Source organism: Neobacillus sp., from assembly GCF_031988165.1.
Classification (GTDB): Bacteria; Bacillota; Bacilli; order Bacillales; family Cytobacillaceae; genus Neobacillus; species Neobacillus rhizosphaerae.
On record NZ_DALZYO010000001.1, the window covers coordinates 171392 to 229062 of the forward strand.

Here is a 57671-nt window from a genome sequence, read left to right on the forward strand (position 1 = left end):
TGAACTTGATGATGCTGGTAAATTGGCCAAGAGAATCCAAACGATATATGAATTTTCATTTGAAAAAATAATTCCGATGCGCCACTGCTTAAAAATGGCCGATGATTTATTATTCATCAAAGCGAACGAATCTTGCTCGATTTAATGAAAAAAAGCGGACATACCAATTATGGTTGTCCACTTCAAAAAGGGGGGAATCCTAGAAAGCTTTATGTTATAAGGTTAGCCAATTTTTTACTATTCTATTCAAGACTTAGAAAAAAATAAAAAAAGCGGTACACTCTACCGCTTTGCAAGCTTCATTATTATGGGACATTAATCGTTAGGTGAGGAGTTTGTATGAACCTGGTTGTGCTGTAATAACTCTGATGCAGGGATATCAAGAACAGTGGACAATTTTAAGATGGTCTGACTGCTTGGAATTTGTTCCCCAGCTTCATATTTCTCGATCGTTTGTGTTCCCACTCTAACCTTTTGTGCCAACTCCTGCTGGGTCATATTACGCATTTCACGGACAGTTTTAATAGTGTGGCCGATTGAATTCATACTGGTCACCTCTCTTAGAAAGGATAGTTACTCACTATTAGTATATCATTAGATAGTTTGATCTTATTATTCCTGTTGTGAACAATTTGTTAAGAAGTTCTGATGAATTTCTGATCCATATCGGGAGAACTTGGTTTTCTTAGACAATCAGAATTTTATATCAGAGAACTTTGAGAAATGTCTAGCTCCTTCGCCACTAATCGGGGGCTTCCGCTTTTCTTGTGACAAGCTTTTTTGCTTAATCCTAAATATTGTGATATAATCTTTTAATGCGTATATAAGGGATAAATAATTCATTTACTTAGGAGTGTTTTCATGACAGAAAAGATAGAAATAGGCAGTGTTTTAACAGGTAAGGTAACGGGAATTCAAGCTTACGGAGCGTTCGTAGCACTAGATGAATCTACACAAGGGCTAGTGCATATTTCAGAAATCACGCACGGTTATGTTAAAGATATTAATGAACATCTTAAGGTCGGAGATGAAGTTAACGTTAAGGTGTTATCTGTGGATGAAAGTGCCGGGAAAATTGGCCTTTCGATTCGTGCTACAGAAGAAGCTCCTGTCCAACAAGCGCCTAAAGCTAAGAAGCCGCGCAAGCGCCAAGCAGCTGCAATTATTCCTGAAGCTGAAGGTCAGCAAGGTTTTAACACATTAAAAGATAAGCTCCAAGAATGGATTGACCAATCACAGCGTGAGGAAATTAAAAAATAATGCCATTAGAAGTCTGGGACCTGCTATTGAAGTAGTAGGGACTAGGCTTTTTTTATTTTTAAAAAAAAGTTTTATGGAAGTGTTCATTCTTTATTCAGGCTCGGCTACAATAGAATTGTCTATACATATCTTAGGAATGAAATGGAGGAATGATTTATGCCAACAAACATTAATACAAATGAATTAATTGAAAAAACGGAGAAATATGGTGCCAATAATTATCATCCACTGCCAATTGTCATCTCACGTGCTGAGGGTGTTTGGGTGGAAGACCCTGAAGGCAACAAATACATGGACATGCTGAGTGCCTACTCCGCTGTTAACCAAGGTCATCGCCATCCAAAAATCATTCAGGCACTTAAGGATCAAGCAGATAAGGTTACATTAACCTCACGTGCGTTCCATAATGACCAGCTTGGAATATGGTACGAAAAAGTCTGTCAATTAGCGAATAAAGAAATGGTTCTGCCAATGAACACAGGTGCGGAAGCTGTTGAGACAGCAGTTAAGGCAGCACGGCGTTGGAGCTATGATGTAAAAGGTGTCGCTGAAGACCAAGCAGAGATTATTGCTTGTATCGGAAATTTTCACGGTAGAACCATGACAGCGGTTTCATTATCGTCTGACGCTGAATATAAACGTGGATTTGGGCCAATGCTTCCAGGAATTAAGCTTATTCCTTATGGTGATTTAGAGGCCTTACAAGCAGCCATTACTCCAAACACGGCAGCATTTTTAATTGAACCGATTCAGGGAGAAGCAGGAATTGTCATTCCACCTGAAGGTTTTATCAAGGCAGCCTTTGATGCTTGTAAGAAAAATAATGTCCTGTTTATTGCTGATGAAATTCAAGCAGGTTTGGCGCGTACAGGAAAAATGTTTGCTTGTGAGTGGGAAGGTATTGAACCAGACATGTATATCCTTGGAAAAGCACTTGGAGGCGGTGTGTTCCCAATTTCTTGTGTCGTAGCCAATCGGGATGTTTTAGGCGTATTTAATCCAGGTTCCCACGGTTCAACATTTGGAGGAAATCCGATGGCGTGTGCTGTTTCGATTGCTTCTCTTGATGTACTTGTTGATGAAAAACTTGCCGACAAATCGTTAGAGCTCGGGGAGTATTTTATCAGTAAATTAACAGAGATTAAAAATCCGCTCATTAAAGAAGTACGTGGCCGCGGTTTGTTTATTGGTGTGGAGCTGACGGAAGATGCCCGTAAATATTGTGAGCAATTAAAAGACTATGGACTTTTATGTAAAGAAACACATGACACGGTGATCCGGTTTGCGCCGCCGCTTGTTATCACAAAGGAAGAACTTGATTGGGCAATTGAGCGGATAAACAAAGTATTGGGTTAAAATGAAGTTTTAATCAGTGGGGATCTACTGCCAGTAAATGTAGGGTAAATGTAAAAAACTAGGGGTGCCAAAATGGGGACTACTGATGGAGATGGAAAAGAGAGTTTAAACCTTCTTACATCAACACAGATTGTTATTCACGATGCATTAACAAAACTTGGCTACAACCAAGATATGTACCATTTATTAGAAGAACCTTTAAGAACGATCAACGTCAGGATCCCTGTTCGTATGGACGATGGTTCTACTAAGGTTTTTACAGGTTTCCGTGCCCAGCATAATGATGCGGTTGGACCGACAATGGGTGGTGTCCGCTTTCATCCCCAAATCAATGAAGAAGAAGTAAAGGCTTTATCGATGTGGATGAGCCTGAAATGTGGGATCGCGGATCTACCTTATGGGGGAGGCAAGGGCGGTATTATCTGTAACCCGAGGACGATGTCATCGGGTGAACTTGAACGTTTAAGCCGCGGCTATGTTCGAGCAATCAGCCAAATTGTCGGACCAACAAAGGATATCCCGGCACCAGATATGTATACCAATGCCCAGATTATGGCTTGGATGTTGGACGAATATAGCCGTCTTCGCCAAAATGTCTCGCCCGACTTTATTACAGGTAAGCCACTTGTGCTTGGAGGTTCTGAAGGGCGCGAAACCGCTGGTGCAAAAGGTGTAACCATTTGTATTGAAGAAGCGGCAAAAAAACGAGGAATGCCAATAAAAGGGGCTCGTGTGATTATCCAAGGATTTGGAAATGCCGGCGGTAACATCGCCAAGTTTTTGCATGATTCCGGTGCGAAAATTATTGGGATTTCTGATGTTTATGGGGCCATTTATAATCCGGATGGGTTAAATATTAATTATCTGCTGGAACGTCGTGACAGCTTTGGCACGATCACTACTTTATTCGAAGGTGCGATAACAAACGAAGAACTGCTCGTGAAGGATTGTGATATATTAGTGCCAGCTGCAGTATCCAATCAAATTACAGTTGAAAACGCCGGTAACATTAGAGCTAGTATTGTAGTAGAAGCAGCGAATGGACCTACATCGCTAGAGGCAACAAGGATACTCACAGAGCGCGATATATTGCTAGTGCCAGATGTATTAGCCGGGGCAGGCGGTGTCACTGTTTCTTATTTTGAGTGGGTACAAAATATTCAAGGCTATTATTGGAATGAAGAGGAAATAGCGGAAAAATTACAGATCAAGCTTGTCAAATCCTTCAATGATATTTATGAATTGGCCCAAACCCGAAACGTTAACATGCGCTTAGCCGCTTACATGGTAGGTGTAAGAAAAATAGCAGAGGCATCCTTGTTTAGGGGATGGGTATAAGAAGTCCTTGCATCATCAAATGATGCCGGGATTTCTTTTTTTAATCAAGTTTTTTGCAAATTTACAGATTATCCATAATAATGGAGAATGAAAAGGAAGGTGTTTATTTTGCAAAATTTCACTTTTTGGAATCCGACAAAATTAATTTTTGGAAAAGGTCAGCTTGAACAATTGAAAATAGAAGTACCTCTTTACGGGAAAAAAGTTTTACTTGTTTATGGCGGTGGAAGTATTAAACGAAGCGGCCTTTATGAAAAGGTCACTGGATTATTACATGAAATCGGTGTGGAAGTATTCGAACTTTCCGGAGTGGAACCGAATCCTCGTATTTCAACTGCCCGAAAAGGTGTGGAAATTTGTAAAAAAGAGGGCATTGAATTCCTTCTAGCTGTTGGCGGAGGAAGTGTCATCGACTGCACGAAGCTAATTGCAGCCGGTGCTAAATATGACGGTGATGCCTGGGATTTGGTTATTAAAAAGGCATTTCCTCGTGAAGCATTGCCATTTGGTACCGTATTGACGCTTGCCGCAACTGGTTCAGAAATGAACGCTGGCTCGGTGATTACCAATTGGGAAACAAATGAAAAATACGGTTGGGGAAGTGGCGTAACATACCCGAAATTTTCAATTTTAGATCCAGTTAATACTTATACGGTTCCTCGAGATCAAACGATTTATGGAATTGTTGATATGATGTCACATGTTCTGGAACATTATTTTCACCTAGAGGAAAATACCGATTTTCAGGATCGGATGTGTGAATCGTTACTTATAACTGTAATGGAAACAGCGCCAAAATTGCTGGCAGACCTTGAAAACTATGAACAGAGGGCTACGATTCTTTACAGCGGAACTATGGCATTAAATGGTATTCTAAATATGGGTTATCACGGCGATTGGGCGACCCACAACCTTGAGCATGCGGTATCTGCTGTCTATGACATTCCTCATGGCGGCGGACTGGCTATCCTTTTCCCACACTGGATGGAGCATAACCTAAGCGTGAAACCAGAACGCTTCCAGCAGCTTGCAGTCAGGGTGTTTGGGGTTGACCCTGAAGGGAAAAGTGCGGAAGAAGCGGGACTTGAAGGAATTAGAAAATTACGAGAGTTCTGGAACAGCATTGACGCACCAGCTCGGCTAGCTGATTATAATATTGATGACAGCAAGCTTGAGCTAATGGCTGAAAGAGCGATGGCGAACGGTGAGTTTGGCACTTTTACCAAATTAAATCGTGAAGATGTTTTAGAGATTTATCGGGCATCATTATAATGGAGAGACTCGGGCATTAGCTGCCCGAGTTTTGTATTTATTTTTCTAATGAATTTAGTAAAAAATGTATATTTAAACATAACACCTTTAAAAAATAGGAAAAATTACGTGAAAAATAGACAAAACTAAAAAAGTAAAAAAAATGCTGAAAATGGGTACGCTTACAAGAGGGGCCATCCTTGATAATCCCTTCATCATTCGATAAAGTGGGTAGTGAAAAATAAATTTATGGAGGATCATTCATGACACACGTTCGTTTTGATTACTCGAAAGCTTTGAGCTTCTTTGGAGAACATGAACTTACATATTTACGGGATGCTGTAAAGGTTGCCCACCATTCATTACATGAGAAAACAGGTGCAGGCAACGACTTTTTAGGCTGGATTGAGCTACCAACCAACTATGATAAGGAAGAATTCTCACGCATTCAAAAATCTGCTGAAAAAATCAAAGCTGATTCCGATGTTCTACTTGTTATCGGGATTGGTGGTTCCTACCTAGGGGCAAGAGCCGCCATTGAAATGCTGCAGCATAGCTTCTATAATGCACTTTCTAAAGAAAAACGGAAGACACCGCAAATCATTTTTGTTGGAAACAATATTAGTTCATCTTATATGAGCGATTGTATCGAACTCCTTGATGGAAAGGATTTCTCCATCAACGTCATCTCTAAATCAGGTACCACAACAGAACCAGCGATTGCCTTCCGTATTTTCCGCAAGCTGCTTGAGGAAAAATACGGTCATGAAGAGGCGCGTAAAAGAATTTATGCTACAACAGACAAAGCAAAAGGAGCCTTAAAAACATTATCCAACGAAGAAGGCTACGAAACTTTTGTCATCCCAGATGATGTTGGCGGTAGATATTCAGTTTTAACGGCAGTCGGTTTACTGCCAATCGCCGCTAGCGGGGCAAACATTGAAAAAATGATGGAAGGTGCGTCCCAAGCGCAAGAAGACTTCGGCCATTCAGAGCTTGAAGATAACTTAGCCTACCAATATGCAGCCGTAAGAAATGCACTTTACAATAAAGGGAAAACAATCGAAATGCTGATTAACTATGAGCCTGGGTTGCAATATTTTTCTGAATGGTGGAAGCAGTTGTTTGGTGAAAGTGAAGGGAAGGACCAAAAAGGAATTTATCCATCTTCCGCCAACTTTTCGACTGACCTCCACTCACTTGGACAATATGTTCAAGAAGGACGTCGCGATTTGTTTGAAACCATTATTAAGGTGGAAAAACCTCGCCACGAGCTAAAGATTGAAGCTGTGGAAAATGATTTAGATGGTCTTAATTATCTAGCTGGACAAACCATTGATTTCGTTAACAATAAAGCATTTGAAGGGACCATGCTTGCCCATACAGACGGTGGTGTACCAAATCTAATTGTTACCATTCCAGCAATGGATGAATATACATTTGGCTATCTTGCCTACTTCTTTGAAAAAGCCTGTGCGATGAGCGGATACCTACTTGGCGTCAACCCATTCGATCAGCCAGGGGTGGAAGCCTATAAAGTTAATATGTTCGCTTTATTAGGCAAGCCTGGATTTGAAGAGAAGAAAGCGGAGCTTGAAAAACGCTTGAAATAACTTAAAAACGAGTGCTGATTATCATGGTCAGCACTCGTTTTATTAATTTTCTAATTACTACCGGGTAGGCCAATTCCTTTCCAAGATTAAATTACAGAAGGGTATTGGTCTCATTTAAATAGTAATAACTGATCGTTTTCCTCAATTTGAAATGAATGGGCAGGATTAAGAATGGTTTCCTCCCCTCTTTTGATCCCAATTAGGAGGAAGTCCTTGTTTAACAATTCCTGGCACATTTCTCTGAAACCTTTTCCAATGTCTGCTTCTTTGACTCCAATATCCATCAATCTACTTTCCTGCAATTGATGGACAACGTTTGATAAAAGACCATCTCCATTGGAATGCAAACTGTTTACCATAAAAACGCTCGTCAATTTATTGGATTGAATCACTTCGTCTGCGCCTGCTCTTAAGGCGTTAATTACCTGATCAGCCGTTAAAATTTCTACAATACATTTTACTTGAGTGCATAAGCCTTTAATCGTGAGCAAGGTTAAAATACTATTCATATCGGCCTGGAGCTCATCATTACCCCGATCGGCTGTAATAAGTACCTTCTCTGCACGTTGGATATCACTTTTGATAATCGTTTCATCAACATGTCCTTTTCCTTTAATAAAATGAACAAATCTCGATTTAACCGGGTTTGCTTCGAGTGTTTCGTCAATCAAGACAATCATCTCTGGAAATTTAACACTGGTCAGCTTACCGATTAATTCTCTTGACCTCTCGTTCCAGCCGATTATGATGATATGACCGGTCCCCTTAAAGGGGATTCTTCCTTCGGAAAAGGCATCTTGTTTGGTAACCGCAGCTGCCGCTAAAGTGCCAAAATAGGAAGAGACAAGGCCGACACCAAGTAATATTAGAAATAACGCAGTCAGTCTACCCAAGAAAGAATGGGGAACATAATCACCATAGCCCACTGTAGAGGCGGTAATAATCGCCCACCAAATGCCATCGAAAATCGATGGGAAGGTGTCGGGCTCTAAAAAGTGAATGGTAATACCAAATGTTAGAAATACTAGAATTGCGAGTAATAGAATGCGAACTAGGAGCGGCAATCGTAAAAAGCTTATATAAACTCTATCTGGCACGACCGTCACCTCATTTCTCGTCCTAAATATTATGGACGAAAGATCTATCTGATAATCATGAATTAGTATTTTTTTACTAGGAAAATATTCATAAAATATACTTATTTTTTTCCTAGCAACTACTTGCTTTTCACTGTAAAAACTAATAAATTATGGTTAATAACATAGTAATAGTTACAATACGGAAAGAGGGATGAAGAATGGAAACTCGGATGAATTCACTGTTGTTGAATATTGAAAAAACGAGGTTGGAAATGATTCATTTAGCTTTTCTTTACGGATATTCTAATCCAAATGTTATACAATGCAGCCAAAAACTCGATTCCCTTTTAAATGTTTATAATAATAAAAACGTAAAGCATTAATCATTTTTTATAATGGATTTGCCCTGCTAACTGGCCTGTTGATTTCCGCTCCGGGTACTCGCGCGGAAAGCGAAGCGACTGGAGCGCAAATCAACAGACATGTTACATTAATAAAATTATAATGAATTAACGCGGTGATATATTAAATTGATATAAAAAAATAAAGGCTGTCGAAGGTTTTTCGACAGCCTGAAACCTTCCAAATTAATATTGGAAGGTTTTTTTTACAAGATAAGAAAGCATAAAATTTTTGACTTTGAGAATTATCCAGCTCCAGCGCCCTAGCGACTAGAGTGCTTCCCTCACCTCCCTACGATAAGTCAACATCGGTTCGCTAACGCTCACCGTGTTTCCTTTATCTCAGTCGGTTCAGTCCAGCCCTTACGTCGCTGACCAGGGCGCTTGCGCTTTTCTTATTAGTCATCATTCGCGTCATCAACCCGATAGCTCAGCATAATATAAGCATATTTTGATTTTTTATTTAGCTGCTCCTCACTCAGGTTTGGCAGGCTTGAATCCTCGAAGGTTTCCTGTTGATCAGGTTGTTCGCGAATCGACCTAAACATTCTCCCTTGTGATGTTTCCCATTCTTTTCCTGTCAAAGTGGGCAGACTAATCATTAAATTCACTTGCTTATCAAAGCCTGGTTGCCCCTTTATTAGCTCTGACTCAAGCAACTTCAAGCCTGGTTGAAGTAAATTCATGATTTCTTCCATCATGGTTCCATGATGCTCCTTTAATAAGGCTTCAGTAAACTCAAACCTTTGCCCCGCTATTTCCGATCTTTTATAATATTTTTCAATTAAATTTCCGTGCTGACGAGTTTCTACTAGCTCTAGCATCCCTGCTTCTTCCAGCTTTTTGACATGATAATAGAGCCTCGATTGTTTCTCATTCAATTCCTCGGCAATTTGGCTGACGGTAACAGGTTCTTTGGCAATGTCTAAAATATTTCTTTTTCTAACATCTAACATCATTTTGGCTATTTCTATATCATCGATTTTTTTCATAAAACTTTCCCCCAAGATTAATTAACGGTAGCCGGCTGTTGTGTTTCAGAAATAGATTCAGCTTGATTGTTATTCGATAGGCTTTTATACCCCTTTAGTAAGGGCATAAATACGGCCACGATAACAAGCAGGGCTCCCGAGATGGCTGTTCCATATAAAACTCCGATTTCTTTCGATAACCATCCTCCAAACAAAATTCCGATGATGGAGGAGGTGCTGGCTGTAATTCCAAGTAATGATGAGCCTCTGCCTCTAAAGGCTGCAGGTGTGACTTTTAAAAATATGCTATTCAATGGAACATTTAAAAATGCGTTCAGTACTCCTACCATTATACTCCAAATGTAGACAGGAAGGACGCCGTAAAGTATTTGGAATCCATCCAACGGGATAATTAATACCATCAAAATTCCGATGGCGGCAGTACCAAGTAAAAGAATGGTACTTGGTTTAAATTTCTTAAGGGCAACGGGAGCGGCAATGCCGGCACCGACAATGACACCAACTGCTGTAGCAGCTTCCATAAAGCCAAAATGAAAGGCAGAAACATGAAATTTATTGGTAAGAACGGCTATAAGATTTGTATTTAATATTCCACAGACAAGGGTAATGGGAATTATCAGGATAAGTAAGAAGCGTAGGGCTGGTATTCCGACAACTTCTTTAACACCTGATCTAATTGACAAGAAGTAGGATTCAGACGAAGAAGCATGTGCAAATTTATTTTTACCAAGATTGCGTAACGAGAGGATGAACAGTGCAGAAAGGGCAAAGGTTACCGCATCAATGGCGAAAATAATGTTGTAATTGTTTGTCATCATTAATAATGCTCCAATAGAAGGTCCGATGATATCCATTGCCGCCCTAGTCGATTGTGACAGAGATATAGCCTGCTGGATATTTTCTTCCCCTATAATGTCAGGTATCGACGAGGAGCGTGCCGGATCAAACAGGGCAGATCCAAGTCCTTGGAAAGCAATTAAGATAATGAGGGCTGTTGCTGAGTGATGGAAGGGGATCATTAAGAAGACAATCACCATCCGATAGAAGTCTGCCCCTACCATTAACCATTTCCGGTTATACTTATCGGCTAATGGACCTAGGAAAATCCCAAAGAAAGCAGTGGGAAGAAGCTGGGCGAATATGACTAAACCAATGGCAAGTGGATCCTTTGTCAATGTCGCAACCAGATAGACAATCGCAATTCTCGTGAATCCGTCGCCTAATTGAGAAACGATTTGTCCTAGCCAAAACCGGAGGTAGTTCCGGTTATGAAGAATTTTAAACATGATCATCACTCTCTTTCACTAAAATTTATTTATTCGTTAAAATTTATTTTAATGATTAAATTTATTTTAACAGGGAGTTTAGCGAATGTAAATACTGGAATCGCCTATTTAGTTAAAAATTAGATTTCTTCCTAAATAATGTTAATTTTTTTGCTGATTTTGTGAGAAAAGGAATAATTTCCAACAAGTAAGCAAAATTTATAACGGACGTGCCCTTTTGAAAAAAAGATTTTGAGGTGTAGAAGAGTGGTTATACAGATGAAAAAAGAGAAGCGATACATCCTTTTCGCTTTCATTGTTTTAGCGGTCTATCTTTCTCCGCTATTTATTCTACAGGAGAATGCTCATATCCGGGTTCATGATAATTTGGATTCAAACTTGGCGTGGTATAAGGTATTAGCGAGAAGCGGGGAAATGTTTGGTGGTGTAGAGGGGATCATACCGCAAATCATCAATGGACAGCTGCCCAGAAATGCCTTTGGGACTGAATATAGCATTATTGTATGGTTGTATGCTCTCTTTCCGACGATGACAGCCTATGCCCTAAGCCAGGCAATGACAAGAATTGTCGCATTTTTCGGGATGTATTTATTGTTAAAAAAACATGTTCTTCCTGGTGAGAACTGGCTGTTCATGCAAATTGGGAGTGCACTTGCTTTTGCCTTAACGCCATTTTGGCCGTCGGGGATGCTGAGTACATTAGGGATTCCGCTCGCACTCTGGGCTTTTCTCAACATTCGAAATCGAGAGGCATCCTGGAAGGATTATTTGGTGCTCACCTTGCTGCCTTTTTATGCAAGTATTGTTTTAGGCTTTTTCTTCTTTTTAACAGCTATGGGGATTCTTTGGCTGATGGATGGTCTCAGGGGAAGAGGTTGGAATCTCCGTTTTTTAGTTTCGATTGCTTATATGTCAATTATTTTTATGATAGTGGAATATCGATTAGTTTTTTCATTTCTATTTAAGGGAGAGCCAAATAGCCGGGATGAGTATTTTCACGCGGAACTTCCTTTTTGGAACTCTGTTCGGCTTTCTATCAAAAATTATCTATTAGGACATACCCATGTAATGACCGTACATACCTTATTTATTTTGCCAGCCACCTTCATCGCCATTTATTTTGTCTTTTGGAAAAGGCTGTGGAAGCAAGAAAAGTTGTTTGTGTTTTTATTTGGATTAAATATCGTATTGTCACTATGGTATGCCTTTTGGTTTTATGAGGGCTGGCTCCCGTTAACGGAAAGATTTCATTTTATGGATACCTTTAATTTTGCTCGCTATCACTTTTTAAGGCCGCTTGTTATTTATGCGAGCTTTGCCCTAGCCTTAAAAATTATTTTTCTCCAGGGAAAAAGTTTGGCTAGAACAGCGAAATGGCTTATGGTGTTGCAAATTCTCCTTTTGGGGTTGTTTAATGACGAAATTATTTATCGGCAAAAACCAACGGTCAAAGAATTTTTCGCTGAGCCATTATTTCAAGAAATAAAAGAACATATCGGATTAAAGCAGGAGGAGTATCGGGTCGCTAGTATTGGAATCCATCCGGCTGTCTCACAGTATAACGGCTTTTACACACTAGATACCTACAATAATTTCTATCCATTAAGCTATAAACATCAATTTAGGAAAATAATTGAAAAGGAATTAGCGAAAAATAAAACCATTCGCAAATATTTCGATCAATGGGGAGGGCGCTGTTACATTTTTACAGCACAAGTTGGAAAAAGATATATGATCAAAAAGGATTCCAAACGCCATTTGAAAAATTTAGAGTTGAATACGGATATGTTTAAGGAAATGGGTGGTCGTTATATTTTTTCGGCTATTCCAATCGATAATGCAGCGGAAAATAAACTAGCGCTCGAAAAGATATTCGAATCAAAAACTTCTGCCTGGAAAATTTACTTATATAAGACTATGTAGACATCGGGGGTTTTTAACAGATGATGGAACCAGTCCTTACCATTGTTGTGCCATGTTATAACGAGGAAGCGGCGCTGCCGGAAACGATTGTTCAGCTTCAACAGCTGTTGGAGGAGCTGATCCAAGATAGGCTTGTTTCGAAGCTAAGCAAGCTTTTGTTTGTTGATGACGGTAGTAAGGATGGCACGTGGGAGTTGATTTATAAGGAAGGGCTGCATAATGGGTATGTCCGCGGGTTAAAATTGGCACGCAATGTCGGCCATCAGAACGCCTTACTTGCTGGTTTGCACGCAGCCGGGGAGCGATCCGATTGTGTCGTTTCCATCGATGCGGATTTGCAGGATGATATTCAGGTCATTCGTGAATTTATTTTGAAGTTCCGTGCAGGCTGTGAGATCGTTTATGGTGTGAGGCAGGGTCGTGCGACCGATACATTCTTTAAACGAAGTACCGCACAGGGCTTTTATAAAATCATGAAAATACTAGGTGTCAATCTTGTGTATAATCATGCCGATTTTCGACTAATGAGTAAAAGGGCTTTACAGGAACTAGATCGCTTTAAAGAAGTTAATTTATTTTTGCGGGGAATCGTTCCACTTCTTGGCTTCCAATCCGATGTGGTTTATTATGATCGATTGGAAAGACAGGCTGGTGAAACGAAATATCCAATAAAAAAGATGCTTGCCTTTGCCTTTGACGGGATTACTTCATTTTCTGTTTCACCGATCCGGTTTGTTTTATTCATTGGCTTTGTTTCCTTTTTCATGAGTCTGATCTTTGGGGGCTACTTTTTAACACTTAAATTTTTGGGAAACACTGAGACCGGTTGGACGTCGCTTATCACTTCTATTTGGCTCATCGGTGGACTACAGTTAATTGCCATTGGCTTAATCGGGGAATATGTAGGGAAAATTTATAAAGAAGCAAAGCAGCGTCCTAAGTACATTGTCGACATTGATGCCTTTAACCTCTCAGTGCCAAGGCACCATTTATTTCAGCAAGCGGCAGATGATGAGTCCTTTAGCCTTGAGAATAGAAGTATTTCTGAAAGAAATAAATAGTTAACTTTTAAAAACTATTGTCGTACCAATCCTCTGGCTTGAATAAAAATGAGAAGACAGGCTTTTTTCTAAGCTAGGGGGAAAATCGAATGAATATATTTTTAAGCTATATTTTGTTAGGACTATCGCTAGCTGCTCCCATTGGGCCAATTAATGCTGCACAAATGGATAGGGGAATTAGACATGGTTTTATGCATTCGTGGATTGTAGGAGTGGGCGCCGTTGTTGCCCATGGGATATGTATGTTTGTTGTTTACATTGGAGTTGTCCAGTTTCTTGAAACAGCCTTTATGCAGACATTTCTTTGGATGTTTGGATGTTTTGTTCTTCTTTATACGGGAATAGAAACGATAATGAAAGCAGGGATAACTTATTTGGAGTATTCGAGAGGAGAGGAACCGCTAATTAAATCGTTTTTTTCTGGGTTCTTTCTATCTATTTCCAATCCACTTACGTTATTGTTTTGGCTTGGTATTTACGGTTCTGTTCTCGCTAGGACTGTTGCTGCTAATGATACTAGTCAATTAATTCTTTACAATAGCGCCATTTTCATTGGCCTATTCATTTGGGATATAACTTTGGCTGGCGTGGCCAGCAACTTTCGTAAATTTTTAACTTCTAGATTACTGGTTATCATTTCCTTCCTCTCTGGTCTTTCATTAAGTGGATTTGGGATTTATTTTGGAATTCAAGCCATTAAGAATTTGTATAAATAAGAAAAAAATGGGAAATCAAATACATGTCCATCTTGAAATAAAGGAAAAGTCAGTTCGATTTTTTATGGAATAAAATTTTTAGTACATAATCAAAGACTAAACAATTGAAAATATAAAGGAACTATCTAAACTGCACCTATTAATGCAAATATAGAATTTGGGAGAAACTAACCCAATATGGTACTAGTGCTTGGAAATGAAAGGGGTTTATCACATGCTATCTACACAGCAGTTAGCTGAGCTACGTTTACAATTATTGCAGGAAAAAGGTGAAGTGGAAGAACATTTGCAACAAAATGATCACTTTGGATTAGAGCGAGGACATGCACATGAATCAGTAGGTGAGTTATCCAGCTATGACAACCACCCTGCAGATGAAGGGACCGAGCTTTATGAACGTGAAAAGGATATTGCCTTAAACGAGCATTATGAACTATTGCTAGGAAATATTAATAAAGCCTTAGAAGCCATGGAAAATGGCATTTACGGTATATGTGAGGTTTGCGGCAAGGAGATTCCGTTAGAACGGTTAGAAGCCTTGCCAAATACGACTTATTGTATCGAACATAGCCCGGATCAAGTGACGTCTCACAAGCGTCCTGTTGAAGAAGGCGTGTTAATGCCGCCATGGGGGAAATTTGCTATGGACGAACAAGATGAAAATGTCGGCTTTGATGCCGAGGATTCCTGGCAGGAAGTGTCCAAATGGGGCACATCGGAAACCCCGTCCGATCTAGCCTTCTCACAGGATGACTACAATGATATTTATATCGATGCGGATGAAAATATCGGTTATGTTGAGGATTATGAAAATTTTGTTGGTAATGATATGTACGGCAATAACGTCAAGGTTTATCCAAATCCGCAGCATGAACATTATGAGGATACGCTCGATGAGGAAGGAATTATGACAACTTTTGGTGATTTGCCGGCATATGAACACGATCCATATACTGATCCGGATGATAAATAGGAAGGAAAAATGAAAACAGCTTTCGGATTGAGAGCTGTTTTCTCTGATTTTCATTTATATAGGAATAAATCGACTAACCTTGTTGGTTCATATCGTCTGGGGCATCGTCGATTGTGCCTTCCTTGTAGACATCACTAACTTGCTCATGGGTAGTTGCTAATCCTGCTGAAAGGTCATCTGTTTCTTGATAGTAACTTGGATGAAAGAAACTTCCGGCAACTTCTTTTTTGGGATTGGCTTTTTTATTGTCCATAATAAATTCCTCCTTCATTGTAGATACAATGGTATTTTCTTCTGTTTTCAAAAAATTACTCAAAGGACCGTGAAAAATGAACAAAAAGAATGAATTTCCATCGCGAGAAGAATTAGATCAGGCCTTCCATTTTCTCCATGACCAAATAAACCTAATTTCTGTTGTAGAAGAAGTAGAAATGATTAAAAAAGACAAAGACGGGCATGAAGAATAAGGACAAAAGGATTCTCAATGACTTAAGTTTTTCGTCAGCCCAACTTATCTTGAACCGCGCAAGACTTTTTCTCTAGACCCATCAAGGTCATTTTTGCTATGATTTCTAGAGGAATTTTAGAGGTGGTTTACTATGGAAATGAGAGAAACTCTAGCCAAAAAAGTGGCTTGGATTAGCGTAATTAGCAATATTATTCTTACATTAGGAAAAATAATCATTGGCAGGTATGGAAATAGTGACGCTGTGTTTGCAGATGGAATCCATTCAGCGGCAGATGTTTTTGCTTCTGTGATTGTTTTGTTGGTTATTAAAATTGCAAATAAACCTGCGGATAAGGAGCATCCATATGGGCATGGCAAGGCTGAGGTAATTGTTTCTGAAATCATTGGAATTCTCCTTTTACTTGTTTCCATCTATGTGGTTTACGAAGGGATTAGTGGTTTCTTTCATGAAGTAGAATCACCCAATTTTTTGGCCATGTGGGTAGCGCTCTTTTCATTTATTACTAAGATTATTCTATATCGAACATCATTAACGGTTGCAAAACAGAATCAGAGTAAAGCGATTGAAGCAATTGCATTTGATCATAAAGCAGATATTGTCGCCTCAATTGCAGCTGCAATTGGAGTTCTCATTTCAATTGTTGGTGAACGGTTTGATATCCATTTCCTGCTATACGGGGATAAGGCTGCAAGTATTTTTGTTGCCTACTTAATTTTTAAAATTGCGAAAGAAATGTTGACAGAAGCCTTTGACATTTTACTTGAACGAAATATTAACACTGAGACACTTCAGGAATATATTACTATTATCGGTGAATTTCCCGATGTCAAACGGATTGATCGTCTCAGGGCAAGAGAACATGGACATTATATTTTAGTCGATTTACGAATTTCCATTGACCATTATAAAACAATCAAGCAAGGCCATGATCTTGCCAAATCCATCAAAAGGAAACTAATGGAGAAAAATGATAACATCAGAGAGGTATTAATTCATTTAAATCCCTATTTTCCGGAAAACAAGTAATCTTAAAAAAAACTCCTTTGTACTTTCAAGCATTAGGGGTTATGATAGGATAGGAAATGAAAAAAAATTTAAGGGAGTTGATATTTTTGAGTTATTCCGTAGACCCGGACCCAAGTAGGCGAGGGGAAGTCAATGTACTCTTTGAATGGATTGAAATGAATAGCAAGAATATCAACTCTAGAAAAGGTTGTTGGCTTCCTCAAACAAAGTGAGTGAGGAGGTTTTTGTATGTTGGAAATTTTTAAAAGCACAGAAGCTAAGGTTTTAGAAAAAGTTGATGTTATTTCCAAAGGCTGCTGGGTTAATATGTATGCCCCTACAGCAGAGGAAATTCACAGAGTATCAAATGATGCTCAAATCGATGTCGATATTATCAAAGATGCCCTGGATGATGAAGAACGTCCAAGGATTGAACGAGATGATGGCCGGATCTATATCATCGTCGATTTTCCTTATATCGTCCATGATGAAACAGGTTTTGCCAGTTATGAGACTATTCCAATTGGCATTGTTCTTACTGATGATTGTATCATTACCGTTTCCTTAAAAGATTCACCGATATTAGAGGAATTCAGGAAAAACAGAGTGAAAGAATTTTTTACGTTTAAAAAAACGCGATTTGCCCTGCAAATTCTGTTTGTCATTTCTTCTTATTATCTTCGGTACTTAAAACAAATTAACAAGAAAACAAATGAAATTGAACGGGTTGTTCACCAATCCTTAAAAAATAAAGAACTATATGCGTTTTTAGCTTTAGAGAAGAGTTTGGTTTATTTTACAACTTCCTTAAAGTCGAATAAAGTCGTACTCGATAAAATATTACGGTTTAATTATTTAAAAATGTATGAAGAAGACAAGGACTTATTAGAGGATGTTATTATTGAAAAAACACAGGCGATTGAAATGGCAGAGACGTACCGCTCCATTTTGACTGGGATGATGAATGCCTTTGCCTCGATTATTTCGAATAACTTAAACATTGTCATGAAGTTTTTAACTTCGATTACGATCATTTTGTCATTCCCAACGATGGTAGCGAGCTTTTATGGAATGAACGTTGATATTCCCTTCCAGCATGCCACCCATTCTTATGCAATTCCGCTTGTAATATCTGCTTTTTTAACAAGCTTAACAGCGTTTATTTTTTGGAAAAAGAAGTATTTTTAAATTGCCAGCCTTTCAACGGGCTGGCTTTTCTGTTTTAAAAAAATCCATCCTAAGACGAAGCATGAATCAAAATGACTTCAACGATTTTAAATAAATTCTTTTATGAAATATAGAAAAGTGAACCATCCTTATTATAATAAAGGTAAAAATTTCCCAACATTTTAATGTTGAGCATTTGCTATCTGGTCTAAACTTTTCGCATAGGTTAGTAATTGAATTTTTTAAGTAGTCTGAAAGAAACTGTAAGAAATGTATTTATTATAGTAAAATGGAAAAAAACGAAAGGTAGCTGAAAATATGGAATTCGGAGCTCTAATTAAATTCTATCGAACTCAAAGAGGAATTACACAAGCGGAGCTTGCCAGAGGGATTTGCTCGGTCCCTCATTTAAGTAAAATAGAGAACAATTCAAAAGAAGCTAATGAGGAAACGGTTTCCCTTTTACTCGAAAGGCTAGAAATAAGCTTGGAAGAGATGGAAGAGAAAGAAGGGACAATCCAACTTTTATTAAAACAACTTGCTGAAAAGATAAATTATTACTTGAAAGATAAAGTAGACGAAACATTTCAAAAGCTGCAAGAAATGGAACATATTATTCCATTTTCAAAATTTATTTATTTATACGAATTAATCAAGTATAGGTATCTATTATTTAAAGGGTTTTACACAGAAGCAGAATCTCAAAAAGATTTATTATTTAAGCAAAGGAAAAATTTTTCCCAACATGAAGAGTATTTATTTTTGTATTCAAATGCTGTACTTTTAACTATGAAGGGGCAGTATAGAGCGGCGGATGAGATACTTGATGCCATGTATGATGATCCAAGTAATGAAACGGCGAGGGCAGAATTTTATTATTACCGTGCTTTTGTAAAAAGTGCCCTTGAGCAGTCCGGACATGCCATTCATTTTGGCAAATTAGCACTGCAGCTTTACATGAATGAACATAACTTTTTTCGTATTCTTCACACACTGATGCTCTTAGGGATAAACTACACCTCCGCCAACATATATGAAGAAGCAGAAGAATGCTTCGACCATTTGATCCGAAGTGAAGAATTATTAAAACAGGAGAAGCTATTGCCCCAGATTTATCATAATATGGGCTATTTGCAAAATAAAAAGAAAAATCCAAAGGAAGCCCTAATCTATTATGAAAAGAGCTTGGCCCTGCAGTCAATCAATCATCCTCATTACCTGGTTACTCTGTATTCCATTGCAGAAATTCAATATGCTCTTCAGGAAAAATCGAAGGCGAAAGAGTATTTTCAAGTCGTAGCTTCTTTAGCAAAGGATCGAAGGAACAAAAAATATCGCTTGTTAGCAGAATTTTACTTATTTCACCTGGTTTCTAGCAATAAAGCATTTAAATATTTAGAAACAAAAGTAATACCCTATCTTGAAGATACGAATGAACACCTTAACGACCTTAACCGTTTTTACAAAATGATTTCTGATTTCTATTCACAGCAAGGATTGTATTTGGAATCAGTAAATTATTTAAATAAAATTACATGAGGAGGAAATGTAATGAAAAAAGCTGTTGTCCTACTATTTTCACTTTCTTTACTAGTCTTTTTATCTCCGTCAAATGTTAAAAGTTCAAAATCATCCGTTCAAGTGGCTCAAACTCCTATTACAGCAGATCATCCAATACTTCCCCCACTTTAATAATATAATACCTTTCCCCCTGTACATCGGGGGTTTTTTTTTGTCTCAAAAGGAACATTCCCAAGAAGAAGTAAATGAGAATGAGTAATAGCCATTATTATGTTCCTTAATAGGATAAATCTAGCAAAGAAATGGTATGCTAATAATATGTGTTTTTACTTTGGATAAGGTTTAAGGAGGAAAATATGAAATCATTTGTTGTGAGTTTTCATCAAGAAGATAACGTAGATAGCATGCAGATTCAAAAACTAAATCAAGAGGAATTTGATAAGGCAACGGAAGGTGGAACAAGGCATTTATTTGAAGTTGATACAAATATTGGCTTTTTTGTCTTTTTCGATGCAGCAGATATTGACGGTGATCTCTCTTACATGGTCTTGCAATATGAAGAAGACAAGGAAGAACCAATTGCCTGCTACTCGTTCCAGTTGAAGGACTTTTATGAGTTTATGGCGCTATTCTTAAATGATCTTGAATTCAATGAAGAAACAGACGAAGAGGATGAAGAATACGGGCCGATTCATCATTTAGCACACCTTTTGTTTCATATTGTTGAAGAGGGAAAGGAACTTGAGGTGTAAAAAAGCTGTATTTTGTTACTGTTTTCAAAAAATGAGGTTTGGATGGGAAGTTTAGAGAATAAAAACAAGCACTTGGGAAATAAACTCCAAGTGCTTGTTTTATTAGCCTTTTGCTTTAGTTACTTCCACCCTGGCTTTTCCCATAAAGAATATCGTAACTGCTGCCAGAGCAATAGGAATTAAAGCTAGCATAAAGGTATGTGTAATCGAATCCGACATGGCATGAACAATTTTAGATAAAATGAAATCAGGAATCTTCGCACGCTCACTTGCCTGGAAAATCTCACGCGGATCGCCCATTTTAAAATTTCCTGCACCCTGCATGCCTGCGAATGCTTCCTTCAATTTGTCCTTAAATTCATTGCCCTGAATGGTACCGAATATCGTTACTCCTAGTGTCATCCCAAACGAACGAAGGAAGGAGTTAGTAGAGTTTGCGGTTCCTCGATATTGCGGCTCCAAATTATGAATCGACGCAGTCGGCAATAAAGAGAAGGAAAAACCTACCCCGAACCCGACAAGAATCATATAAAGCGTTAATAGCCAGCGAGCTGTATCAACCGTCATACCACCAAGGAAAAACATCCCCAATATGTATGAAACAATCGAAATAAACATCAGGTTACGATACGAAGTCTTGGTTAAGAAAATACCCCCAACCGAACTTCCTGCGACAGAACCCAACATCATTGGTGTCAAAATCAAGCCGGCATTCTTGGCGGTGCCACCGTATACTCCTTGGACGAAAATGGGAATAAATACGGTTAAAATAATAAATGTACCACCATATAGAAAAGCTAAAATTTGTGAAGTAGCAAACAGCCTTCTTTTAAATAGCCAAAGGGGTAAAATAGGTTCTTCTGCTTTTATTTCAGCAATGAAGAAGGCAACAAAAAAGACTAAGAAGCTTGCAAATAAGCAAATGATTGGAATGGAATTCCAATCGTATTCTTTACCACCCAGTTCGAGAGCAAACATTAAACTTACAACAGAAATGACAAGCGTAATAGCTCCGAGCCAGTCAATTTTTTGCTTGGAGTGGCTTAGCGATTCATGATAATAGCGTACAATTAATAGTAGTGAAACGATTCCAATCGGAACATTAACATAGAAAATCCAATGCCAGCTGATATAATCAGTAATGTAGGCACCTAGTAACGGTCCTAATACGCTGGATGCGCCGAATACTGCTCCAAGTAAGCCAGTCATCTTTCCACGGTTTTCCGGAGGGAAAATATCAAAAACGATCGTAAAGGCAATCGGCATGAGGGCCCCGCCACCAATCCCTTGAATCGCCCTGAAAATACTTAGCTGTACAATACTTTGGGCAATCCCACAAAGGGCAGACCCAACAAGGAATACGACTAATCCAAAAATAAAAAAGCGTTTCCGACCATACATATCGGATAGCTTACCGAAAATGGGCATTCCGGCCATAACGGCTACCATATAGGCCGATGTTACCCAAATAAACTTGTCAAAGCCACCAAGATCAGAAACGATAGTTCCCATCGCTGTTGCGACAATGGTATTATCCATGGCCGACATTAATATGGCCAATAGTATGCCAGTAACAACGAGCTTAAGATTATTGTCTTTTTTGATCATAAAATTTCTCCTTAGTAGACACTGTAATGATAGTAATGTCTTAAAGTAACTCGGTAAGTCCTCCTACATTTATTTTCCACATATATTCAGGTCGATAATCATGATAAAGCAATTTTAAAAGGAAGGTGAAACCTTGTCAATAAATAGTTTTAAGCAAAGAAAAGAGACTCTTTTGGGAGTCCCTTCCATATATTAAAAATAGCAAATTTCTTTCTAGGCTTTCAAAATATCATGGTCAACGTAGCGCTCGCCGTTCATTACACTTAGAAGATTGATGGCTACTTTTGCACCGTCACCAGCGGTAACAATGGTATGTACACTTACACCAGCCACTGTTCCAGCGGCCCAAATTCCTTCTATATTCGTTTTTCCAGCTGCATCAACGTCAAGAATGGTCTTAACTCTTGGCTCTGTACCAGATTTTGTTGCTAAACCGACTTTTTCAGCAAGGTCTACAAAGAATCCAGTGGCAACGATTACATGTTTTGCTTCGTATTCGCCTTCTTCAGCTTCTACTTTAAAACCGCCTTCGACTTGACTAATATTTGTAACCGTTGCTTGGACAATTTCAGCACCAAATTTACTTGCTTGTTGCTTACCAATCTCAACAAGGTTTGGACCAGAGATTTCCAATACGCCATAATGGTTTTCAACCCATGCCCGTTTTGTAACGGTTTTGTCATTATCAAGAACCAAAGTTTTCTTTCCTGCTTTTGCAGTGAATAAAGCTGCACTAGCACCAGCTGGTCCTGCACCAATAACTACAACATCAAACATATCCATACCTCCAATTGATAAATTTTTCACCTTATACAAAAAAAGCTTAGCTCAATTAGTAACAATTGTAAAAGAAACTGCTTACACTTTTAAGATTAACCTTCCACTAAAAAATCAGTACTTAAATTATTTAAAATTAACAGTTTTTTTTATTTACTAAGATTGTATTATCATGTAGAATAGACCAAGTAAAACATATAAGAATAGTAGGGATTATTTGTTTGAAAAATGAAACTATTATTCTTTTGTTTTGTATAAAAATGACAACTTAGGAGGAAAAACAATGGGGCGTAAAAATGTAAACATTCTTGTTGCGATGTTACTAAGTATTTTTCTAGTACTAGCAGCCTGCTCTTCAAATACGAAGGATAATGCTAACACGAAAAATACGAGTAAAGGCACAAATAAACCGGATACATTTGTTTATGGAATTGACGGGGATCCTGGGAACGCGGTAAACGTGATCACAACAGGTGACCGCTATGGTTTAATGGAAATCAAAGCTCTATATTCTCCATTATATATGTATAACGGAAAAGACAATGTGAAGTACTTTTTAGCGGAAAGCATGACACCATCAGCTGATTTCTTAACATATACAGCTAAATTAAGAAAAGACGTTAAGTGGCATGATGGACAGCCGTTTACAGCGGATGATGTCGTGTTCACATATGATGAAATGTTAAAAGAAGCAAACGGCGGCTGGGCGAGAAGCCAGCTTATTTTTAACAATAAGCCTGTAAAAGTTGAAAAAGTGGATGACTATACCGTTAAATTCGTTCTACCAGAAGTAAGTATGGGCGCATTTGAAGCATTAGGAAACATTTTCATCATGCCTAAACATATTTACCAAGGTGAAACGAACATTGCTAATAGCCCTAAAAATGCTACTCCTGTTGGGACAGGACCATACAAGTTCAAAGAGTATAAAGCAGGGGAAAGCGTTACGTTTGAAAAGAACGATGATTATTTCTTAGGAGCACCTAAAATTTCTAAAGTCGTTTACCGTATTATTATGGATGCAAATACGGCAACATTGGCTCTGCAAAAAGGGGAAATCAATTCATTGGCCATCCAGCCTGCAGACACAAGTAAATTTAAAAACAGCTCTAACGTAACCCTTAAGCCTTATGATGAAGGACGTATTGGTTATTTAGCCTTTAATTTAGGTTCTAAGACCGTTCAATCGAAAGAACTACGTCAAGCGATTGCATTCGGGTTGAATCGTCAAGAAATTAATACAGCAAGCTATGTATCAAGCGATTTTTCACAGCCTGCTTATTCATTCTTACCGAAAAAAGCAACTTATTTCACTGATGACGTAGAAAAATATAAATTTGATACGAAAAAAGCGAAAGACCTTTTAGCGAAGTCTGGTGTAACAGCACCGAAATTAAAGCTTGCCTTTATTGCAAATAATCCAATTCAGCAAAAACAAGCGGCGGTTATTCAGCAAGACTTACAAGCTGTCGGCATTAATGTAGAACTAGTTGGAATGGATGCAACTGCATTAACCAAAAAGTTGAAAAGCGTTCAGTCAGACTTTGATATGTATCTTAGTGGATATATCATGGGGATTGACCCAGATACATTTAATTCCTTGTTTGTAACAAATGGTGAGGCAAACTATATGCATTACAGTAATGCGAAAGTCGACGAGTTATTTAACCTAGGGCGTGTCGAGAAAGATGACGTAAAACGTAAAGCTATTTATGAAGAAATTCAAAAAATTATTGCTGATGACGCTGCCTTCTATCCATTAACAGAAAACAAACGTATCCTTGCGATTGATTCAAGAATTAAAGGAATTGATGAAGCTACGTTAGTACCAGTTTATACATTCGAGGATATGTCGAAGCTATCTTATTAAAAATTGAACATTAGTAGATAAAGATAAACAGTTGAGCTGTTTATCTTTATTTATTACTCAATAAGGATATAAAATGATAAATGGGTGTCAATAAGTCTCATTTATTAGATTGTAGATTTACTGTGCTTAAATATCGGGGAAATAAGGAGTGGGATCATTCTTGTTAAAATACATTTTTAAAAGGATAATGGGGGCAATTCCGTTGCTTATCATTATTTCGATTATTTGCTTTGGTCTTATCCAACTCGCTCCATATGATGCAGTGGATGCCATGACCACTCCGAATATGTCGGCGAAAACAATTGAGCTAATTAAAGCTAGATATGGGTTAGATCAGCCTGCTTACATGCAGTATTTTTATTGGATAAAAGGGATTTTGAGTGGTGAATGGGGCTATTCGATCGTGACCCATGAAAGTATCTCCCATAATCTTTCCACTCGTATTCCGAATACGATTCTGCTTGTTTTACCAGCCTACATTCTGGCATTAATCCTTTCTATTATTCTCGGGCTGTTCGCAGGAGCGAAAAAGGGGAAACTAATCGATAAAATCATTGATGGATATAGTTCATTTGGGATTGCGATTCCAAGCTTTTGGCTGGCCATGATCCTCGTGTTTATTTTTGGATACAGCTTAAATTTATTTCCAATTCTAGGGATGCACACAATCGGGAGTGAAGGCTCATTTCCGGATCTCCTCAGCCATATTGTGCTGCCTTGTACCGTTTTAACATTATCTTTCTTACCAGAACTCGTTCGCTATGTTCGATCATCGACAATCGGACAACTTTCAGAGGATTATGTTATGGTCCAACAAGCATATGGTGCAGGACCTACTAGTATTTTATTTAGGCATGTCCTTCGAAATGTGCTGCTTCCAATTATTACGATTGTCGGGATGAGCCTGCCAATGCTAGTAACGGGTGCAGTGGTAACAGAAACTGTGTTTGGCTGGCCGGGAATTGGGACGTATTTTGTGACCGCAATTCGTGGGTTTGACTATCCAATCGTTATGGCAATCATGCTGCTTTCATCAAGTCTTGTGATTATTGGCAATCTTGTTTCTGATATTTTGTATAGTATCGTAGACCCAAGAATTAAGGGAATGGGGGAATAAAGGTGGCCGTAAAGGAAAATAGAAAAATACACAAATTCAAAACTGAACTTAAACGCAATAAAACGGCTGCTTTCGCATTAGGCTTCCTGGTATTGATTATTTTGGTATCAGTCTTTGCCTTTTTATCGCCCTATCCTCCTAATAAAGTGGATGTCATGAATGTTCTTCAACAGCCAAACTCAAAACACTTGTTTGGGACTGATGAACTAGGAAGAGATTATTTTACAAGAGCTATTTACGGTGGGAGAATTTCGTTAACCGTTGGGATTTTAGCGATGCTCATTTCTACAAGTATCGGAGTGTTAGTTGGAACCGTGAGTGGATATTTCGGTGGACGCATTGACAGCATTCTAATGAGATTTGTTGATGTGATTTCCTCCATTCCATGGATGATTCTTGTGACAGTGGTTAGTATTTATCTTACCCCTGGTTTAAAAGCTATTATTCTAGTAATTGGCTTGTTTACGTGGATGAGTACGGCTAGGCTAGTTCGTGCTGAAACCCTTTCAATTAAAGAAAGAGAATATGTTTTATATGCAAAATCTTCTGGTCAATCGATTAGAAAAGTGATCTGGAAGCATATCATTCCAGCAGTATTGCCAACCTTCATCGTCGCTTCAACTGTAAGTATTGCCAATGCGATTATTATGGAATCGACACTAAGCTTTCTAGGACTCGGTATTCAGCAGCCATTATCATCTTGGGGAAGCATGCTCCAAAATGCACAAGGGAGCCTAGGGAATGCTCCGTATATGGCGATATTGCCGGGACTTCTTATTGTATTTACCGTGTATTCATTTAATAAAATGGGTGATGTCCTTAGGGCAGTTGTCGAGCCGAAGACGAGTGGGAAATAAGGAGGAGGTTCGAATCATATGGAAAACAACAGGAAAGAAAAAAATGTTTTATTAGACGTAAAGAACCTCCGTACCGCCTTTTATAACGGAGACTCAAAAATGGAAGTGGTCCGTGGAATTGATTTTACTGTTCAAAAGGGTGAAATTCTAGGGATTGTTGGTGAATCTGGAAGTGGAAAAAGTGTAATGGTGAAGTCCATTCTTGGTATTATTCCGAACAATGCTAAAGTAGATGCTGGTGAAATAGTCTTGGATGGAGAACACCTTGAAAGCTTATCGAAAAAAGAAAAAAGGGCGATTAGAGGCCGCGAAATCGCGATGATTTTTCAAGATCCGATGACAGCCCTGAATCCGTTAAAAAAAGCTGGCGATCATCTTGTTGAGTTATTAGTAAGAGTAAGAGGGATGAAAAAGAAGGAAGCAATAAATGAAGCGATTGAACTGTTGAGAATGGTCGGCATACCCTCGCCTGAAACAAGAGTGAATCAATATCCACATGAATTTAGTGGAGGGATGAGACAAAGGGTCTTAATTGCCATGGCGTTAGCCTGCAATCCAAAGCTGTTAATTGCCGATGAACCAACAACAGCACTTGATGTAACCATCCAAGCTCAAATTCTGGAATTATTAAAAAAACTGCAAAAAGAAAACGATATGTCCGTTGTCTTAATTACTCATGACTTAGGTGTTGTCGCAACGATTTGCAGTCGGATTTTAGTGATGTATGCAGGAAGGGTAATGGAAGAGGGAATGGCTCATGAAATCTTTTATTCTCCTAAACATCCGTATACGAAGGCCTTATTGAATTCGATCCCACGGGTCGATGGGGAAAAAACAAGATTAAAACCGATTAAAGGGTCTGCCCCATCGCTTCAAACTATTTCTAGCGGATGCCCGTTTGCTGATCGCTGTGAATTTGCATTTGACAAATGTTTCAAAGAGACCCCAGAATACCAAAGCTTCTCATCGACGCAAAAATCTATGTGTTTTCTAGCTGGGGAAGGAGCGAAGGTAGATGACTGAGTCAAGAAAAAAACTCGTTGAAGTTAAGAATCTCAAAAAACACTTTCCAATAAAATCCTCTTTTTTAAAAAAGGGAAATCAAGTGGTAAAAGCAGTCGATGATGTGTCGTTTCATATTTATAAAGGAGAAACATTTGGACTTGTTGGAGAGTCTGGCTGTGGTAAGTCTACATTAGGCCGCACCCTAAATCGTTTGTACGATGCAACCGCAGGAGAAATTCTATTTGATGGCAAGGACATTGCCAATCTTACTAATAAAGAACTTCAACCCTATCGAAAAAGAATGCAAATGATTTTTCAAGACCCATATTCATCGCTTAATCCGTATATGAATGTGGAAGAAATTATCGATGAACCATTGGAAATTCACACAAATCTCTCAAAAAATGATCGAAAAGAAATCATTATTGATATTTTGGAAAAAGTCGGTTTGAAGAAAGACGATATGGGGAAATTTCCGCATGAATTTAGTGGTGGACAGCGCCAAAGAATCGGGATTGCTCGAGCTCTTTCCATTAATCCAGATTTCATCATATGTGATGAGGCTATCTCCGCTTTGGATGTGTCTATTCAAGCACAAGTCATTAATATGCTAGAAGATTTACAGGAAGAGATGAATCTTACCTATCTGTTTGTTGCTCATGACTTATCAATGGTCCGCCATATTTCCGATCGGATTGGTGTTATGTATCTTGGTAAAATGGTCGAGATTTCAAAAAGCGATGAGTTATACAATAAACCGTTGCATCCATACACACAAGCATTATTGTCTGCCATTCCTATTCCAGATCCGATTAAGGCTCAGAACAGTAAGCGTGAAATCATTTCGGGAGAACTACCAAGCCCAATCGAAATGGAAACCGGTTGTCGGTTCCGCTCCAGATGCCCATTTGCAAAATCCATTTGCGCTGAAATAGATCCGGAATTGAAGCAAGTGGATGATGAGCATCTTGTCGCCTGCCATTTATATTAATTGTAATAGGAGTGAATAGGATGGAAAAGGTTAAATTAGCGCTAAATTATGCCCTCATGCTTGAAATGATGAAAGCAAAAGGATTTAATAATGCAACAATCGTCGCTCTCTTGAATGAGGGGGATGAAGAAATACTTGAAAGCAATGGTGAAGGAATTCCAACATGGAAAACACTGGTTGACTATTATCACCTGAACAAAGAAAAATGCCACCAAGCACTCAGGGGAGAATATGAAATTTCCTTTTTGACGAAGGGGGCCCTCAAATCCTTATTGTCAATCAAGTTTGGGATGGAGGAAGGCAAGGATTTCGTCGATACTGGTGAATTTCTAGACCAAGTAAAAATCACTAGTGAAAACCTTGAAGCATTACGTGAAGTGATGGCGAAAAATTGGACAATTTTTTTACAGGAAGAAAATATCGATCAAGATACACAAATGATTAAAATTGAGCTCACCCATAAACCCGTTTTTAATAGATAAAATAAAAAGAACCATCGTTTCCGTCTAGGGATTGATGGTTCTTTTGTTTAAATTGATATAAATGATCTTTTTTCGTCTTAGTCATTCTTGTTCTCAGATCTGTAAAAGTAAACGGGCTCCGCTTCACTTCCGGATTCATTTTTCCTTCACGTGTGAGTTTTTCTCTTCGTTTTTTAGCTTTGGATTTTGCCATTAAAATCACTCCTCCATTAGGTTTCAATCCATTATATAACATTTGGAGGAGTTTTGTTTAGTAAAAATCTATATTTCTTGAATCTTCGCTTGCTGCTTTTTCACTTTTGTTATAAAAGCTTGCTTTCTTGTATGAAGGAAGTAATAGAGAACTGCTCCGAATAAAATATAGAACGAACAAAAGAAATATAAGGAACTATAATCCATTTTTGCCGCGATTACACCGACTAGGAAGGATCCAAGGGCAATCCCCGTATCATAGATGGATAAAAAGGTTGCAGTAGCCACTCCTCTTTTTCTAGGCTCAGCATCTTGAATAGCAATTGTTTGAAAGGTAGGAAAAAGAGTTCCCCATCCTAATCCAATCATTCCCGCTGAAAGAAGGAATGTGAAAACACCACTGCTTTGACTTAATATAAACATTCCAATGGCAAAAAGAATAATGCACGGAAAGCTAATAACATTAGGCCCATATTGATCCAGCCATTTGCCGGTAAATGGTCTTGAAATTAATAAAACAATGGCATAGACCACAAAGAATAGACTAGCAACGCTTGCTAAGTGAATCTCATGGGCATATATAGATACAAATGATAGAAGAGCTGAATATACGATTGCCATGAAGCTGCCTACAATCGCGATGGGAACAGCAGAAGCTTCAAAAAGGCTGTGGAATGAAAAGGTTGAAAGGACTTCAATTTTGCTAGGCTGTTCCGTTTTTGTGTGTTTGATACTAAGACCTGTAAGTAATGAACCGATGGCAACAATGACGCTAAGGCTGAACAAGATTTGGGGTCCCCATTGTTGGATGGCCAACAAACCAACGAATGGGCCAATGACCATTGCCATATTTGTTGACATAACGAAATAACCCATACCTTCACCTCTGCGGGAAGCAGGAATGATATCAGCCACGATTGTACCAACAGCGGTTGTCGCCATACCAAAGCCAATCCCGTGCAACAGCCGAATTACTAGAAAACCACTGATTGTTGTTGGAAAAAAATATAAGAGCGAGGCTCCTGCGAAAATGATTAGGGCTGATAATAGGACTTTTTTATTCCCGGCTCGTTCAAGCCATTGCCCAGCAAGTGGACGTGAAACAATGGCAGAAAGTAAAAATACCGTTGTCATGAGTCCCGCCATTGAAGAACTGCTATGTAATTCCTCCATTACATAGGATGGAAGAGTCACGAGCAGGATATAAAAAGTCAAAAATAGAAAAAAGTTACTTAAGGAAACGCTGATAAAATCTTTGCTCCAAAGTTTCGGTTTATTCATGAGATGCACTCCTTTTTATAATAGCTGCTGTAACCAGCTTTTTTGTAATTTGGAAAGGTCCTCCTGTGATGCCGCAGGAAATTCTTTCAGTAATCCCTGATTAACTTCATTCACAACACTTTCCCACTCCGGATATTGCTTCAAAGCCTCTTCCGTTAATTGGACATGCTTCTCTCGTTTATCTTTACCTGGAACTTGTCTTACGTATCCCTGTTTAACAAGACGTTGGATGGTGCGGGTCATTGGGGGAGCTTCGACAAACAGGTAATCACAAAGTTCTTTTTGGGTAAGTGAGCCGCTTTTTTTAAGGACAAAGATGACGGCCCACTGGGCACTGTATAATCCCAATGGTTTCAATGCTTCATTGAGTTTGTTGGTAAGATGACGTGATAGTTGATGCAGAGTATGGAATAATTCGTGGCTTAACATAGTTCGCTCCAATTTATTAAAATAGTTACCTAGGTAACTATATTGGATGAGTTGAAAAATGTCAAGGAATGTTCATTATTGGTGGAGACAAAGAACAGTTTGCAGGGCTTTTTTTTAATGGGAGGAATCCCTTCGGAGTTTGGCGGAATTCAAGTTTGGCGGAATTCCATGAGAGTTCGGCGGAATAAAATAAAAACTCCGCGGAATCAGCATAGAACTCCGCGGAATCGCCTAAACCTTATCTCAACACGTTAAAATACCTTGCTTCTGGATGGGCAAACACCATCGCAGTCACAGATGCTTCAGGTTCCATCATACAACCTTCTGTTAACTGAACTCCGATTTCTTCCGGTTGAATCAACTTGAACAATTTCTTTTGATCTTCTAAATCAGGACAGGCTGGGTAGCCAAACGAAAACCGCTGGCCTTGATAGTGAGCGGCAAACCGGTCCTGCATGGTAAACGTGAGCGGATCTGGGAATCCCCAACGATCGCGCATTTGCCGGTGAATTAATTCGGCAAAGCCTTCCGCAGTCTCCAATGCCAGGGCCTGAAGAGCGTGGCACTCGAGAAAACGACCTTCACTTTTAAATTGGTCGGCTTTTTCGCGAATCCCACTACCAGCTGTTACGGTAAAAAAGCCAACATAATCCATAATGCCACTATCAACTGACTTTAAAAAATCGGCTAAACAAAGATGCGGTGCCGATTCCTGACGCGGAAAATCGAATGTTTCAATAATAGTGTTCGAATTTTCTGGGTCATAAATAATCACCTTATTTCCATCCGATTGTGCCGGGAAAAATCGATAAACTGCCGCTGGAATAATCCAGTTGTTAGCACTGGCATCTGCAAGTAATTGATCAACCACTTCTTTTACCTTTACTGCTTTTTCATCTTGGTCAGCAAGTAATTTAGAAATTTTCCCTTTCACACCAAGATGATGTCCTATCAGCATTTGCATGTTGATATACGGTTCAATATGGGAAAGTGAATAGGATTTTAGAATATGTCTCTTTGTATCCATTGGCGTAAAGACCGGTACCTCTGTTGAAACGGAGGGCTTTACTTTAACCGCGACAGTCACAGCCGACCGGCTTGGTAATTCGATAGGAACATTTATTGCTGCCAACTTCTCATTTTTTTCATCGAGAAGCTTTTGATGTTCCTCTGGTGATTGCAACTGATTGGCAAGCGATAGTCCTGTCATCGCATCCTTCGCATAAAGAACCAGTCCATCGTACTCTTTGGCAATTTTCGTATCCGTGAATTTACGTGATAGGGCAGCTCCGCCAACTAAGATGGGCAATGAAATTCCCGCTTCCTTCATATCCTGTGCGGTTAAGACCATTTGCTGCGCTGATTTCACGAGTAGCCCTGATAACCCGACGATATCTGGTTTTTCTTCATGAATGGCTTGAACCAGCTCTGTGGGTGACACTTTAATTCCTAAGTCGTGCACATCATACCCGTTATTACTAAGGATAATGTCAACTAGATTTTTCCCGATATCGTGCACATCGCCTTTTACTGTTGCTAAGATTACTTTTCCTTTTGTAGATGAAACATCGCCTTTTTCCATATGCGGCTCTAAATGTGATACCGCCGCTTTCATCACTTCTGCACTTTGAAGAACTTCTGCGACAATTAATTGGTTGTCATTAAATAGACGGCCAACCTCTTTCATGCCATCCATTAATGGTCCATTAATAATAGTAAGCGGGGCTGGATAGGTTTCAAGCGCTAAATCTAAATCCGGCAGCAGGCCTTCTTTTGTACCCTCGACCACATAATAGGCAAGCCGTTCTTCTAAGCTCATATTTGGAACGATTATCTTTGATTCCTTCTTTTTTCCTCGGTAAAATTCAGTAAAAGTTGCAAGTGTCTCGTCTGTTGTTTCAAAAAGTAGGGACTCTGCTAATTGAACTTCTTCCTTGGAAATAGAAGCAAACCGTTCCAGCTTTTCGGTATTAACAATCGCATAATCAAGTCCAGCCTGAGTACAATGATAGAGGAAAACGGAATTCAAAATTTCCCTCCCCACCGGAGGCAGTCCGAAAGAAACATTACTAACTCCGAGAATCGTTTGGACCTCAGGAAACTGCTCCTTAATTAACCTGATTCCATCAACCGTTGCTTTAGCAGAACCGATATATTGTTCATCACCCGTACCAACCGGAAAAACAAGCGGGTCAAAGATAAGATCCTGTGGTTTTAAGTGGTATTTATTGACTAGCAGGTCATAGGAGCGTTTGGCAATCGCCAGCTTTCGCTCAGCCGTAACTCCCATACCTTCTTCATCGATGGTGCCAACAACAACTGCAGCTCCATATCTATGAATTAATGGCACAACCGCCTCAAAGCGTTCCTCTCCATCTTCAAGATTAATCGAATTAATAATCGCTTTTCCCTGTGAATATTTAAGTGCTTTTTCAATGACTTTTTCATCTGTAGAGTCGATGACAAGTGGAACCTTGATTTTCTTGACCACTTCTTTAATGAAATTTTCCATATCAACGATTTCATCACGGTCTGGATCGGCAAGACATAGATCAATCACATGGGCACCGCCTTTGACCTGTGCTCGCGCAACTTCGGAGGCTTCTTCAAATTTTCCTTCAGTGATTAATCGTTTGAATTTCCGCGAACCAATGACATTAGTCCGTTCCCCAACCATTATCGGTCGGAGCGTGGGATCGTCGTAAATAAAAGGTTCAATCCCAGAAACCATATGAAGAGGAGATGGTTTGACTTCTCTTGGTTGAAAATCTTTCATCGCTACTGCTAACGCCCTTATGTGTTCAGGCGTCGTACCACAACAGCCACCAACAATATTAAGCCAGCCGTGAGCGGCAAAATCAGAAAGCTTTTTCGCCAACGTTTCTGGTGTCTCATGATAATGGCCTTCCTCATCAGGCAACCCTGCATTCGGATAACAGCTGACAGCAGTAGAGGCGAGATTGGCGAGTGAGCGGACATGGTCCTGCATAAATTCTGGGCCAGTTGCACAATTAAGGCCCACAGCAACAGGATTCATATGCTCGACCGAAATATAAAACGATTCAATCGATTGGCCGGCAAGCGTTGTCCCCATTGGCTCAATCGTCCCTGAAATAAACAACGGTAGTGTTTTTCCTGTTTTTTTAAAAGCGTTTTGAATTCCAACATTTCCAGCTTTGACATTTAGCATATCCTGGCTTGTTTCAAGGAGGAGCAGATCCACTCCGCCGTCAATCAAGCCAATTGCCTGTTCCTCATATGAGGAAGCAAGGGCATCAAAGGTGGTTCCACCGGTGACACTTAATGTTTTCGTTGTCGGCCCCATTGAGCCTGCGACATAACGGGGCCAATCATCAGTGGAGGCCTTCATCGCTTCTTTGACAGCAAGCATGGCGGCAATTTTATTGATTTCATAGGCTTTAAATCCCAGTTCATATTCATCGAGGACAAGGCTCGTTGCCCCGAATGTATTGGTTTCGATAATGTCAGCACCGGCATGTAAATATTCGCGGTGAATATTGGCAATAACAGAGGGGGCAGTTAAATTCAGGTATTCATTACAGCCATCATACTGCTCACCGCCAAAATCCTCTGCTGTAAGCTCAGCTCTTTGCAGCATCGTTCCCATGGCACCGTCCATGATGAGGATGCGTTTTTTTAGTTGATCAGGAAATGATGTTTTCGACATAGCTGTGCCCCCTTAATTCACTAGCACGCTGTCTTGCATAAAGGGCTAGCTCGGTAGTTAATTCATAACGTAAAAATGGAGTGATTAAATAAATTCCGTTAAATAATTCTAATGCTGCATCAATGAGGGACTTAGTAATTTCAATGCCTTCCTTAGCCGCTTGAAGCGGGTTATCATGTAGCTTTGCCATCTGGTCGCGTATGGAATCCGCAATTTTGATGCCAGGCACTTCATTATGAAGGAATTCAGCATTCTTACTGCTTATTAGCGGCATTAGGCCAATATAGATAGGTGCATGAAGATGTTTCGTATTTTCATAGATTTCAATTAATTTTTCCTCTGAAAAAACTGGCTGGGAGATAAAGTAATCAGCACCCAAGTGGATTTTTTTCTCCAGCCGCTTCACCGTTTTTTCGAGTGAGCGAACATTCGGGTTAAAGGCTGCTGCGATGCTGAAAGCCGTTTTTTGTCCTAAATCCTTTCCAGAAAAAGAAAGCCCTTCATTTAACTGCTTTATCATTTGAATTAGCTCAAACGAGGAGACATCATAAACGGACGATGCACCTGGGAAATCGCCAACTCTTGCCGGATCACCGGTTATTGCTAGAACATCATTCAAGCCAAGAGTGTGAAGTCCCATTAAATGGGATTGCAGGCCAATGATATTTCGGTCTCGGCAGGAAATATGAATGAGCGGGCGCAGCCCTAATTCTGTTTTAACCAAGTACCCTAATGATTCGTTTGAAATCCTTACTGTCGCAAGCGAATTATCCGCGAGTGTTAAAGAATCAATTCCCGCTTCTTTTAATGCTTTAGCCCCTTCGAAAAACTTTGTCGTATCCAGCTTTCTAGGAGGATCTAATTCGACGATCACCGAAGGTCTTTCTTTGACGACTTCCTGAAGAGGGATGTACTCCCTTTTAACAGCAGATTCAACGATAACTTTCTTTGGTTTCAATTTTACAACCTTTTCCGTAACAGGGACACTATTCTTTAATTCGGCTGCAAAGGCTTTAATATGTGCCGGAGTGGTGCCACAGCAGCCGCCAAGAAGACGAACCCCTTCATTTCGGAATGCACGAGCGGACTGGCGAAAATAATCGGCGTCACCCTCATAATGAAACTTCCCGTCCGTATAGGTGGGCAGACTGGCGTTCGGATAGGCAGATAGAAAGGCATGCTTCGGAAGTTCAATCTGTTCGAGCGTTACGAGCATATGATGTGGCCCGAGCCGGCAATTAAGCCCAATGACATCGGCACCAAGACCCTCAAGTCTCTTTAAAGCCTCATTAACTGGTGTTTGATTTTGTAAAATTCCCGGCTCCTGATGGGATAGCTGTGCAATTATTGGAAGCTTCGTTTCCTTCCTCGCAATAGTAAGAATGATTTCAAGCTCTTCTAGGTCGTAAAAGGTCTCCAGTAGTAGGCCATCTACCCCTTCAAGTAATAGACAATATAATTGTTCGCGGAAGCTGCGCTTTAATTCTTCGATTGAAATGGAATCAGGCTTAATCCCCCGATTACCTCCAATCGTTCCAAGCACATATGCATTATTTTGTGCTACATGTTTGGCATTGCGGACGGCAGCGCTGTTTATTTCCTTCACCGAGTCTTCAAGTCCATAACGTTGGAGCTTGAGATAATTTCCTGCATAGGTATTTGTTTGAATGACATCCGCGCCGGCATCAATATAGGCTTTATGAATATTTTGGATTTGCTCTGGCTGAGATAGATTTAGCTCCTCAAAACAGCAATCTGTTCCATATGAATAAAGGAGAGTACCCATGGCTCCATCGGCAATTAAGATTTGATTGTTTAATTTTTCTAAAAAGCTCATTGTCATTCTCCCCGTTCAAACACTAATCGTTTCTGGTTGATTTGCTCGAGGGCCTGGGAAAAATCCTTCATCAAATCATCCGAATTTTCCAAGCCAACGGATAAGCGCAACAGACTATTTTTTATTCCACGTTTCTCTCTTTCCGCCTGTGGCATGGCAGCATGGGACATTTTAGCCGGATACGATAAGATCGACTCAACCGCACCAAGGCTGACAGCAAAGACAGGTATTTTTAAGTTAGCAAGAAAAGTTCGAAGCGCATCTTCGTCAGCCAATTCAAAGGATAGGACAGCTCCCGGACCACCAGCCTGATCTTTCTGAATTTGATATTGTGGATGACTGACAAGGCCTGGATAATATACTTTTTCTACAAGCGGATGAGCATCTAAAAATTCTGCTAGTTTTAAAGCTGATTTTTGCGATTGCTCCAAGCGAACGTGAAGCGTCTTTAGCCCTCTTAAGACGAGCCATGCATCTTGAACCCCAAGGATGGCACCGAACCCATTTTGCAAAAATCCTAATCGTTTCGCCAACTCTTCGTCCTTTACGACGGCAAGTCCTGCTACCACGTCACTATGCCCTGATAGAAATTTAGTCGCACTATGGAGGACAACATCGACCCCTAACGCTAATGGTTTCTGTAGGGCAGGGGTGAGGAAGGTATTATCGAGATAGGTTATCGCATCGATTTCCTTCGCTAACTCGCAAATGGCCCTAATGTCCGTGACTTTCATTAATGGGTTAGACGGTGTCTCCATATAAAAGGCTTTTGTATTTGGTTGAATCGCTTCCTTTACAGCGGCTATATCCGTCATATCGACAAATGTATGGTCAATTCCAAACCGAGGAAGCACTTGTGTAACCATACGGAACGTTCCGCCATAAACATCTTCTGTAATGACAATATGGTCTCCTGCAGAAAGCAGAAGGAATGCCGTCGAAATCGCGGCCATACCTGAAGAAAAGGCAAATCCTTTTAACCCGCCCTCGAGTTCCGCAATCACATCTTCAAGTGCTTCCCTTGTCGGATTTAAACTACGGCCATAATCGTACTTACCAAACTGATCGAAATCCGCTTGGTGGAAGGTAGAAGCATGTTGGATTGCTACACTTACAGCCCCCGTAGTTGGATCGACTTTGTGCTGATTATGAAGGAGTTTTGTTTGAAAGCTATATTCAACGCGAGCCATTAGGCAATCACTCCTTCTTTCATTTTAGCTAAAGCATGATCCAGATCTTGGATTAAATCGCCGGCATCTTCAATTCCAACTGAAAAACGTAATAAACAATTGTCGACACCTTGCTGCAGGCGAATTTCTTCAGGAATATCTGCATGGGTTTGCGTCGCTGGATAGGTAATTAAACTTTCTGTTCCGCCAAGGCTTTCAGCAAAAGTAATTAGAGCGATATTTTGAAGGAATGGATTTACCCATGCTTCTTCTTGCAATCGGAAGGACACCATTCCTCCTTTACCAGGGTAGAGAACATCTGCAACACTTTCATGTTTGGAAAGGTATTCGACAATCGCCTTTGCATTTTTCTCATGGCGTTCCATCCGAAGCGCCAACGTTTTCATTCCGCGCATTAACACCCAAGCATCAAACGGACTTAACACACCGCCGGCACCGTTATGATGAAGGGTTAATCCTTCACAAATGTCTTTTCCCTTGGCAACGATAAGGCCCGCCAGCACATCATTATGGCCGCCTAAATACTTTGTCGCGCTATGGATGACAATATCTGCTCCAAGCGGGATGGGCTGCTGCAATAACGGAGTATAAAATGTGTTGTCAACAATCAGTAAAGCACCGTGTCTCTTAGCAATTTCTGAGATTACGGCAATATCTGCTTGCTGCATCAGGGGATTTGTGGGAGTCTCTAGAAAGATGGCTTTTGTTGAAGGAGTAATCCTACGTTCGACCTCTTCCGGACAACATGTATTCACATATTGCGTCTTTAATCCCCACTTCTTAAATCCTTGTTCTAACAAACGATAGGTGCCCCCATATAAATCTTCGCTCACTAACCATTCATCACCAGATTGGAACAAAGAAAGCACCGTGAAAATGGCCGCCATACCAGAACTGCATGCAAATCCTTGTTCACCGTGTTCTAAATCAGCAATAGCCTTTTCAAGAATTTGTCTTGTGGGGTTTCCAGTCCGAATATAGTCAAAGCCAGTCGATTGCCCAATTCCCGCGTGGCGATAGGCTGTTGAAAAATAAATCGGGGGATTCACCGTTCCAGTCACAGTTTCACTGCGATTTCCAATTTGCGCCAGTTTCGTTTCGATTTTGTACATGCTGCACACTCCTTTAATGATGAGAATGGCCAACCGCAGTGCCGACGCTTTTGCAACAGAAAAAAGCCTTCTATAAGAAGAAGGCTTTTGTAAATACGACCAAAGCGTCATTCTTCTTATCTCACAAATTAGCAAACTAATTTGCAGGACTTAGCACCTTTTCAATGGACAAGCCATTGATGGTTGCTGAGGCGTCGCAGGGCCATTCCCTCAACCTCTCTTGATAAGAAATCAATTATTTAGATTATTTATAAAACTTACTACAAGGAAGGCGGTGTGTCAATCGGTTTTAATCAAACTTATTGTTTTTTTCCCAGTTTTTAAATTTAATAAAATTTATATATTCGATAAAATCTTCTTTATTCATACCATCGATAATAGCCTTTTCGATTATTCTCTTCCACTCTTTGTCCAGAAGTTCTTTCCCGTTCGCATTCAATTGTGATTCCAAATGATCGATTTCAGTCAATAAATATTCAATTGAAACATGTAACGGCTTGGCAATCTTCATTAGAAAATGTATGGAAGGATTTTTATTAAGGCTCCGCTCGATATTGCTCAAATAGGATTTAGAGACATTGGCAAGGTCAGCAAGCTCCGTAAGGGTATATCCCTTTTGCTCTCGTACTTCTTTAATTCGTGTTCCAATCATAGGCCTCTCCTTTTAAACAAATTTAATGTGTATGTATAAAAGATTGCGTAGCTATCGGCAGCGAATTGTTCAAATAAATATTATGCAACTATGTCATATTACTGATATTATAAACCACAATTCGTTCTCTTTAAAGAATTAATTTGCTGACTTAAGATAAATTTTAATTAACAGATATATTTTCCTAGTGCGTAAATAATATATAGAGGAATGATATTTCCTATTAAACCGCTAAAATTCAATGGTTAGACAGTCTTTTTATAAACTGAATGGAATTATTATTATTGAAATGTAATAAAAATAATAAATTGACTTGTTCTTTATAAAGAATTAAGATTGGGGTATACAAATTTTCTTTTGGTGATGCCTTCTTACCGCTATCAATGAAGGCACTCGGTCATACTGTGGGTTCATAACCTTAGACGCTAGTCGTCAAGAGTGTGATGTGAGGAGGGGTTAGATGCCCCAAACCAATTGATTAATGGTTTTGATGATAATGGCTATGAAAGCCGCTATAATCAAAGCTTTTAATCTTTTAAAATGAATAGAAATTAAAGGGGTGAGAAAATGACCTATTGGCAAAGGATGCCTATATTCTTTTTGGTAGATTCATGTATTGTCATAACAGCCATTTTTATCAGCAGTTTCTTGGTCGATGCTACTGCTTTTGTCAGTAATGTTCCAATGATGGTCATCACATTATCCATCTTGATTAGCCACCATTTGTTTTCGTTAGCTTTTAGGCTGTATAAAAAGGCTTGGGAATATGCTAGTGTCGGAGAATTATTAATTATCTTTAAAATTGTGACATGTTCAATGCTTTTGACCGTATTACTAGCACAGCTGCTCCTCCATGAGATTCCCATTAGGCTGCTGGGTGTAACGTGGTCAGTTAATATCTTGTTAATTGGCGGTTCGCGGTTTTGCTGGAGAGTGTACCGAGATTCCTTTATGAACAAAAACCAGAATAAAAAACGAACACTCATTGTTGGGGCTGGTTCAGCAGGCGCAATGGTCGCCAGGCAGCTGATAAAAAGTCAAGAGGCCAATCTTCTTCCGGTAGGATTTATTGATGATGACATTCATAAGCAAAAATTAGATATTTTAGGTATACCAGTTCTCGGCGGGGTAAGCTCCATAGTGGAGAAAGTTCAAAACTTGCACATTGAGAACATTATCATTGCCATCCCTTCCTTAAGCAGAAAAGAGTTAAATATTATTTTTCAAGAATGTGCAAAGACTTCTGCAAAAACGCAAATCCTCCCGATGCTTGAGGATTTAGTAACAGGAAGGATATCTGTTAGTCAGTTCCGTGATGTCCAAGTGGAGGATCTTTTAGGCAGGGAACCAATTAATTTGGATATTGCAGCGATATCAAAATACATTACCGGAAAAAAAGTGTTGGTAACCGGTGCGGGGGGGTCGATTGGATCGGAAATTTGCCGTCAGGTTGCTATTTTTTCACCTGAACAATTGATTCTATTAGGGCACGGTGAGAATAGTATATATTCGATTGAAATGGAACTAAAGGAATCTTTCGGAGAATCAACGATTGAATTTATAACGGAAATTGCCAATTTGCAAGATGCTGCAAAAATGGCAGCAGTGATGAGAATGTATCGGCCGGATGTTGTCTATCATGCGGCTGCACATAAGCACGTCCCGCTGATGGAACACAATCCTGAAGAGGCAGTGAAGAATAATGTCATTGGGACCATCAATGCAGCAAATGCTGCCAGCTTGAATGGAGTTAAAACATTCGTGATGATCTCGACTGATAAAGCTGTTAATCCAACCAGCGTCATGGGGTCTACGAAAAGACTGGCCGAAATGATCATTCAGTCAAAGGATAGAAGAAGCAATACCAAATTTGTGGCTGTTCGGTTTGGCAATGTCCTAGGAAGCAGCGGCAGCGTTATTCCATTATTTAAAAGGCAAATAGAAAAGGGTGGTCCTGTTACGGTTACACATCCTGATATGATCCGTTATTTCATGACGATTCCTGAAGCTTCAAGACTTGTCATCCAGGCTGGGGCCCTTGCCAAGGGTGGGGAAATCTTTGTGTTAGATATGGGAGAACCGGTGAAAATTGTTGATCTTGCCAAGAATTTAATCAAATTATCCGGAAATTCTGTGGATGAAATCGGAATTGAATTTACCGGGATAAGACCTGGGGAGAAGCTTTTCGAAGAACTATTAAAAGAAGATGAGGTACATGAAGAACAAATCTATCCAAAAATTTATATTGGCAAAACCTCCGAACTTTTTATCCAAGAAATCGAAGAATTTATTTTAACCTACTCTAACCTGAATAAAGAGGAAATTAGGGAAAGCCTTTTATTTCTAGCCAATCATAAAGAGGAGAAACAAAAATTGTCAGTCTTAATGTAAGGGGAGGTAATTGCATGAAGCGAATGTTGGACGTTCTTATTTCATTGTCATTATTAGCTATTTTTTCCCCAATCATTTTATTCATTGTCATTTTGGTCAAATATAAACTTGGCTCTCCAATCATTTTCAAACAGCTTCGACCTGGATTGAATGGGCAGCCGTTTTACCTACTTAAGTTCCGAAGTATGAATGAACGGAAGGATAGCAATGGGCAGCTTCTGCCTGATTTTCACCGACTGACTCCCTTTGGTTCCTTTTTAAGGAAGTATAGTCTTGATGAACTCCCACAACTTATTAATGTGTTAAAAGGTGATGTAAGCTTGGTTGGGCCTAGACCATTATTAATGGAGTATCTTCCATTATACACAGAAGAACAGGCAATGAGACATCTAGTTAAACCGGGAATTACGGGATGGGCCCAGGTTAATGGGCGAAATTCGATTACTTGGGAAGCGAAATTCGAACTTGATGTTTGGTATGTAAATCATCAAACACTGTTACTTGATTTGAAAATTTTAGGGTTAACCATAATAAAGGTTGTTCGCCCAAAAGACGTTAACCAAGCTGAAGATGAACCAATGGCCTCATTTACGGGAACAGAAGCACAAGAAAAAGAGAGGCAAGAATATATATTGTAAATAGTGAAACCAGTCCTATTCTTATAATTTACTAGATTTATGATATGAATTGGAGGTGAAGGATTTGTTGCAAACAGCTAAGAAAAGTAGAATTTTTCTTTCTCCGCCACATATGAGTGGAACTGAGATGAAATACATCAACGAGGCGTTCGAATCCAATTGGATTGCTCCGATAGGACCGAATGTAGATGCCTTTGAAAAGGAAATTGCAAGTTACGTAGGAGCTAGTGGAGCCGTTGCAGTCAGTTCAGGAACTGCGGCCATTCATTTGGCTCTTTCTTTATTAAATGTGCAAAAAGGAGATACTGTATTTTGCTCAAGTCTTACCTTTGTAGCGACTGCTAATCCAATCCTCTATCAAGGTGCTGAGCCTGTCTTCATCGATTCGGAACCAGACACTTGGAATATGTCACCATCAGCACTGGGAGAAGCCTTTAAGCAAGCGGTTTCAGTCAATAAATTGCCAAAAGCTGTAATTATCGTGAATCTGTATGGACAGTCTGCCAAGATGGACGAACTTGTGGCTATTTGTAAAAAATATGCGGTTCCTCTCATAGAAGATGCAGCAGAATCACTTGGTTCCAGGTATAAAGAAAAATCAAGCGGGACCTTCGGTGAATTTGGTGTCTATTCATTTAATGGCAATAAAATTATTACTACTTCTGGCGGGGGAATGCTCATTTCTAATAATATTGAAGCGCTAAGTAAAGCACGGTTTTTAGCAACGCAAGCAAGAGACCCTGCACCACATTATCAGCACAGCCAGCTTGGGTTTAACTATCGAATGAGCAATATCTTAGCTGGGATAGGAAGAAGCCAGCTACAGGTATTGAAAGAGAGAGTCAATGTAAGAAGGGCTATCTTTAATACCTATCAACAAGAATTAGCAGGTTATCCAGAAATTTCCTTTATGCCGGAGTTGGATAACACGGTATCAAACCGATGGCTGACGGCGTTAACCATAAATGAGGAAAAAACGGGCGTGTCGATATCCGAATTACTTGCTTTACTAGAGTCCGAGAATATTGAAGCAAGACCTGTATGGAAGCCGCTGCACATGCAGCCGCTTTTTGAAAAGTATCAATACTATCCGCATTCCACGAACAAGAGCATCTCTGAAGAACTTTTTCGAAATGGAATCTGCTTACCTTCAGGTTCAAATATGACACAACAGGACCAAATGAGAGTAATCGACTGCATTAAGCAAACTTTGAGTGAAATATAATAGTAAGATAATCTTTTTATCGAAAAAGCGAATTTGCTGTGGTTTCAAAATTGAATAAAGTGGTCCGGAGGGCAATATGGAGGAAACAATAAGTTTACTAGATATATTTACAATTCTAAAAAAACGCTGGAAGCTAATTTTTTCTATAACAGTATTAGCAGGGTTGATAAGTGCTTCAATTTCATATTTTGTGATGACACCTGTCTATCAGGCATCAACGCAAATCCTTGTAAATCAGAAAAATCTGGAGAATCAACTGGACTACTCTTTATTGCGAAGTAACGTAGATTTGATTAATACGTATAGCGTGATCATCAAAACTCCCGCCATCCTGAGTAAAGTCGTTAACAAACTTGATTTTCCAAAAACGGTGGAGGAACTCAATCAAAGTATTACGGTTAACAGCCAAGAAAATTCGCAAATATTTTCTTTAGTGGTTAGGGATTCAAATGCTGCAAACGCAGTAGAAATTGTTAACACCATTTCAGAAGTTTTTCAAACGGAAATCCAAAATATTATGAGTGTCAATAACGTGAGCATTCTTGCGAAAGCAGAATTAAAGGAAAATCCTGTTCCCATTAAACCAAATCCAATATTGAATATTGCCATCGCGGTTGTAGTTGGTTTGATAATTGGAATAGTAATGAGCTTCTTGATTGAATTTTTAGATAATACACTAAAGGATGATCACGATGTTGAAACATACCTTGGACTGCCGGTGCTAGGGTCTATTAAGAAAATGTCTCATTCAGAGAAAAAGGCAAGAAAAGATTCCAAAATGCAAAAGATTGGAAGTGAAACGATTGTCCCGCAAGGTGAAAAATAAAGCTAATCGATCTGTGAATTTAATTGCACAATACAACCCTAAATCGCCGATAACCGAGCAGTACCGGCTTATAAGGAACAATTTGCATTTTTCCTCAGTAGATAAAGAAATCAAAACAATAGTTGTAACCTCTCCTGAACCTGGTGATGGGAAAACGACAACCGCTGCCAATCTTGCCATTGTACTGGCCCAGCAAGGAAAACAAGTATTGCTTGTCGATGCAGATTTAAGGAAACCATCTGTTCATTTTACCTTTAACGTCAGTAATATAGACGGGCTGACCAGCATTCTCACAAAGGTAATTGAAATAGAAACAGCAATCACGAAGACAAATGTTCCCAATTTAGACCTTTTAACTAGTGGACCTACTCCCCCAAATCCTTCAGAACTATTAGGTTCAAAGACTATGGAACTAATTATAAAAGAACTTAAGGAAGCGTATGAGTATATCGTCTTTGATACACCGCCCTTACTTGTGGTCACAGATGCCCAGATTATGGCAAGTAAAAGTGATGGTGTTGTAATGGTGGTTGCAAGTGGAAAAACTAAAAAGGATCGAGGGATCAAAGCGAAAGAGTTAGTAGGAAAAGCCAACTCTCAATTGCTTGGTGTCGTTGTCAATGGAGTGGATAGCAAAAAGGATAATTATGGCCAATACGGTTAAAGGCTATTTTACTAATAGTATAGGGAGATTGTATGAATGATAGATATACATTGTCATATACTTCCGTGGATTGATGACGGTCCTTCGCAGCTTATTGAGTGTTTAAATATGGCGAATTCTGCAGTAACAACAGGAATTTCCCATCTATTTGCAACACCACATCATCTAAACGAACAATATGAAAATTCAAAGAGTGTTATTTTGGAGAGGACAATTGAGTTAAAAAGGCATTTACTACAGGAGAATATTCCCCTTACCGTTCATCCAGGGCAGGAAGTAAGGATTCACCGGGAATTATTCCATTCACTTGAAAGGGATGAAATCCTGACACTTGACAATGAAGGTAAATACTTGTTATTAGAGCTTCCATTTGGGGAAGTTCCGACGTATACCCGGGAAATGGTTTATGAACTGTTAGTGAGAGGGATTACACCAATTATTGTCCACCCGGAAAGAAATAGAGGATTTATTGAGGATAACAATCTATTATTTGAATTGGTTCAAGAAGGGGCCTTGACCCAGCTTACATCCGGAAGTATTATCGGTCATTTTGGGAAAAAAGTTAAATCCTTTTCGGAAACAATCATTGAACATAATTTAGCGCATTTTATCGCAACCGATGCCCATAATTGTAGTTCAAGAGGTTTCTCACTTCATGAAGCGTATGATGCAATCACAAAAACATTCGGAATCAATTATACCTTCAATTTTCAAGAAAATACGGAACTGCTTATCCTTGGTCAGCATCTTCACATTGAGAAGCCGATTCCAATTCGTAAAAAGATATTGGGGCTTTTTTAAACTAATTCTATTAGAGTACTTTTTCACCTATAAATATGCCGATTGCGAGAAGGTAAGCTATGTTAAAAAAACTATTAAAAAATGATTTTTTTAAAAATGTCTTTACTTTATTTACTGGTACAGCAATTGCACAGGTTTTACCTGTTGCCATTACTCCGATACTGACGCGGATATATGGACCAAAGGAGTTTGGTGTTTTTGCAGTCTACACTGCGATCGTATCTATTCTGTCTGTTCTTTCTACAGGAAGATATGAATTAGCGATCATTATCCCTGAGAAAGACAGTGAAGCGATTAATGTAGCCGCTTTAGCCGCTGTTATTAATGTATGTATCTCTATTTTTATTTTCCTTATTTTTTTAATTGGCGGAGAAAACCTCGCTAATCTATTCGGGGTCAATGAACTGGGTATTTGGCTGTATTTTATCCCTGTTTCCTTAATAATATTGGGATTTTACGCCATCATCTATTATTGGTTTAACAGACGGAAAATGTATAAAGTGATGTCCGTTAATAAAGTCATTCAACAGGCGGGGATCGGCACCGCGAATATTAGCTTTGGCTTTGCAACCAATGGCATAGGACTTATTTTAGGAACGATCATTGGGCAAGCTTTTGCCTTGTGGTTAATTATCAAAAGGCTGTTGAACAAAGAGAAAATGATCATGAAAGAAATATCGAAGAAAGAGATGATACTGCAAGCAAAGAGATTTGCTAATTTTCCGAAATACTTTACTTTTGCACACACACTAAACGTCTCATCAAGAAATCTGGCAAATATTCTGTTTTCAAGTTTTTTTAACGCACTAACAGTCGGATATTTTACCCTTACCCAGAGAGTATTAAGTTTACCGGTCTCTCTAATCGGAACGGCTATTACCGATGTTTTTAGACAAAATGCAGCAGAAGAAATACAAATAAACGGGAATTGCAAAAAGCTGTATATAAAATCCTTTAAATTGCTATTTTTACTGGCAATCATTCCCTTTACGCTACTGTATATTTTTAGTCCGTGGCTTTTTTCCTTTGTGTTTGGCGCTGAATGGGCCGTTGCCGGAGAATATGCACGTTTAATGATGCCAATGCTGTTTTTTCAATTTATTACTAGTCCATTAAGTACTTTATCGATCATATTAGAAAAGAATAAATATGAGATTATTTGGCAAGCTGCACTCTTTATTTCTACTACCAGCAGTCTTGTTATTGGCTATAAGGTGTTCAATTCCATCAAGGCTAGTATCATCCTATTTACAATTGCCTACAGCATTATGTATATCATAGATGGATTTATGACATATCGTTTCGCCGTTAATGGTAAACCTAATCCTGAAAAACTTGAGGGATAAAACAATTAAAAGAAAGTGTACCTCCTTAAAAAGGGCTGGCAAAGGGGGGGAGAAGGTGTTGAATTTTTTGTGGATAATAAAGAGAAATATAGGGCGCTTTGCAAGGCTGAACCATCAATCCCGATATTTTCAAAAGATTGGTGGCTTGATGCTGTGGCGGGAGAAGAGAATTGGGATGTTGTTTTAGTTGAAAAAGGCGGCAAGATAGTTGCCAGTCTGCCTTATGTGTTGAAGAAAAGATCGTTTATTCGTTATATTTCTATGCCGTTATTAACGCAAACAGCGGGAGTGTGGATGAACTATCCTGAAGGGCAAAAATACGTAAATAAACTAGCTTTTGAAAGGGAGGTATGCAAAGAAGTAATTAATAAATTACCATCTGTTGCGGCCTTTAATCAAAATTTTCATTATTCTTTTACCAACTGGCTGCCGTTTTATTGGCAGGGATTTAGCCAAACGATCCGTTATACGTACGTATTAGAAAATATTAAAGATCAACAGCAGCTGTTCTCTAGATTTAAGGAAAATATCAGAAGGGAAATAAGGAAGGCAGAAAAAAAGGTCACAATATATACCAGTGACTCAGTTGAAGATTTTTTTATCATAAATAAAAAAACCTTTGACCGGCAAAATCGACAGATGCCCTACGATTTAGAATTCGTAAAGAAAATTGATGCTGCTTGTGCAAAAGAGAATTGCCGCAAAATATTTTTTGCTTCCGATGAAAATAATCATGTTCATGGTGCAATCTATCTGATTTGGGATTCGCAAAGTGCTTTTTATCTAATGGGGGGAGGAGATCCGATCCTTAGAACTAGCGGAGCTACCTCGTTGCTAATGTGGGAAGCCATTAAGTTTGCTTCTACCGTCACGGACAAGTTCGACTTTGAAGGAAGTATGGTTCAGCCAATTGAGCATTTCTTTAGTTCCTTTGGCGGAGAACAAAAACCTTATTTCAATATCTCAAAAACAAATTCAATTTTATTAAAAATTCGTAATGGCTTGAAAGAGGTTTTGAAATGATTACTATTTATCTACCTAGAAATTTTTTGCCTGAGCGGACTTATATCATTGATATTTTATTTGGTGAATATTTAGGAATTGCTTATGAAATTTATGACTATGAAGGGGTGGATTATAAAATTGTCTTAGAAAATAAATCTATCCTAATCATTCGGGATTCATTTTTTAGTTATCAAGCGGGGGAGGATTATTTAAAGCCAGAAAACATTCCCGCCAAAATAGGCCGGGGAATGAATCCATTTAGTGTAGAGGATGATATTCCGATTATTTATGGAAATGATGAAATAGCGGTAATGTCCGAGGAGATAACATGTGGAATCGATATTTTCGGGTCTGCTTTTTTTATGCTCACACGTTGGGAAGAGTATGTAAATAAAGAAAGAGACATACATAATCGGTTTCCAGCGAAAGCGAGTGCGGCATACAAAAATGCCTTTTTAGAACGTCCTATTGTGAACGAGTACGTGGAAATGCTGTGGAATATGCTTGTATATCTTGGGATTGAACAGGTGAGAAAAGAACGGGAATTTGAAATCATTCTTACCCATGATGTCGATCACATCTCCTATTGGAAAGGACCCTTACGTCATGTTCAAGTTTTAGGAGCGGATATCCTAAAAAGACGGAATGTAGCTTTGTTTTTACGGAATATTGTAGATCTGACACGAATTAAATTAGGGAAACAGAACGACCCGTATGATACCTTCGACTACATTATGAATCTATCTGAGAGTGCTGGCATTAAATCACGTTTTTATTTCATGAGCGGCGGTAGCACTCAATTTGATAATAATTACCAAGTAGATGAGTCTGCTGCATTAAATATTATAAAGAAGGTTAAAGAAAGAGGTCACATCATTGGTTTTCATCCAAGCTTTAATGCCTACAATGATCCATTGCAGTGGGAGAAAGAAAAAGAGCGGTTAGAAGAAGCGCTTGGAATTAGTGTGAAAGAAGGCCGCCAACATTATCTTAGGTTTGAAGTGCCGGTAACATGGAATATTTGGGACAGTAATGGAATGGAAATGGATTGTACGTTAGGTTATCCGGAACGGGAAGGTTTTCGTTGTGGAACATGCTATGAGTATACCGTTTTTGATATTATCGAGAGAAAGAAACTGACTATTAAGGAGTTTCCACTGATTGTAATGGATGGAACACTTTTTGGATTCCAGGATTTATCCCCAAAACAAATGGAAGCGGCAACGATAAAGCTGTTAGAAATTACCAAAAAGTATAAAGGTAAGTTTGTTTACCTTTGGCATAACTCCAGCTTTAATATAGAACATTGGAAAAAACACGATTCAGTGTATACACATATTTTAACAGAATTAAAGAATGGCTAATGCAAAATGGAACTAAATTTACGTTTAGCGGATAAAAAATTCATTTATTTGAGGTTTGGAGACCATTGATGCTAAATCTAAATCTAAATGTTTTGAGACGAATAATAAATGGCCTATTGAGTTTTGAAATGTGTTTTACCTTATTTTTATTTGCAGGAAGTTATAAGGCGAATCCAAAACTTGCATGGTTTCCGATTGATTTTACTTTATTCTTTTTTGGATTGAGCATTTTAAGCGGATTATATATTTTTATCTGGAAGGAAAAACTGAAAGTAAATGTTAAGGATCTCAAGTTTATTCTTCTATTTAGCGTTTTTGCGGGCTATGTACTGCTCACACTATTGTGGACTCCAGGTACTATTTATGCCCATGAAAAGGTTTTTTTTGTATGCACTATTTTATCCTGGACAATCGCAGCAACTACAATAATTATTTCAAGTACGTTGGAGAGATTGAAAAGATTCTTATTTTTATGTGTTTTATTTGGAACTTGGATGTCAGTGGAAGGAATTTTTGTCAACGTTAATAAGGGGGAATTTACAAATGTTTTAGGCGGGAATTATATTGAATTTAGCCGGGTTTTGGGGTTGGCGGCAATTATTGTAACGTATATTTTGCTATTTTTAAAGAAGAAAAAAGTGCCAAAACTTTTTTTAGCCTTTCTGTTATTATTTATGCTCTTTAATATTCTGAATGCCGGAGCGAGAGGACCGCTTTTGGCATTTATCTTTTCGCTATTTCCTATCCTTTTTTATGGATGTTTTATCAGGAATAGGACATTTAAACTCCATATTAGTGTTATTTATGTAGCCGCTGCCAGTTTCATTGGAATGTTGTATATTGGTTTTCTTTATTTTACTAATAATTTACCCACTGCCCTCTTAAGAATAATGGTTATCTTTCAAGAGCAAGGGATGGGGGCTTCTGCGGCAACCCGTTTAGAGTATTATAACCAAAGTTTATTATATTGGAAGGAAAACTTGCTATTTGGAAACGGAATAGGATCGTGGCCACTATTACATGATGGCATGGACATTAAGAATTATCCCCATAATATCATGTTAGAACTAGGTTCTGAACTGGGGTTAATTGGGATTATCTTATTTTTATTTTTGCACGTGTATATTATTAGGGACTTACATGCTGCAAACAAAACCTTTTCCTTTTTCTCCTTAATGCTGACTTCTATCCTAATCTTTTATTTTATTAATTCACTTATTAGTGGTGATATCAATGAAAATAGATATTATTTTGCCTTTCTTGGTGTATCGACTTTTGTTATGACGAATTTTAAACAAAAGGTCATTGTAGAAAATCAAAATAATTTGAGGGAGTTCCAATGAAAATTTGCCATTTAACATCCGTACATGACCATAATGATACAAGGATTTTTATCAAGGAATGCCGTTCATTAGTTCAAGCTGGTTTCGAGGTGCATTATGTTGTTCCGGATACAGGTGATTTTAAGGTTGATGGTGTCCAATTGCATGGGGTCATGAGAGGGGATGACAGCCGTTTTAAAAGAATGACGAAGACGGTTAACCAAGTTTACAAGAAGGGGTTAGCAATTGATGCAGATGTCTATCATTTTCATGACCCTGAACTTATTCCCATTGGCTTGAAATTAAAACGGCTTGGGAAGAAAGTAATTTATGATATTCATGAGGACGTGCCAAGAGCGATATTGTCGAAGCATTGGATTTCTGCAGCGATTCGAAAACCAGTAGCATATGCTTTTGAAGTCTTTGAAAATACCAGTTCAAAGAAATTTGATTTTCTGTCAACGGCAACACCGTTTATTACAAAACGATTTAAGAAGGCCAATCTTAATACAGTTAATATTAATAACTATCCATTAATAAATGAATTGTTGGACGCGCAAACTGAAGGGACTGTCAAAAAGGCCAATTCGGTTTGCTATATCGGCGTAATAGCGGAAATGAGGGGAGTAAATCAGCTGCTTCATGCGGCAAATTTGGTTAACGGTGCAATAGAATTTGCCGGTCCAATTAGTTCAGAAAATAAGGAGAAAATGGATAAGCAAGAAAACGTCCATTATCTAGGAATATTAAACAGAAACGAATTGAAAAACCTCCTTTCTAAGTCAGCAGCAGGGTTAGTAACGTTTTTACCAGAGCCTAATCATATTAACGCACAGCCTAATAAAATGTTTGAATACATGTCTTCCGGCATTCCCGTCATATGCTCAGACTTTCCGCTCTGGCGGGAAATTATTGAGAAAAACGAATGTGGTATTTGTGTAAATCCAGAGGACCACGAAGCCATTGCTGCCGCCATAAATTATCTGCTTGAGAACCCGGAAATAGCGGAAAGAATGGGGAATAATGGCCGAAGAGCAGTGGAAACAGACTATAATTGGGAAGCTGAAAGCAGCAAGTTGATATCTATCTATAAAAGCTTTTGCTAATGAATGTAAATGATAAGGGATGATTGTTTTGAAATATAAAAGAATTTTAGTACTAGCGCCGCATACGGATGATGCAGAATTAGGCTGCGGTGGGACGATTGCTAAATTATTAGATGAAGGATCCGAGGTTTTTATTGCCGTCTTTTCCACTGCTGAGGAATCAGTACCAAAAGGAGCACCTAACAATTTATTAGAGAAAGAATTCTATCATGCAATGGAAATAATGAAAATTCCAAAGCAATGTTTATTTGTCTATAACTATCAAGTTAGAAAATTATCCTATTACAGACAGGATATTTTAGAAGATTTAATAAAACTTAAAAACAAAATTAACCCGGATCTTGTTTTCCTGCCGTCCGGAAAAGACGTTCATCAAGATCATCAAGTCATCTATTCAGAAGGAATTAGGGCATTTAAGAACCTGTCGATCTTGGGGTATGAGCTTCCATGGAATCATATTACCTTTTCTACTCAGGCGTTTATGGAGTTAAATTATCATCATATTGTTAGTAAATGGGAGGCACTGCAATCCTATACCTCTCAGATTGAATTACACAGGCCATATTTTACTAAGGAGTTTATTGAGGGACTTGCAAGAGTGAGAGGGACACAGATTAATAAAGAATGGGCAGAGGCGTTCGAAGTATTGCGGATAAATTTATAGCATTGAAGGAGAGAATAAAGTGATTGTTTCAATTCATCAGCCTAACCTTTTCCCGTGGTTAGGCTATTTTGATAAAATGGCCAAATCAGATATGTTTATCTTTCTTGATAACGTCCAATTTACAAAAGGCGGATTTCAAAATAGAGTGAAGGTTAAAGGCCCAAATGGTCCTCAATGGTTAACAGTGCCCGTGAAAACAAAAGGCAGAGCCTTTCAAATGACAAATAATGTGGAAATGAATCATCAAAATGATTGGAAGAAAAAACATCTTAGTACCATTGAATCTTTGTATAGCGGCGCCATAAACTTTGATAGCTTATTTAATCGAATAAAGGAATTATACAAAGAAGAAAATGCGTTACTGGTTGATTTTACCACTAAAGGGATTCAGGTGATTCAAAGTATGCTGGATTTAAAAGTCAATACCTTAAATGCCTCCTTATTAAATATAGAAGGAAATAGTTCCCGTTTGTTAGTGAATCTTGTAAAAGAAGTGGGTGGAACAGTCTATTTATCAGGACCAAGTGGTAAAAAGTATTTAGATGAAACCATGTTTAAAGCAGAAAATATAAAGATTGAATACCATGAATTTCAAGAAGTCATCTATCCCCAAAAATATAATGATTTCATGCCCGGCTTAACTTCACTTGATTATTTATTTAATAAGGAGGTTAGTAACGTTGAATATATGGATATTTAATCATTATGCCATTACTCCAAAATCAAGTGGAGGGACCCGCCATTTTGATTTAGCAAAAGAACTAGTTAGTAAAAATTACAATGTCAAAATATTTGCCTCATCATTTGAACATCATGGAGCTGCCGATACAAATATTATAAATCCTAAAGAAAAAGTAAGAATAGAATCAATTGATGATATTGAATTTGTATGGATCAAAACATGTCAGTATAAAAAGAATGATTTTAAAAGGGTATGGAATATATTAGGCTATACATTTCGAGCCTTTCTAACCGCCATAAAAACGAAGGAGAAACCAGATGTAATAATCGGCTCATTAATGCATCCGCCTGCGGCTTTACTAGGTTATATAATTTCAAAAATGAAAGGAAGTAAGTTCTATTTTGAAGAAAGGGATTTGTGGCCGCAAACATTAATCGATTTAGGGAAAGTTTCAAAACGGAATCCAATCGTCAAATTATTAAGTTGGTTAGAAATCTTTTTGTACAAAAAGTCAGATAGAATCATTATTCTCTTTAAGAATGCTGTAAATTATATCGAAGGCAAGGGTATAAGCAAAGAGAAGGTCTTAGTCCTGCCAAATGGCGTTGATATTAAGCGGTTTGATAATGCAAAGGAACTCCCAAATGATTTGGATGAATTCATAAATAGTAAGTTAAAAGATCACTTTAAAGCCATTTATATTGGGTCCCATGGAATGTCAGATAATCTAAAGCCACTGCTGTTAACGGCTAAGGAGTTGAAAGAAAATAATAGTAAAGTATGTTTATTATTCTTTGGAAAAGGACCGGAGAAAGAGAGATTAATAAAGTTCAAAGAGGAGGAAAAGCTGGAGAACGTAATCTTTTTTCCTTCAGTTGCGAAAGAGTATATTCCGAAATTATTAGAAAGCTGTGATGTCGGCCTGCTATCGATGCACAATGCAGAACTTTATAAATGGGGAATGAGCTTTAATAAAATGTATGACTATACGGCAGCGGAGCTTCCAATTGTTGTAAATAGCACGATGAAGGTTGGGGATCTGGATGACTTTGGAAGTATAGTGTGGGCGCAAAACCCAGTTGAAATGGCTGAATCCTTAGATTCCCTTAGTTTAAATAAATCCCTCTGTGAGAAATTGGGGGCGAACGGGAAACGTTATTTAGAAAAAAACTTTAACTGGGAAATGCTATCCCAAAAATTAGTAACTGTGTTAGAGCAAGATTTAAAATAAACGATCTTTATATTTTTTCCCCGCCTATTTAAAGGTGGGGAATATTTTACGTTTATTTATCTAAAGTTGAAAATCAGCTTTGGGAGGTTAATATGAATGTAATAATCGTAGGCTGCCACAAAGGTTTAACAAGATGTGTGATTAGAAGTCTATTAAATAGTAAAATTAAGTTTTCATTTATTGGGACCAAAGAATTAATTCAATCAGTTTCATTATCCAAGTTATGTAAATCTGTTTATGAAATAGAAGAACGGGATTTACATATTGATTGTCAAAATATCAATAAGATTATCAAAACACTTATATGTGAAAATGACCTTAATTACGTCATTCCCACTGGGATTCGCTCAACTTTATATATCAGTAAATATGCAACGGACTGTAAAAACTATAAAAATCATTACCCTATTTCGGATTATCATACACTTTCAATGCTAAATAATAAATGGGACTTTTACCAATTCTTACGAGAACACAATATTCCAACACCGAAGACAGTATTATTAGACCCTTTAGATATGGAAAATATAAAAAGTTTACATTTCCCAATAATAACCAAACCACTGGATAGTGAAAACTCAAAAAACGTATTAAAGTCAGACGATTTGAATGAATTAAATAAGGTAACAGGTGAAACCTCTATCCCGCTGGTAATTCAAGAATATATTCCAGGTTACGATATCAACTTAGGTATTTTTGGTTTAAATGGAAATATAAAAGCATGGATCATAAATAGAAGAACAGACAGGGGTTTAGTATTTGAGCATAATAAAGAAGTTTTAAATATTGGTGAAGAAATTGTTAAAGCTCTTCATTTTTCCGGGATCATCCACTTTGATTTAAGATGTAATGAACTAGAAGGAACCATTTTTGTATTAGAATGCAATCCAAGGGTTTGGGGAAGTATGCTGCATTCCACCTATGCTGGGGTTAACTTTATGGAACTAGCGATCAACCATCAAAGTAATGAAAATGACTTTAATGAGATTAAGACAGGCATGATTTCTTTAAATAAAAAATCGTTAATAAAAAAATTACTTAAGACCTCTTTAAGTAGACAAGATTTAAAATCAATCTTCGCTCAAGCTAAGCTTTTTGTCGATGATCCTATCTATGAGTTAAATTTTATCTTAAAAGACTAATAATTATGCAACTTCGTTCTTTAAAAGGAACGAAAATGATGATAAAGTACATTATATAGAATAACTAAAGTTAGCAGAGATGGGTGATCAAATTGAAGTCGAAGTTTACTAAATCAGTTATTAGCGGTATCGCCAGCGCCATTCCCTCTGACTCTGTTGATTTAACCTCATTATCTTCCTTATACGGAACAGAAGAGGTAAAAAGGATAATAGCCAGTACAGGGATTGAACAGGTCAGGGTTGCCAGGGTTGATCAATGTACATCGGATTTATGTCTAGCTGCAGCTGAAGGATTACTGGGAAAACTTAGAATTGACCCGGCAACCATTGATGGGATTGTATTTGTTTCCCAAACACCGGATTATAAAATGCCTGCAACCAGTGTTTTACTGCAGCATAGGCTTGGGCTCCCGACAACTGCAGCTGCCTTTGATATTAATTATGGCTGTTCAGGCTTTGTCTATGGCCTATACCAAGCTGCAATGATGATTGAAGCTGCTGGGTATGAAAGAGTTCTAGTTTGTTCCGGTGATACTTCAACAAGAATGGTTCACCCGAAAGACAGGTCTGTTCGGATGGTATTTGGAGATGGAGGCAGCGCAGCGCTTGTTGAAAAAGGTGAATCAATCTCACATTTTATCTTAAGGACTGATGGTTCTGGAGCTGAAAACTTAATCATTCCGGCAGGTGGGTCTAGAAAGCCGCACAGTGATGAGACATCAGTTCCAATTGAATTGGAGGATGGGAATATCCGTAATGAAGAAACCTTGCGAATGAATGGAATGGAAATCATGTCCTTTGCTCTGAGAGAAATTCCTCCGATGATTGATGAGCTCCTTCATGAAACAGGGTGGAGAAAAGACGAAGTAGGTACGTTTGCCTTCCACCAAGCCAACAAATTTATGCTTGAGTATTTACGTAAGAAAATGAAGCTTCCGCTGAATTCTGTCCCGATTGCCGTAGCAAATGTTGGCAATACTGGACCAGCGTCAATCCCTTTGATGTTATCCCTCAAACACCGGGTATTAACTGAAGGTAATCAACTGCAAAAGGTGATTTGCTGCGGGTTTGGTGTGGGATTATCATGGGCATCCTGTTCACTTAGTCTTTCTTCAACTCTTATATTAGATCCAATTGAAGTTTAAGCCTTTTAAGGAAAGAGGATATTATATGCGTGAAAAGATCTCCAATATTGTGCTATCTGCAATTGAAGAATTTAATATTACTTACGAACAGAAAATCCCGATTGAATTAGGTGAAGCTGCTCCATTGTTTGGAAAAGAAGGAGTACTAGATTCATTAGGATTAGTTTCATTAATTGTCATGGTTGAACAGGCGCTCGAAGATGAGCTTGCGATATCCTTCATTTTGGCAGATGAGAAGGCCATGTCTCAAAAAACAAGTCCATTTTTAAAGGCGGGTCTACTAGTTGATTATATTTCTAGATTAATTGAAGAGGAGATGCCAGTGTGGACAGACCGATAACCTTAATAACCGGCACTCGAAAGGGCATCGGGAAATATTTAGCCCAATATTATATACGTCAGGGACATTTTGTGATTGGCTGCAGTAGAAACAAACCGGATTGGAGTCTCGAAGGGTATGAGCACTTTCAGGTAGATGTCTCTGATGAAGATGGCGTAAAGTCGCTATTTTCATCCATTAGGAAAAAGCATGGAAGACTAGATCATCTGATTAATAATGCCGGTATAGCATCGATGAATCACTTTATACTGACGCCGCTCTCGACTGTAAACAAGATATTGAATACTAATGTGATTGGTACTTTTCTCTTTTGTAGAGAAGCCTCAAAGCTTATGCAGAAACATGGTTATGGAAGGATTGTTAATTTCACCACGGTAGCTGCTCCTTTGAAGCTTGAGGGGGAATCAGTTTATGCAGCATCAAAGGCTGCCGTTATCTCATTTACCGAAGTCATTGCCAAAGAGTTAGCTGCTTACGGAATTACAGTGAATTCGATAGGTCCCACTCCCATTGAAACAGACTTAATT

The 57671-nt window shown here is 38.6% G+C and carries 56 protein-coding genes and 1 riboswitch (2 of these 57 running past the window's edge); of the genes, 41 read left to right on the forward strand and 15 right to left on the reverse strand.

Translation table 11 applies throughout. The features are described from left to right. On the forward strand, nucleotides 1–145 hold the 3' portion of the coding sequence (locus tag RTR43_RS00890; RefSeq protein ID WP_312468982.1) for a DUF1871 family protein. 119 nt of this gene lie to the left of the window's left edge; the window shows 145 of its 264 coding nt (coding positions 120–264); its start codon lies off the left edge, out of view; the stop codon is at nucleotides 143–145. A 170-nt stretch (nucleotides 146–315) separates the two neighbouring features. On the opposite strand, the gene RTR43_RS00895 is transcribed toward RTR43_RS00890, so the two are convergent. Then, nucleotides 316–546 (reverse strand): helix-turn-helix domain-containing protein, encoded by a 231-nt coding sequence (locus RTR43_RS00895; protein ID WP_396954506.1) that lies wholly within the window; start codon nucleotides 544–546, stop codon nucleotides 316–318. A 315-nt stretch (nucleotides 547–861) separates the two neighbouring features. Between RTR43_RS00895 and yugI the strand changes: the two genes are divergently transcribed. From yugI to RTR43_RS00920, 5 genes are all read left to right on the forward strand, one after another. Further along, the gene (gene yugI / locus RTR43_RS00900; protein ID WP_312468984.1) at nucleotides 862–1260 is read left to right on the forward strand and encodes a S1 domain-containing post-transcriptional regulator GSP13; all 399 of its coding nucleotides are present in this window, start codon (nucleotides 862–864) and stop codon (nucleotides 1258–1260) included. 156 nt (nucleotides 1261–1416) lie between these two features. Further along, nucleotides 1417–2616, forward strand: coding sequence for an ornithine--oxo-acid transaminase (locus RTR43_RS00905; RefSeq protein ID WP_312468985.1), 1200 nt, complete (start codon nucleotides 1417–1419; stop codon nucleotides 2614–2616). 72 nt (nucleotides 2617–2688) lie between these two features. Next, complete coding sequence (locus RTR43_RS00910; RefSeq protein WP_312468986.1) at nucleotides 2689–3954, forward strand: Glu/Leu/Phe/Val family dehydrogenase; 1266 nt, start codon at nucleotides 2689–2691, stop codon at nucleotides 3952–3954. A 108-nt stretch (nucleotides 3955–4062) separates the two neighbouring features. Then, nucleotides 4063–5226 carry an iron-containing alcohol dehydrogenase gene (locus RTR43_RS00915; protein WP_312468988.1) on the forward strand — a complete coding sequence of 388 codons (1164 nt, stop codon included), beginning with the start codon at nucleotides 4063–4065 and terminating at the stop codon, nucleotides 5224–5226. Nucleotides 5227–5468: 242 nt separating this feature from the next. Next, entirely contained in the window at nucleotides 5469–6818 is a 1350-nt protein-coding gene (locus tag RTR43_RS00920) for a glucose-6-phosphate isomerase (protein ID WP_312468989.1), read from the forward strand. Between the two features lie 110 nt (nucleotides 6819–6928). Here the strand turns inward: RTR43_RS00920 and RTR43_RS00925 are convergent, their stop codons facing one another. Next, nucleotides 6929–7915 (reverse strand): potassium channel family protein, encoded by a 987-nt coding sequence (locus RTR43_RS00925; RefSeq protein ID WP_312468990.1) that lies wholly within the window; start codon nucleotides 7913–7915, stop codon nucleotides 6929–6931. Between the two features lie 212 nt (nucleotides 7916–8127). Here RTR43_RS00925 and RTR43_RS00930 point away from each other — a divergent pair, with 212 nt between their 5' ends. After that, nucleotides 8128–8280, forward strand: coding sequence for an aspartyl-phosphate phosphatase Spo0E family protein (locus tag RTR43_RS00930; RefSeq protein ID WP_264760447.1), 153 nt, complete (start codon nucleotides 8128–8130; stop codon nucleotides 8278–8280). 416 nt (nucleotides 8281–8696) lie between these two features. On the opposite strand, the gene RTR43_RS00935 is transcribed toward RTR43_RS00930, so the two are convergent. Beyond that, nucleotides 8697–9290: a winged helix-turn-helix domain-containing protein gene (locus RTR43_RS00935; RefSeq protein WP_312468991.1), complete on the reverse strand. Its 594-nt coding sequence runs from the start codon at nucleotides 9288–9290 to the stop codon at nucleotides 8697–8699. A 17-nt stretch (nucleotides 9291–9307) separates the two neighbouring features. Further along, a complete protein-coding gene (locus RTR43_RS00940) occupies nucleotides 9308–10576 on the reverse strand; it encodes an MFS transporter (RefSeq protein ID WP_312468993.1) in 1269 nt (422 codons plus the stop codon). Nucleotides 10577–10834: 258 nt separating this feature from the next. On the opposite strand from RTR43_RS00940, the gene RTR43_RS00945 reads away from it, so the two are divergent. The 4 genes from RTR43_RS00945 to RTR43_RS00960 all read left to right on the forward strand — a co-directional run bounded on the left by RTR43_RS00945 (nucleotide 10835) and on the right by RTR43_RS00960 (nucleotide 15249). Then, a complete protein-coding gene (locus tag RTR43_RS00945; protein WP_312468995.1) occupies nucleotides 10835–12499 on the forward strand; it encodes a DUF6044 family protein in 1665 nt (554 codons plus the stop codon). Nucleotides 12500–12519: 20 nt separating this feature from the next. Continuing rightward, on the forward strand, nucleotides 12520–13560 hold the full coding sequence (locus tag RTR43_RS00950; RefSeq protein ID WP_312468997.1) for a glycosyltransferase family 2 protein: 1041 nt from the start codon (nucleotides 12520–12522) through the stop codon (nucleotides 13558–13560). 89 nt (nucleotides 13561–13649) lie between these two features. After that, complete coding sequence (locus RTR43_RS00955; RefSeq protein ID WP_312468999.1) at nucleotides 13650–14276, forward strand: LysE family transporter; 627 nt, start codon at nucleotides 13650–13652, stop codon at nucleotides 14274–14276. A 214-nt stretch (nucleotides 14277–14490) separates the two neighbouring features. Then, nucleotides 14491–15249 (forward strand): yteA family sporulation protein, encoded by a 759-nt coding sequence (locus RTR43_RS00960; RefSeq protein ID WP_312469000.1) that lies wholly within the window; start codon nucleotides 14491–14493, stop codon nucleotides 15247–15249. 73 nt (nucleotides 15250–15322) lie between these two features. On the opposite strand, the gene RTR43_RS00965 is transcribed toward RTR43_RS00960, so the two are convergent. Then, a complete protein-coding gene (locus tag RTR43_RS00965; protein WP_248734679.1) occupies nucleotides 15323–15502 on the reverse strand; it encodes a YozQ family protein in 180 nt (59 codons plus the stop codon). Nucleotides 15503–15578: 76 nt separating this feature from the next. Here RTR43_RS00965 and RTR43_RS00970 point away from each other — a divergent pair, with 76 nt between their 5' ends. The 6 genes from RTR43_RS00970 (at nucleotide 15579) to RTR43_RS00995 (ending at nucleotide 20164) form a co-directional block, all read left to right on the forward strand. Then, a complete protein-coding gene (locus RTR43_RS00970; protein WP_312469001.1) occupies nucleotides 15579–15716 on the forward strand; it encodes a hypothetical protein in 138 nt (45 codons plus the stop codon). Nucleotides 15717–15848: 132 nt separating this feature from the next. Continuing rightward, nucleotides 15849–16745 carry a cation diffusion facilitator family transporter gene (locus RTR43_RS00975; protein ID WP_312469002.1) on the forward strand — a complete coding sequence of 299 codons (897 nt, stop codon included), beginning with the start codon at nucleotides 15849–15851 and terminating at the stop codon, nucleotides 16743–16745. 228 nt (nucleotides 16746–16973) lie between these two features. Further along, on the forward strand, nucleotides 16974–17912 hold the full coding sequence (locus RTR43_RS00980; RefSeq protein WP_312469004.1) for a magnesium transporter CorA family protein: 939 nt from the start codon (nucleotides 16974–16976) through the stop codon (nucleotides 17910–17912). A 297-nt stretch (nucleotides 17913–18209) separates the two neighbouring features. Further along, nucleotides 18210–19430: a helix-turn-helix domain-containing protein gene (locus RTR43_RS00985; RefSeq protein ID WP_312469005.1), complete on the forward strand. Its 1221-nt coding sequence runs from the start codon at nucleotides 18210–18212 to the stop codon at nucleotides 19428–19430. Nucleotides 19431–19442: 12 nt separating this feature from the next. Further along, nucleotides 19443–19583, forward strand: coding sequence for a hypothetical protein (locus RTR43_RS00990; protein WP_248735162.1), 141 nt, complete (start codon nucleotides 19443–19445; stop codon nucleotides 19581–19583). 185 nt (nucleotides 19584–19768) lie between these two features. Next, on the forward strand, nucleotides 19769–20164 hold the full coding sequence (locus tag RTR43_RS00995; protein WP_312469007.1) for a cytosolic protein: 396 nt from the start codon (nucleotides 19769–19771) through the stop codon (nucleotides 20162–20164). Nucleotides 20165–20266: 102 nt separating this feature from the next. On the opposite strand, the gene RTR43_RS01000 is transcribed toward RTR43_RS00995, so the two are convergent. Together RTR43_RS01000 and RTR43_RS01005 are read right to left on the reverse strand one after the other, a co-directional pair. Next, the gene (locus RTR43_RS01000) at nucleotides 20267–21772 is read right to left on the reverse strand and encodes an MDR family MFS transporter (protein ID WP_312469008.1); all 1506 of its coding nucleotides are present in this window, start codon (nucleotides 21770–21772) and stop codon (nucleotides 20267–20269) included. A 213-nt stretch (nucleotides 21773–21985) separates the two neighbouring features. Beyond that, on the reverse strand, nucleotides 21986–22549 hold the full coding sequence (locus RTR43_RS01005; RefSeq protein ID WP_312469009.1) for an FAD-dependent oxidoreductase: 564 nt from the start codon (nucleotides 22547–22549) through the stop codon (nucleotides 21986–21988). A 283-nt stretch (nucleotides 22550–22832) separates the two neighbouring features. Here RTR43_RS01005 and RTR43_RS01010 point away from each other — a divergent pair, with 283 nt between their 5' ends. The 6 genes from RTR43_RS01010 to RTR43_RS01035 all read left to right on the forward strand — a co-directional run bounded on the left by RTR43_RS01010 (nucleotide 22833) and on the right by RTR43_RS01035 (nucleotide 28871). Next, on the forward strand, nucleotides 22833–24419 hold the full coding sequence (locus RTR43_RS01010; protein WP_312469011.1) for an ABC transporter substrate-binding protein: 1587 nt from the start codon (nucleotides 22833–22835) through the stop codon (nucleotides 24417–24419). A 160-nt stretch (nucleotides 24420–24579) separates the two neighbouring features. Then, on the forward strand, nucleotides 24580–25536 hold the full coding sequence (locus tag RTR43_RS01015) for an ABC transporter permease (RefSeq protein WP_312469012.1): 957 nt from the start codon (nucleotides 24580–24582) through the stop codon (nucleotides 25534–25536). 2 nt (nucleotides 25537–25538) lie between these two features. Then, the gene (locus RTR43_RS01020; RefSeq protein WP_248735168.1) at nucleotides 25539–26393 is read left to right on the forward strand and encodes an ABC transporter permease; all 855 of its coding nucleotides are present in this window, start codon (nucleotides 25539–25541) and stop codon (nucleotides 26391–26393) included. An 18-nt stretch (nucleotides 26394–26411) separates the two neighbouring features. Beyond that, nucleotides 26412–27416, forward strand: coding sequence for an ABC transporter ATP-binding protein (locus RTR43_RS01025; RefSeq protein WP_312469013.1), 1005 nt, complete (start codon nucleotides 26412–26414; stop codon nucleotides 27414–27416). Further along, nucleotides 27409–28389 carry an ABC transporter ATP-binding protein gene (locus RTR43_RS01030; RefSeq protein ID WP_312469015.1) on the forward strand — a complete coding sequence of 327 codons (981 nt, stop codon included), beginning with the start codon at nucleotides 27409–27411 and terminating at the stop codon, nucleotides 28387–28389. The genes RTR43_RS01025 and RTR43_RS01030 overlap by 8 nt, the downstream gene beginning before the upstream one ends. 20 nt (nucleotides 28390–28409) lie before the next feature. Then, complete coding sequence (locus tag RTR43_RS01035; RefSeq protein ID WP_312469016.1) at nucleotides 28410–28871, forward strand: hypothetical protein; 462 nt, start codon at nucleotides 28410–28412, stop codon at nucleotides 28869–28871. Here the strand turns inward: RTR43_RS01035 and RTR43_RS01040 are convergent. From RTR43_RS01040 to RTR43_RS01075, 8 genes are all read right to left on the reverse strand, one after another. Further along, nucleotides 28861–29064 (reverse strand): hypothetical protein, encoded by a 204-nt coding sequence (locus tag RTR43_RS01040; RefSeq protein ID WP_312469017.1) that lies wholly within the window; start codon nucleotides 29062–29064, stop codon nucleotides 28861–28863. The genes RTR43_RS01035 and RTR43_RS01040 overlap by 11 nt on opposite strands. A gap of 68 nt (nucleotides 29065–29132) precedes the next feature. Then, nucleotides 29133–30344: an MFS transporter gene (locus RTR43_RS01045; RefSeq protein WP_312469018.1), complete on the reverse strand. Its 1212-nt coding sequence runs from the start codon at nucleotides 30342–30344 to the stop codon at nucleotides 29133–29135. A gap of 15 nt (nucleotides 30345–30359) precedes the next feature. Then, the gene (locus RTR43_RS01050; RefSeq protein ID WP_312469019.1) at nucleotides 30360–30773 is read right to left on the reverse strand and encodes a MarR family winged helix-turn-helix transcriptional regulator; all 414 of its coding nucleotides are present in this window, start codon (nucleotides 30771–30773) and stop codon (nucleotides 30360–30362) included. Between the two features lie 238 nt (nucleotides 30774–31011). Next, on the reverse strand, nucleotides 31012–34461 hold the full coding sequence (gene metH / locus RTR43_RS01055; RefSeq protein WP_312469020.1) for a methionine synthase: 3450 nt from the start codon (nucleotides 34459–34461) through the stop codon (nucleotides 31012–31014). After that, nucleotides 34439–36298 carry a bifunctional homocysteine S-methyltransferase/methylenetetrahydrofolate reductase gene (locus RTR43_RS01060; protein ID WP_312469021.1) on the reverse strand — a complete coding sequence of 620 codons (1860 nt, stop codon included), beginning with the start codon at nucleotides 36296–36298 and terminating at the stop codon, nucleotides 34439–34441. Before RTR43_RS01060 ends, metH begins: the two co-directional genes overlap by 23 nt. 2 nt (nucleotides 36299–36300) lie before the next feature. Next, nucleotides 36301–37488, reverse strand: a complete 1188-nt coding sequence (gene metC / locus RTR43_RS01065) for a cystathionine beta-lyase (RefSeq protein WP_312469022.1) — start codon at nucleotides 37486–37488, stop codon at nucleotides 36301–36303. Continuing rightward, nucleotides 37488–38600 carry a methionine biosynthesis PLP-dependent protein gene (locus tag RTR43_RS01070; protein ID WP_312469023.1) on the reverse strand — a complete coding sequence of 371 codons (1113 nt, stop codon included), beginning with the start codon at nucleotides 38598–38600 and terminating at the stop codon, nucleotides 37488–37490. Before RTR43_RS01070 ends, metC begins: the two co-directional genes overlap by 1 nt. Before the next feature lie 113 nt (nucleotides 38601–38713). After that, a riboswitch (SAM riboswitch) is annotated at nucleotides 38714–38830 on the reverse strand. A 59-nt stretch (nucleotides 38831–38889) separates the two neighbouring features. Beyond that, nucleotides 38890–39252 carry a helix-turn-helix domain-containing protein gene (locus tag RTR43_RS01075; protein ID WP_312469024.1) on the reverse strand — a complete coding sequence of 121 codons (363 nt, stop codon included), beginning with the start codon at nucleotides 39250–39252 and terminating at the stop codon, nucleotides 38890–38892. Between the two features lie 567 nt (nucleotides 39253–39819). On the opposite strand from RTR43_RS01075, the gene RTR43_RS01080 reads away from it, so the two are divergent. From RTR43_RS01080 to RTR43_RS01165, 18 genes are all read left to right on the forward strand, one after another. After that, entirely contained in the window at nucleotides 39820–41643 is a 1824-nt protein-coding gene (locus tag RTR43_RS01080; RefSeq protein WP_312469025.1) for a polysaccharide biosynthesis protein, read from the forward strand. Nucleotides 41644–41657: 14 nt separating this feature from the next. Next, nucleotides 41658–42281, forward strand: coding sequence for a sugar transferase (locus RTR43_RS01085; protein WP_312469026.1), 624 nt, complete (start codon nucleotides 41658–41660; stop codon nucleotides 42279–42281). A gap of 112 nt (nucleotides 42282–42393) precedes the next feature. Continuing rightward, the gene (locus RTR43_RS01090) at nucleotides 42394–43506 is read left to right on the forward strand and encodes a DegT/DnrJ/EryC1/StrS family aminotransferase (protein WP_396954521.1); all 1113 of its coding nucleotides are present in this window, start codon (nucleotides 42394–42396) and stop codon (nucleotides 43504–43506) included. A gap of 76 nt (nucleotides 43507–43582) precedes the next feature. Further along, nucleotides 43583–44332 carry a YveK family protein gene (locus RTR43_RS01095; RefSeq protein ID WP_312469029.1) on the forward strand — a complete coding sequence of 250 codons (750 nt, stop codon included), beginning with the start codon at nucleotides 43583–43585 and terminating at the stop codon, nucleotides 44330–44332. Continuing rightward, a complete protein-coding gene (locus tag RTR43_RS01100) occupies nucleotides 44301–44996 on the forward strand; it encodes a CpsD/CapB family tyrosine-protein kinase (RefSeq protein WP_312469030.1) in 696 nt (231 codons plus the stop codon). The genes RTR43_RS01095 and RTR43_RS01100 overlap by 32 nt, the downstream gene beginning before the upstream one ends. A 36-nt stretch (nucleotides 44997–45032) precedes the next feature. After that, nucleotides 45033–45797: a tyrosine-protein phosphatase gene (locus RTR43_RS01105; protein ID WP_312469031.1), complete on the forward strand. Its 765-nt coding sequence runs from the start codon at nucleotides 45033–45035 to the stop codon at nucleotides 45795–45797. 59 nt (nucleotides 45798–45856) lie between these two features. Beyond that, the gene (locus RTR43_RS01110; RefSeq protein ID WP_312469033.1) at nucleotides 45857–47143 is read left to right on the forward strand and encodes an oligosaccharide flippase family protein; all 1287 of its coding nucleotides are present in this window, start codon (nucleotides 45857–45859) and stop codon (nucleotides 47141–47143) included. Nucleotides 47144–47212: 69 nt separating this feature from the next. Beyond that, a complete protein-coding gene (locus tag RTR43_RS01115) occupies nucleotides 47213–48166 on the forward strand; it encodes a GNAT family N-acetyltransferase (protein ID WP_312469034.1) in 954 nt (317 codons plus the stop codon). Then, a complete protein-coding gene (locus RTR43_RS01120) occupies nucleotides 48163–49512 on the forward strand; it encodes a polysaccharide deacetylase family protein (protein WP_312469035.1) in 1350 nt (449 codons plus the stop codon). The genes RTR43_RS01115 and RTR43_RS01120 overlap by 4 nt, the downstream gene beginning before the upstream one ends. Before the next feature lie 68 nt (nucleotides 49513–49580). Next, complete coding sequence (locus RTR43_RS01125; protein WP_312469036.1) at nucleotides 49581–50855, forward strand: O-antigen ligase family protein; 1275 nt, start codon at nucleotides 49581–49583, stop codon at nucleotides 50853–50855. After that, the gene (locus tag RTR43_RS01130; RefSeq protein WP_312469038.1) at nucleotides 50852–51940 is read left to right on the forward strand and encodes a glycosyltransferase family 4 protein; all 1089 of its coding nucleotides are present in this window, start codon (nucleotides 50852–50854) and stop codon (nucleotides 51938–51940) included. Before RTR43_RS01125 ends, RTR43_RS01130 begins: the two co-directional genes overlap by 4 nt. Before the next feature lie 28 nt (nucleotides 51941–51968). After that, nucleotides 51969–52604: a PIG-L deacetylase family protein gene (locus tag RTR43_RS01135; RefSeq protein ID WP_312469039.1), complete on the forward strand. Its 636-nt coding sequence runs from the start codon at nucleotides 51969–51971 to the stop codon at nucleotides 52602–52604. A gap of 19 nt (nucleotides 52605–52623) precedes the next feature. After that, the gene (locus RTR43_RS01140; RefSeq protein WP_312469040.1) at nucleotides 52624–53304 is read left to right on the forward strand and encodes a WbqC family protein; all 681 of its coding nucleotides are present in this window, start codon (nucleotides 52624–52626) and stop codon (nucleotides 53302–53304) included. After that, nucleotides 53285–54517 carry a glycosyltransferase family 4 protein gene (locus tag RTR43_RS01145; RefSeq protein ID WP_312469041.1) on the forward strand — a complete coding sequence of 411 codons (1233 nt, stop codon included), beginning with the start codon at nucleotides 53285–53287 and terminating at the stop codon, nucleotides 54515–54517. Before RTR43_RS01140 ends, RTR43_RS01145 begins: the two co-directional genes overlap by 20 nt. A gap of 92 nt (nucleotides 54518–54609) precedes the next feature. Next, nucleotides 54610–55659 (forward strand): ATP-grasp domain-containing protein, encoded by a 1050-nt coding sequence (locus RTR43_RS01150; protein ID WP_312469043.1) that lies wholly within the window; start codon nucleotides 54610–54612, stop codon nucleotides 55657–55659. Nucleotides 55660–55751: 92 nt separating this feature from the next. Continuing rightward, nucleotides 55752–56804 carry a 3-oxoacyl-ACP synthase III family protein gene (locus tag RTR43_RS01155; protein WP_312469045.1) on the forward strand — a complete coding sequence of 351 codons (1053 nt, stop codon included), beginning with the start codon at nucleotides 55752–55754 and terminating at the stop codon, nucleotides 56802–56804. Nucleotides 56805–56829: 25 nt separating this feature from the next. Then, on the forward strand, nucleotides 56830–57144 hold the full coding sequence (locus RTR43_RS01160; RefSeq protein ID WP_312469047.1) for an acyl carrier protein: 315 nt from the start codon (nucleotides 56830–56832) through the stop codon (nucleotides 57142–57144). Then, a protein-coding gene (locus tag RTR43_RS01165) for an SDR family NAD(P)-dependent oxidoreductase (RefSeq protein WP_312469049.1) crosses the window boundary here: on the forward strand, nucleotides 57129–57671 show its 5' portion. Its footprint extends 156 nt past the window's final position; the window shows 543 of its 699 coding nt (coding positions 1–543); its start codon is at nucleotides 57129–57131; its stop codon lies beyond the right edge, outside the window. The genes RTR43_RS01160 and RTR43_RS01165 overlap by 16 nt, the downstream gene beginning before the upstream one ends.

Coding starts and splice junctions, on each gene's coding strand:
- RTR43_RS00975 (WP_312469002.1), top strand. CDS start 15,849: ATGGAAATGAGAGAAACTCTAGCCAAAAAAGTGGCTTGGATTAGCGTA.
- RTR43_RS01120 (WP_312469035.1), top strand. CDS start 48,163: ATGATTACTATTTATCTACCTAGAAATTTTTTGCCTGAGCGGACTTAT.
- RTR43_RS01050 (WP_312469019.1), bottom strand. CDS start 30,773: ATGTTAAGCCACGAATTATTCCATACTCTGCATCAACTATCACGTCAT.
- RTR43_RS01010 (WP_312469011.1), top strand. CDS start 22,833: ATGGGGCGTAAAAATGTAAACATTCTTGTTGCGATGTTACTAAGTATT.
- RTR43_RS00985 (WP_312469005.1), top strand. CDS start 18,210: ATGGAATTCGGAGCTCTAATTAAATTCTATCGAACTCAAAGAGGAATT.
- RTR43_RS00930 (WP_264760447.1), top strand. CDS start 8,128: ATGAATTCACTGTTGTTGAATATTGAAAAAACGAGGTTGGAAATGATT.
- RTR43_RS01035 (WP_312469016.1), top strand. CDS start 28,410: ATGGAAAAGGTTAAATTAGCGCTAAATTATGCCCTCATGCTTGAAATG.
- RTR43_RS00990 (WP_248735162.1), top strand. CDS start 19,443: ATGAAAAAAGCTGTTGTCCTACTATTTTCACTTTCTTTACTAGTCTTT.
- RTR43_RS01095 (WP_312469029.1), top strand. CDS start 43,583: ATGGAGGAAACAATAAGTTTACTAGATATATTTACAATTCTAAAAAAA.
- RTR43_RS01045 (WP_312469018.1), bottom strand. CDS start 30,344: ATGAATAAACCGAAACTTTGGAGCAAAGATTTTATCAGCGTTTCCTTA.
- RTR43_RS01125 (WP_312469036.1), top strand. CDS start 49,581: ATGCTAAATCTAAATCTAAATGTTTTGAGACGAATAATAAATGGCCTA.
- metH (WP_312469020.1), bottom strand. CDS start 34,461: ATGTCGAAAACATCATTTCCTGATCAACTAAAAAAACGCATCCTCATC.
- RTR43_RS01030 (WP_312469015.1), top strand. CDS start 27,409: ATGACTGAGTCAAGAAAAAAACTCGTTGAAGTTAAGAATCTCAAAAAA.
- RTR43_RS00895 (WP_396954506.1), bottom strand. CDS start 546: ATGAATTCAATCGGCCACACTATTAAAACTGTCCGTGAAATGCGTAAT.
- RTR43_RS00950 (WP_312468997.1), top strand. CDS start 12,520: ATGATGGAACCAGTCCTTACCATTGTTGTGCCATGTTATAACGAGGAA.
- RTR43_RS01085 (WP_312469026.1), top strand. CDS start 41,658: ATGAAGCGAATGTTGGACGTTCTTATTTCATTGTCATTATTAGCTATT.
- RTR43_RS00945 (WP_312468995.1), top strand. CDS start 10,835: ATGAAAAAAGAGAAGCGATACATCCTTTTCGCTTTCATTGTTTTAGCG.
- RTR43_RS01005 (WP_312469009.1), bottom strand. CDS start 22,549: ATGTTTGATGTTGTAGTTATTGGTGCAGGACCAGCTGGTGCTAGTGCA.
- RTR43_RS00960 (WP_312469000.1), top strand. CDS start 14,491: ATGCTATCTACACAGCAGTTAGCTGAGCTACGTTTACAATTATTGCAG.
- RTR43_RS01105 (WP_312469031.1), top strand. CDS start 45,033: ATGATAGATATACATTGTCATATACTTCCGTGGATTGATGACGGTCCT.
- RTR43_RS01110 (WP_312469033.1), top strand. CDS start 45,857: ATGTTAAAAAAACTATTAAAAAATGATTTTTTTAAAAATGTCTTTACT.
- RTR43_RS01075 (WP_312469024.1), bottom strand. CDS start 39,252: ATGATTGGAACACGAATTAAAGAAGTACGAGAGCAAAAGGGATATACC.
- RTR43_RS01040 (WP_312469017.1), bottom strand. CDS start 29,064: ATGGCAAAATCCAAAGCTAAAAAACGAAGAGAAAAACTCACACGTGAA.
- RTR43_RS00920 (WP_312468989.1), top strand. CDS start 5,469: ATGACACACGTTCGTTTTGATTACTCGAAAGCTTTGAGCTTCTTTGGA.
- RTR43_RS01080 (WP_312469025.1), top strand. CDS start 39,820: ATGACCTATTGGCAAAGGATGCCTATATTCTTTTTGGTAGATTCATGT.
- RTR43_RS00965 (WP_248734679.1), bottom strand. CDS start 15,502: ATGGACAATAAAAAAGCCAATCCCAAAAAAGAAGTTGCCGGAAGTTTC.
- RTR43_RS00955 (WP_312468999.1), top strand. CDS start 13,650: ATGAATATATTTTTAAGCTATATTTTGTTAGGACTATCGCTAGCTGCT.
- metC (WP_312469022.1), bottom strand. CDS start 37,488: ATGGCTCGCGTTGAATATAGCTTTCAAACAAAACTCCTTCATAATCAG.
- RTR43_RS01070 (WP_312469023.1), bottom strand. CDS start 38,600: ATGTACAAAATCGAAACGAAACTGGCGCAAATTGGAAATCGCAGTGAA.
- RTR43_RS01000 (WP_312469008.1), bottom strand. CDS start 21,772: ATGATCAAAAAAGACAATAATCTTAAGCTCGTTGTTACTGGCATACTA.
- RTR43_RS00980 (WP_312469004.1), top strand. CDS start 16,974: ATGTTGGAAATTTTTAAAAGCACAGAAGCTAAGGTTTTAGAAAAAGTT.
- RTR43_RS01060 (WP_312469021.1), bottom strand. CDS start 36,298: ATGAGCTTTTTAGAAAAATTAAACAATCAAATCTTAATTGCCGATGGA.
- RTR43_RS01160 (WP_312469047.1), top strand. CDS start 56,830: ATGCGTGAAAAGATCTCCAATATTGTGCTATCTGCAATTGAAGAATTT.
- yugI (WP_312468984.1), top strand. CDS start 862: ATGACAGAAAAGATAGAAATAGGCAGTGTTTTAACAGGTAAGGTAACG.
- RTR43_RS00935 (WP_312468991.1), bottom strand. CDS start 9,290: ATGAAAAAAATCGATGATATAGAAATAGCCAAAATGATGTTAGATGTT.
- RTR43_RS00905 (WP_312468985.1), top strand. CDS start 1,417: ATGCCAACAAACATTAATACAAATGAATTAATTGAAAAAACGGAGAAA.
- RTR43_RS00910 (WP_312468986.1), top strand. CDS start 2,689: ATGGGGACTACTGATGGAGATGGAAAAGAGAGTTTAAACCTTCTTACA.
- RTR43_RS01090 (WP_396954521.1), top strand. CDS start 42,394: ATGAGTGGAACTGAGATGAAATACATCAACGAGGCGTTCGAATCCAAT.
- RTR43_RS01130 (WP_312469038.1), top strand. CDS start 50,852: ATGAAAATTTGCCATTTAACATCCGTACATGACCATAATGATACAAGG.
- RTR43_RS01150 (WP_312469043.1), top strand. CDS start 54,610: ATGAATGTAATAATCGTAGGCTGCCACAAAGGTTTAACAAGATGTGTG.
- RTR43_RS00995 (WP_312469007.1), top strand. CDS start 19,769: ATGAAATCATTTGTTGTGAGTTTTCATCAAGAAGATAACGTAGATAGC.
- RTR43_RS00940 (WP_312468993.1), bottom strand. CDS start 10,576: ATGTTTAAAATTCTTCATAACCGGAACTACCTCCGGTTTTGGCTAGGA.
- RTR43_RS01025 (WP_312469013.1), top strand. CDS start 26,412: ATGGAAAACAACAGGAAAGAAAAAAATGTTTTATTAGACGTAAAGAAC.
- RTR43_RS00970 (WP_312469001.1), top strand. CDS start 15,579: ATGAACAAAAAGAATGAATTTCCATCGCGAGAAGAATTAGATCAGGCC.